This window comes from Marinifilum sp. RC60d5 (genome assembly GCF_052400665.1).
In the GTDB taxonomy this organism is placed as follows: Bacteria; Bacteroidota; Bacteroidia; order Bacteroidales; family Marinifilaceae; genus JBQTGK01.
The window spans coordinates 139,774-197,444 of sequence record NZ_JBQTGK010000003.1 but is presented as its reverse complement, the minus strand read 5'-3'; the positions used below and the strand labels follow the sequence as shown (position 1 = coordinate 197,444).

Annotated in this window: 45 protein-coding genes, 1 tRNA gene and 1 pseudogene (1 of these 47 running past the window's edge); 26 read left to right on the top strand and 21 right to left on the bottom strand. The window is 33.1% G+C overall.

Annotated elements, in window-relative coordinates:
* From ACT3CE_RS08355 to ACT3CE_RS08345, 3 genes and pseudogenes are all read right to left on the bottom strand, one after another.
* A pseudogene (locus ACT3CE_RS08355) lies at window positions 1–38 on the bottom strand (glycoside hydrolase family 47 protein); its annotated part reaches 106 nt to the left of the window's first position; the annotation flags it as partial.
* Window positions 39–84: 46 nt separating this feature from the next.
* The gene (locus tag ACT3CE_RS08350) at window positions 85–3,153 is read right to left on the bottom strand and encodes an ATP-binding cassette domain-containing protein (protein ID WP_444709311.1); all 3,069 of its coding nucleotides are present in this window, start codon (window positions 3,151–3,153) and stop codon (window positions 85–87) included.
* A gap of 1,276 nt (window positions 3,154–4,429) precedes the next feature.
* Complete coding sequence (locus tag ACT3CE_RS08345) at window positions 4,430–6,493, bottom strand: tetratricopeptide repeat-containing sensor histidine kinase (RefSeq protein WP_444709310.1); 2,064 nt, start codon at window positions 6,491–6,493, stop codon at window positions 4,430–4,432.
* Between the two features lie 343 nt (window positions 6,494–6,836).
* Here ACT3CE_RS08345 and ACT3CE_RS08340 point away from each other — a divergent pair, with 343 nt between their 5' ends.
* Window positions 6,837–7,661: an FKBP-type peptidyl-prolyl cis-trans isomerase gene (locus ACT3CE_RS08340; protein WP_444709309.1), complete on the top strand. Its 825-nt coding sequence runs from the start codon at window positions 6,837–6,839 to the stop codon at window positions 7,659–7,661.
* A gap of 158 nt (window positions 7,662–7,819) precedes the next feature.
* On the opposite strand, the gene ACT3CE_RS08335 is transcribed toward ACT3CE_RS08340, so the two are convergent.
* Window positions 7,820–8,434 carry an ankyrin repeat domain-containing protein gene (locus ACT3CE_RS08335; protein WP_444709308.1) on the bottom strand — a complete coding sequence of 205 codons (615 nt, stop codon included), beginning with the start codon at window positions 8,432–8,434 and terminating at the stop codon, window positions 7,820–7,822.
* Window positions 8,435–8,707: 273 nt separating this feature from the next.
* Here ACT3CE_RS08335 and ACT3CE_RS08330 point away from each other — a divergent pair, with 273 nt between their 5' ends.
* Window positions 8,708–9,097: a BlaI/MecI/CopY family transcriptional regulator gene (locus ACT3CE_RS08330; protein WP_444709307.1), complete on the top strand. Its 390-nt coding sequence runs from the start codon at window positions 8,708–8,710 to the stop codon at window positions 9,095–9,097.
* 2 nt (window positions 9,098–9,099) lie between these two features.
* Complete coding sequence (locus tag ACT3CE_RS08325) at window positions 9,100–11,115, top strand: carboxypeptidase-like regulatory domain-containing protein (protein WP_444709306.1); 2,016 nt, start codon at window positions 9,100–9,102, stop codon at window positions 11,113–11,115.
* An 80-nt stretch (window positions 11,116–11,195) separates the two neighbouring features.
* Here ACT3CE_RS08325 and ACT3CE_RS08320 read toward each other — a convergent pair whose 3' ends face one another.
* Window positions 11,196–12,710, bottom strand: a complete 1,515-nt coding sequence (locus tag ACT3CE_RS08320; RefSeq protein ID WP_444709305.1) for a sulfatase-like hydrolase/transferase — start codon at window positions 12,708–12,710, stop codon at window positions 11,196–11,198.
* A gap of 329 nt (window positions 12,711–13,039) precedes the next feature.
* Between ACT3CE_RS08320 and ACT3CE_RS08315 the strand changes: the two genes are divergently transcribed.
* The 6 genes from ACT3CE_RS08315 to ACT3CE_RS08290 all read left to right on the top strand — a co-directional run bounded on the left by ACT3CE_RS08315 (window position 13,040) and on the right by ACT3CE_RS08290 (window position 19,136).
* Window positions 13,040–14,326: a cytochrome b N-terminal domain-containing protein gene (locus ACT3CE_RS08315; protein ID WP_444709304.1), complete on the top strand. Its 1,287-nt coding sequence runs from the start codon at window positions 13,040–13,042 to the stop codon at window positions 14,324–14,326.
* A gap of 22 nt (window positions 14,327–14,348) precedes the next feature.
* Window positions 14,349–14,810: a QcrA and Rieske domain-containing protein gene (locus ACT3CE_RS08310; protein ID WP_444709303.1), complete on the top strand. Its 462-nt coding sequence runs from the start codon at window positions 14,349–14,351 to the stop codon at window positions 14,808–14,810.
* On the top strand, window positions 14,810–17,104 hold the full coding sequence (locus ACT3CE_RS08305; RefSeq protein WP_444709302.1) for a tetratricopeptide repeat protein: 2,295 nt from the start codon (window positions 14,810–14,812) through the stop codon (window positions 17,102–17,104). Before ACT3CE_RS08310 ends, ACT3CE_RS08305 begins: the two co-directional genes overlap by 1 nt.
* Before the next feature lie 115 nt (window positions 17,105–17,219).
* Complete coding sequence (locus ACT3CE_RS08300; protein WP_444709301.1) at window positions 17,220–17,834, top strand: SatD family protein; 615 nt, start codon at window positions 17,220–17,222, stop codon at window positions 17,832–17,834.
* Window positions 17,831–18,532 (top strand): DUF3307 domain-containing protein, encoded by a 702-nt coding sequence (locus ACT3CE_RS08295; RefSeq protein ID WP_444709300.1) that lies wholly within the window; start codon window positions 17,831–17,833, stop codon window positions 18,530–18,532. The genes ACT3CE_RS08300 and ACT3CE_RS08295 overlap by 4 nt, the downstream gene beginning before the upstream one ends.
* 37 nt (window positions 18,533–18,569) lie before the next feature.
* Window positions 18,570–19,136: a DNA-3-methyladenine glycosylase I gene (locus ACT3CE_RS08290; RefSeq protein ID WP_444709299.1), complete on the top strand. Its 567-nt coding sequence runs from the start codon at window positions 18,570–18,572 to the stop codon at window positions 19,134–19,136.
* Window positions 19,137–19,184: 48 nt separating this feature from the next.
* On the opposite strand, the gene ACT3CE_RS08285 is transcribed toward ACT3CE_RS08290, so the two are convergent.
* Both ACT3CE_RS08285 and ACT3CE_RS08280 read right to left on the bottom strand, forming a co-directional pair.
* Window positions 19,185–21,383, bottom strand: coding sequence for a TonB family protein (locus tag ACT3CE_RS08285; protein WP_444709298.1), 2,199 nt, complete (start codon window positions 21,381–21,383; stop codon window positions 19,185–19,187).
* A gap of 128 nt (window positions 21,384–21,511) precedes the next feature.
* Window positions 21,512–21,850: a BlaI/MecI/CopY family transcriptional regulator gene (locus ACT3CE_RS08280; RefSeq protein WP_444709681.1), complete on the bottom strand. Its 339-nt coding sequence runs from the start codon at window positions 21,848–21,850 to the stop codon at window positions 21,512–21,514.
* A 186-nt stretch (window positions 21,851–22,036) separates the two neighbouring features.
* Between ACT3CE_RS08280 and ACT3CE_RS08275 the strand changes: the two genes are divergently transcribed.
* Both ACT3CE_RS08275 and ACT3CE_RS08270 read left to right on the top strand, forming a co-directional pair.
* Entirely contained in the window at window positions 22,037–22,498 is a 462-nt protein-coding gene (locus tag ACT3CE_RS08275) for a hypothetical protein (RefSeq protein WP_444709297.1), read from the top strand.
* A gap of 79 nt (window positions 22,499–22,577) precedes the next feature.
* The gene (locus ACT3CE_RS08270; RefSeq protein ID WP_444709296.1) at window positions 22,578–24,545 is read left to right on the top strand and encodes a ShlB/FhaC/HecB family hemolysin secretion/activation protein; all 1,968 of its coding nucleotides are present in this window, start codon (window positions 22,578–22,580) and stop codon (window positions 24,543–24,545) included.
* 22 nt (window positions 24,546–24,567) lie between these two features.
* Here ACT3CE_RS08270 and ACT3CE_RS08265 read toward each other — a convergent pair whose 3' ends face one another.
* Both ACT3CE_RS08265 and ACT3CE_RS08260 read right to left on the bottom strand, forming a co-directional pair.
* A complete protein-coding gene (locus ACT3CE_RS08265; protein ID WP_444709295.1) occupies window positions 24,568–25,899 on the bottom strand; it encodes an MATE family efflux transporter in 1,332 nt (443 codons plus the stop codon).
* A 67-nt stretch (window positions 25,900–25,966) separates the two neighbouring features.
* Entirely contained in the window at window positions 25,967–28,123 is a 2,157-nt protein-coding gene (locus ACT3CE_RS08260; protein WP_444709294.1) for a DPP IV N-terminal domain-containing protein, read from the bottom strand.
* 251 nt (window positions 28,124–28,374) lie between these two features.
* Here ACT3CE_RS08260 and ACT3CE_RS08255 point away from each other — a divergent pair, with 251 nt between their 5' ends.
* The 3 genes from ACT3CE_RS08255 to ACT3CE_RS08245 are packed head-to-tail and all read left to right on the top strand — an operon-like array spanning window position 28,375 to window position 32,866.
* Window positions 28,375–29,307 carry a hypothetical protein gene (locus ACT3CE_RS08255; RefSeq protein ID WP_444709293.1) on the top strand — a complete coding sequence of 311 codons (933 nt, stop codon included), beginning with the start codon at window positions 28,375–28,377 and terminating at the stop codon, window positions 29,305–29,307.
* Window positions 29,308–29,326: 19 nt separating this feature from the next.
* Entirely contained in the window at window positions 29,327–29,746 is a 420-nt protein-coding gene (locus ACT3CE_RS08250) for a hypothetical protein (protein WP_444709292.1), read from the top strand.
* A 51-nt stretch (window positions 29,747–29,797) separates the two neighbouring features.
* Entirely contained in the window at window positions 29,798–32,866 is a 3,069-nt protein-coding gene (locus ACT3CE_RS08245) for an ATP-binding cassette domain-containing protein (RefSeq protein ID WP_444709291.1), read from the top strand.
* A 62-nt stretch (window positions 32,867–32,928) separates the two neighbouring features.
* Here ACT3CE_RS08245 and ACT3CE_RS08240 read toward each other — a convergent pair whose 3' ends face one another.
* The 4 genes from ACT3CE_RS08240 to ACT3CE_RS08225 all read right to left on the bottom strand — a co-directional run bounded on the left by ACT3CE_RS08240 (window position 32,929) and on the right by ACT3CE_RS08225 (window position 36,928).
* Window positions 32,929–33,309, bottom strand: a complete 381-nt coding sequence (locus tag ACT3CE_RS08240) for a DUF1987 domain-containing protein (protein ID WP_444709290.1) — start codon at window positions 33,307–33,309, stop codon at window positions 32,929–32,931.
* A gap of 24 nt (window positions 33,310–33,333) precedes the next feature.
* The gene (locus ACT3CE_RS08235; protein WP_444709289.1) at window positions 33,334–33,873 is read right to left on the bottom strand and encodes a SiaB family protein kinase; all 540 of its coding nucleotides are present in this window, start codon (window positions 33,871–33,873) and stop codon (window positions 33,334–33,336) included.
* 86 nt (window positions 33,874–33,959) lie between these two features.
* On the bottom strand, window positions 33,960–35,126 hold the full coding sequence (locus ACT3CE_RS08230) for a THUMP domain-containing class I SAM-dependent RNA methyltransferase (protein WP_444709288.1): 1,167 nt from the start codon (window positions 35,124–35,126) through the stop codon (window positions 33,960–33,962).
* 188 nt (window positions 35,127–35,314) lie between these two features.
* Window positions 35,315–36,928: a S41 family peptidase gene (locus ACT3CE_RS08225; RefSeq protein ID WP_444709287.1), complete on the bottom strand. Its 1,614-nt coding sequence runs from the start codon at window positions 36,926–36,928 to the stop codon at window positions 35,315–35,317.
* Window positions 36,929–37,033: 105 nt separating this feature from the next.
* Here ACT3CE_RS08225 and ACT3CE_RS08220 point away from each other — a divergent pair, with 105 nt between their 5' ends.
* Complete coding sequence (locus ACT3CE_RS08220; RefSeq protein ID WP_444709286.1) at window positions 37,034–37,774, top strand: Hpt domain-containing protein; 741 nt, start codon at window positions 37,034–37,036, stop codon at window positions 37,772–37,774.
* Between the two features lie 42 nt (window positions 37,775–37,816).
* Here ACT3CE_RS08220 and guaA read toward each other — a convergent pair whose 3' ends face one another.
* The 5 genes from guaA to rpsA form a co-directional block, all read right to left on the bottom strand.
* Window positions 37,817–39,349 carry a glutamine-hydrolyzing GMP synthase gene (guaA, locus tag ACT3CE_RS08215; protein ID WP_444709285.1) on the bottom strand — a complete coding sequence of 511 codons (1,533 nt, stop codon included), beginning with the start codon at window positions 39,347–39,349 and terminating at the stop codon, window positions 37,817–37,819.
* A gap of 267 nt (window positions 39,350–39,616) precedes the next feature.
* Window positions 39,617–40,864 carry a C1 family peptidase gene (locus tag ACT3CE_RS08210; protein ID WP_444709284.1) on the bottom strand — a complete coding sequence of 416 codons (1,248 nt, stop codon included), beginning with the start codon at window positions 40,862–40,864 and terminating at the stop codon, window positions 39,617–39,619.
* A 67-nt stretch (window positions 40,865–40,931) separates the two neighbouring features.
* Window positions 40,932–41,858 carry a ribonuclease Z gene (locus tag ACT3CE_RS08205; RefSeq protein WP_444709283.1) on the bottom strand — a complete coding sequence of 309 codons (927 nt, stop codon included), beginning with the start codon at window positions 41,856–41,858 and terminating at the stop codon, window positions 40,932–40,934.
* 3 nt (window positions 41,859–41,861) lie between these two features.
* Complete coding sequence (locus ACT3CE_RS08200) at window positions 41,862–42,221, bottom strand: STAS domain-containing protein (RefSeq protein WP_152734754.1); 360 nt, start codon at window positions 42,219–42,221, stop codon at window positions 41,862–41,864.
* 17 nt (window positions 42,222–42,238) lie between these two features.
* The gene (gene rpsA / locus ACT3CE_RS08195; RefSeq protein WP_444709282.1) at window positions 42,239–44,044 is read right to left on the bottom strand and encodes a 30S ribosomal protein S1; all 1,806 of its coding nucleotides are present in this window, start codon (window positions 44,042–44,044) and stop codon (window positions 42,239–42,241) included.
* 366 nt (window positions 44,045–44,410) lie between these two features.
* Between rpsA and ACT3CE_RS08190 the strand changes: the two genes are divergently transcribed.
* Entirely contained in the window at window positions 44,411–44,986 is a 576-nt protein-coding gene (locus ACT3CE_RS08190) for a PhnA domain-containing protein (RefSeq protein WP_444709281.1), read from the top strand.
* A gap of 64 nt (window positions 44,987–45,050) precedes the next feature.
* Here ACT3CE_RS08190 and ACT3CE_RS08185 read toward each other — a convergent pair whose 3' ends face one another.
* Window positions 45,051–45,458: a hypothetical protein gene (locus ACT3CE_RS08185; RefSeq protein WP_444709280.1), complete on the bottom strand. Its 408-nt coding sequence runs from the start codon at window positions 45,456–45,458 to the stop codon at window positions 45,051–45,053.
* 507 nt (window positions 45,459–45,965) lie between these two features.
* Here ACT3CE_RS08185 and ACT3CE_RS08180 point away from each other — a divergent pair.
* The 7 genes from ACT3CE_RS08180 to ACT3CE_RS08150 all read left to right on the top strand — a co-directional run bounded on the left by ACT3CE_RS08180 (window position 45,966) and on the right by ACT3CE_RS08150 (window position 53,862).
* Entirely contained in the window at window positions 45,966–47,294 is a 1,329-nt protein-coding gene (locus ACT3CE_RS08180) for a UDP-glucose dehydrogenase family protein (protein WP_444709279.1), read from the top strand.
* 82 nt (window positions 47,295–47,376) lie between these two features.
* A complete protein-coding gene (locus tag ACT3CE_RS08175; RefSeq protein WP_444709278.1) occupies window positions 47,377–48,321 on the top strand; it encodes a UDP-glucuronic acid decarboxylase family protein in 945 nt (314 codons plus the stop codon).
* 186 nt (window positions 48,322–48,507) lie between these two features.
* Window positions 48,508–49,386, top strand: coding sequence for a glucose-1-phosphate thymidylyltransferase RfbA (gene rfbA, locus ACT3CE_RS08170; protein ID WP_444709277.1), 879 nt, complete (start codon window positions 48,508–48,510; stop codon window positions 49,384–49,386).
* Window positions 49,387–49,395: 9 nt separating this feature from the next.
* Window positions 49,396–49,956: a dTDP-4-dehydrorhamnose 3,5-epimerase gene (gene rfbC, locus ACT3CE_RS08165; protein ID WP_444709276.1), complete on the top strand. Its 561-nt coding sequence runs from the start codon at window positions 49,396–49,398 to the stop codon at window positions 49,954–49,956.
* Between the two features lie 8 nt (window positions 49,957–49,964).
* Window positions 49,965–50,837: a dTDP-4-dehydrorhamnose reductase gene (gene rfbD / locus ACT3CE_RS08160; protein WP_444709275.1), complete on the top strand. Its 873-nt coding sequence runs from the start codon at window positions 49,965–49,967 to the stop codon at window positions 50,835–50,837.
* A gap of 21 nt (window positions 50,838–50,858) precedes the next feature.
* Window positions 50,859–52,601 carry a phospho-sugar mutase gene (locus ACT3CE_RS08155; protein WP_444709274.1) on the top strand — a complete coding sequence of 581 codons (1,743 nt, stop codon included), beginning with the start codon at window positions 50,859–50,861 and terminating at the stop codon, window positions 52,599–52,601.
* Window positions 52,602–52,641: 40 nt separating this feature from the next.
* On the top strand, window positions 52,642–53,862 hold the full coding sequence (locus ACT3CE_RS08150; protein ID WP_444709273.1) for a PP2C family protein-serine/threonine phosphatase: 1,221 nt from the start codon (window positions 52,642–52,644) through the stop codon (window positions 53,860–53,862).
* Between the two features lie 2 nt (window positions 53,863–53,864).
* Here ACT3CE_RS08150 and ACT3CE_RS08145 read toward each other — a convergent pair whose 3' ends face one another.
* Window positions 53,865–55,298 carry an ATP-dependent DNA helicase gene (locus tag ACT3CE_RS08145; RefSeq protein WP_444709272.1) on the bottom strand — a complete coding sequence of 478 codons (1,434 nt, stop codon included), beginning with the start codon at window positions 55,296–55,298 and terminating at the stop codon, window positions 53,865–53,867.
* Between the two features lie 90 nt (window positions 55,299–55,388).
* Between ACT3CE_RS08145 and ACT3CE_RS08140 the strand changes: the two genes are divergently transcribed.
* Genes ACT3CE_RS08140 through ACT3CE_RS08130 form a run of 3 tightly spaced genes read left to right on the top strand, consistent with a single transcriptional unit; the run spans window position 55,389 to window position 57,426 of the window.
* On the top strand, window positions 55,389–56,030 hold the full coding sequence (locus tag ACT3CE_RS08140; RefSeq protein ID WP_444709271.1) for a hypothetical protein: 642 nt from the start codon (window positions 55,389–55,391) through the stop codon (window positions 56,028–56,030).
* Between the two features lie 11 nt (window positions 56,031–56,041).
* Entirely contained in the window at window positions 56,042–56,890 is an 849-nt protein-coding gene (locus tag ACT3CE_RS08135; RefSeq protein ID WP_444709270.1) for a DUF3822 family protein, read from the top strand.
* Window positions 56,881–57,426 carry an RsmD family RNA methyltransferase gene (locus ACT3CE_RS08130; protein WP_444709269.1) on the top strand — a complete coding sequence of 182 codons (546 nt, stop codon included), beginning with the start codon at window positions 56,881–56,883 and terminating at the stop codon, window positions 57,424–57,426. Before ACT3CE_RS08135 ends, ACT3CE_RS08130 begins: the two co-directional genes overlap by 10 nt.
* Before the next feature lie 170 nt (window positions 57,427–57,596).
* Here the strand turns inward: ACT3CE_RS08130 and ACT3CE_RS08125 are convergent.
* Window positions 57,597–57,670 (bottom strand) — tRNA-Asp (locus ACT3CE_RS08125).
* Between the last annotated feature and the right edge of the window lies 1 nt (window position 57,671).

Sequence of the window (57,671 nt, the reverse complement as noted above, 5' to 3'; positions counted from 1 at the left end):
GTATCCTCGGTAAAAGTTAGATATAAATATTTCATAGTCTCTGCAAAAAAGGATTAATTACAGATGAACCCTTTTAAATATTTATTATTTCTGACGTTTTCGTGCAATTCTAAAGTCGCCTTCGGGTAGAATTTTAACTCTTAAGAATTCGATAAATGCAAGTACTCTTCGCAATACATCAAAATAAAGCGAAAAATAAAAAACAATGGTTGTTAACCATATAATTATCAGATTAAACCAAAAAGTATCAATTAAATAATTACCTAATCTCTTTTGAGAAGCAAATAATTGAGCTCTTCCATTTCTTTCTCCTGGTATTTGAAAAACAGGATCCTTTAATTGAATTATCTCATCTTTATATTTAATTAATTTGTTAATTTCTCTGCGATTAAGTACAATTTGCTCTATGGCTTCGTTATGATATTTTTCTTTAAATTCGAATACTTTTTCACTATCACCAAAGGTCTGTATCAATTCATTGTATACCCGATCTCTTTCGTTCGAATTATTTTTATAATCTGTTCTGCTAGCTTGTTTTACTTTCTCCAACCAGGCATTTATATTTTCTGAGGAGTGTCGTAAATAAATTCTTGATAGCTCAATATTTTCGGGTAAAGTATATATTTTAGAAAGTTTTAATAATTCGTTACGAACCAAACAAAAATCTTTCTCTTTTTCATTTTTAAGCCAGGATTCATAAGTTTGTTCTAATAAAGGAATTAAAAAAGATGAACGAAAAGCTGCTTCACTCATTTTTTGTTCATAAGGAAAAAACTTTTTCTCAAATTCATTATCCTTAAACTGAGCAACTACCAAGGCTTCATAAGCCCATCGCGATGTCATTAAATCGCCGACAAGTGGAACATATTTTTGGGTAGTAATAGCAGGATGCAGCTTATTAAAACTCACAATTACCCCGGAAAACAGAAGCTGTGGCACCAATATAAAAGGTATTGAAACATAAACAGCAACAACAGAATTCAATCCTGCCGACAAGTTTAATCCTATTAAATTAGCACATGCCGATGCCGTATATAAAACAAGCCAATATACCCATGTTAATCCCTCTATTTCGAGAATTGTATTGGCCAGTATTACAAACAAAAAAGTTTGAATAGCCGAAATAATCAGCATTACTATCACTTTTGAATTAAGGTAACTTGCGCGGCTCAAATTTAGAAACTGCTCACGCTTCATCATTCTTCTGTCATGCAAAATTTCTTCGGCCGAAATAATCATCCCTAAAAACAAAGCGACCACCACAGCCATAAAAATAAAGGATGGAATATTTTCATTTAAAGAAAATAAATAGGAAGTATGCTCCGCATCGGCACCACTGATATACTTTGTAAAATAGCCTAATATTATTGCCAATAATGGAGCTTCTAAAATGGTAATCAGCATGTATTGCCGATTACTTAATTTCGATTTGATATCTCTGGATAGATATATTTTTAATTGATCCCAGCGTTTAGGAATACTAAAATAATTTTTAGGAAGTTGTTTTTTCTCCGTTGGCTCTATTACGGGATTATTACTCTCTATATTTCCTTTATATAATTCGTACCACTCATCGGAATTTCTCTTACGCTTACGAATTTGTTTTCCATATTCGTTCATCATTCGAGCTTCGATAATACGAAGAATTTGTTCCGAATTTACATTACCACAAGTTAAGCATTCGCTTTCGTTTGCCTTTACATAGTGCGATTGTGTTTTAAAATAGACTACTGCATCAATAGGGTTTCCAAAATAAATTACCTTTCCTCCCTGATCCATCATCACGAGTTTATCTAGCAATTTAAAAATATCGGACGAAGGCTGATGGATATTACAAATTACCAATTTACCTTTCAATACCTGCCTTTTTAAAAGAAGCATTACCTTTTCCGAATCCATACTCGACAGTCCGGATGTAGGTTCATCAACGAACAATACCGAAGGTTCGCGCATTAACTCAAGCGCAATATTCAATCGCTTCCTTTGCCCTCCACTCAGCACCTTATTTATGGGATCTCCTACTTTTAGATCCCTAGCTTCTACCAAATCAAAATCTTCAATGGTAGAATCAATTATTTCTTCTATCTTTTCATCCGAAGTATCGTCGAAACATAGTTTAGCGTTATAAAATAAATTTTCATAAACGCTTAATTCCTCAACCAATAAATCATCCTGAGGAACATATCCTATAACTCCCTGTAATTTAGATTCATCGAGATGTAAATCGTATCCATTAATGCAAATCCTACCATTTTTTAAAGGCAATGTTCCATTTAAGACATTTAAAAATGTTGATTTCCCCGTACCACTTCCGCCCATAACACCCACAAGCTGCCCCGATTCCATTTGCATACTAACCGGTTGCAAACCGTTATTAGATCCTGGAAAATTAAACTCAACATTTTTAGCAGTAAAATGAATATCCGACAAATTTTTTCGCTCGATAAAAACCGATGAAATTTGAGAATAATAAATCGGATCAATACGAGGACTTCTAACCACAGAACCAAAAGAAAGTACATAGCCACGATCGAGTTTCACATTATGCCCATTAAGAAAGAGGTTATATTCACCAAAATACTTCATAATCATAGTATTGGTGCTTTCTAAATGCAAAATAAAAATCCGACCTCTCATTCTGGAACTGTAAATATGTTTTACAAGTTCATGTTTCCAATTTTCGTTGCTGTCTATTATAAGGATGTGCTCATTAAAGGGTATCGAATATTCATCACCAATAATAAACTGGCGACTATTTTCGAATTCGGACTTAGGGATTCTAAATATTTTGGATACTGTTTTTACCAAGTCCAGCTCATCAGGTCCGGTAAATTCTGTGTCATCAATAAATTCGAGCAACTGAAGCATAACCCATACTTTTTGCTCCTGCTCTACCTCTTCTAATAATCTACCACAAACCTGTTCAACCTCTAGGTGCTTGTTTATAAAACACGCCTGACCATCTTCATCGCAATGCGATTCTTTTAAGTAACGATCAAAATCTTCAAGATATCTTTCAGTCCACTCTTTGCTGAATTGCTTTTGCAGCCATTCTGATACAACATCGCGTGCTGCCATTTCAAAACCAAGCTTTTGCTCATCAACAATAAGAGCAAAAAGTTGCATAAGGGCATTCAGTAAAGACTCATTCATGGTATAACTTCGAAATTTATTTTTTTGATAAGCTTCTAAATTAGATAAATTAAATGAAGTATGGAGTACATAATCTTATTAAAAAATTAAGAAATCGTAAACTGCAGCCTCAATATCTTAAAAATCTAAACAAAAAAAATAGATTATTTTTTCTGAATACATTTTTCTATCACTCTTCCGAAAACAAATATGCACTCTAACAAACTACGAATCAATATTTTTTAATGTTTTTTAACAATTCTTTTCAGATATTAACTAATCAATGTAATACCTTTAAAAGTATACTACAAAGAGGTAGTATATTCATAGATTAAAGATTTAGGTTAGTAGTTAGTGGTTAGAGAAAATCCCGAACTTAACGAAGTTCGGGATTTTTCTTTTCGATACATTATAACTTTAATGCAACTTTTGCGTCTTCTGCTCTCTAAATTTTCTCTTTTAATATCCTTTAACTTTTCTTTTATCCAATTAACTAATTTACAGGCTACATTTGTTACATATAAAAACAGAAAAAGTTTTTTCATAGATTAGATTTAGGTTAGTAAATAGTGGTTAGAGAAAATCCCGGACTTAGCGAAGTTCGGGATTTTTCTTTGCGATACATTGTAACTTTAATGCAACTTTTGCATCTTCTGCTCTCTAAATTTTCTCTTTTAATATCCTTTAACTTTTCTTTTATCCAATTAACTAATTTACAGGCTACATTTGTTACATACAAAAACAGAAAAAGTTTTTTCATAGATTAGATTTAGGTTAGTAAATAGTGGTTAGAGAAAATCCCGGACTTAACGAAGTTCGGGATTTTTCTTTTCGATACATTATAACTTTAATGCAACTTTTGCGTCTTCTGCTCTCTAAATTTTCTCTTTTAATATCCTTTAACTTTTCTTTTATCCAATTAACTAATTTACAGGCTACATTTGTTACATACAAAAACAGAAAAAGTTTTTTCATAGATTAGATTTAGGTTAGTAAATAGTGGTTAGAGAAAATCCCGGACTTAGCGAAGTTCGGGATTTTTCTTTGCGGTACATTGTAACTTTAATGCAACTTTTGCATCTTCTGCTCTCTAAATTTTCTCTTTTAATATCCTTTAACTTTTCTTTTATCCAATTAACTAATTTACAGGCTATATTTGTTACATACAAAAACAGAAAAAGTTTTTTCATAGATTAGATTTAGGTTAGTAAATAGTGGTTAGAGAAAATCCCGGACTTAGCGAAGTTCGGGATTTTTCTTTGCGATACAATCTCAAATAGATTTTCTTGTAAAACCTTTAGTCATTGTTTTTAGGCATTGTAATAATAAATTCACTTCCTTTACCTATTGTACTTTTCACGCTAATGGTCCCTTCATTTTGCTCAATAAACTCTTTACACAAAATTAGACCTAATCCAGTTCCTTTTTCATTATTAGTCCCCTCAGTTGATATGTTTTCATCTATCTTAAATAACTTTTGTAAGACCTCTGGAGACATTCCAACACCTGTATCAAGAATATGAATTTGTACATAATCTTCTTTAGAAGTAGTAGTAATAGATATTAGACCACCATCGGGTGTAAATTTTATTGCGTTATTTATAAGGTTACCCATAAAAATCATCGATGTATGTTCATCAATTGGCAAAACAATAGATTCTGGCACATCGACAACAATATCTATATTTTTACACGAGGCATTCAATCCATAAAGAGAAACTGTGGTGTCGACTAAATCTTTAAGATTTAATAATTCCTTATTAATTTTTATTTCATTCATTTGAGCTTGTGCCCAAGTGAGTAAATTCAATAGTAACTCGTAAGCAAATTTCGAAGATTTATCAATTTCTTTTAGCATAGCAATTCTTTCCTTATCGCTTAGCAATTTATAATCAGTATTTAATAAATCGGAAAAGCCTAAAATGCTATTAAATGGTCCTTTTAAATCGTGAGAAATTATTTTAAAAAATTTATCTTTTGTTGCATTTAACAATTGTAATTCCTCAAACTGCTTAGTTAAGATTTTATTTTTTTGCTCTAATTCCAATTTGTGTTTTTCCACTAACATATTTTTTTCGGAGAGAATCGCATTAGCATCTTTTTTTATCTTAAATTGATTAAGTAAAATAAACACAAGTAATATAACAAGCACCAGCAACACTATTATTGCATTTCGAAATTGTGTTTGCTTCGTAATTTCCAAATTTTGAATCTTACTATTTTTGCGTAGCAACTCATTTTCTTTTTCCTTTTTATGGCTTGCATATTTTGTTTCCATTTCAGCAATTTGTCTCGAACTTTTTTCGTTATAAATACTATCATTTAAAGACGAAGACAATTCAAAATATTCCAATGCTTTTTTATAGTTCCCCTGCGATTTATATATATCAGAATAATTTCTGTAAAGTTCGAATTGTTGCTCTTTTGCTTTCAATGTTTTTGCTAAATCTTTAGCCTTATCATAATATGATAAGGCTAAATTATTTTTTCCCTGAATCGCACAAACAAGTCCGATACTTTTGTTTGCATATAATATCCCAATTTGGTCGCTTATTTTTGAACTTACAGCAAGTGATTTCTGAAAATACATTTTTGCTTCTTCATAATTCTTCAAATAAAATTTAGCATTACCTATATTATACAAGCAAATTGTAACTCCATATTGATCATTATTTTTAATATTCTCTTTTAAAGATTTATTATAGTAAAGCTGAGCATTGTCATAATCCTTTTTAGCCTCATAAATTTGTCCCATCGTATTTAAATGAGCTGGAAGAATTTTATTGCCCCCTAAACTATCTCTTAAAGAAATTGCTTCCTGAATATACGCTAAAGCCTTATCGTAATTATTTAATCCGAGGTAAACCAAACTAATATTTCCAAGAGTCTTTCTACTCATGTCTGTATAGTTTCGCTGCTCACATATCTCTAATGATTTAAAATAATATTCTAAGGAGTTATCAAAATCAGATAAATTCTTATAGACAACTCCGAAACAACTTAAAACTGATGCTTTTCCCCTAAAATCTTTTAATTCCACATACATCGGTAATGCTTTATTGAAATATTCCAAAGCTTTATCAAGTTCCCCTTCGGCCCAATAGTTAATTCCTAAATTCTGCAATGATTTTGCCAAATCTGATTTACTATCAAGTTTAAAAGCAATTTCATAGGCTTCTTTTGCATGCTCAATTCCCTTTTCGGGATTAGAATTATAATATGAATAAGAAAGCTCATTTAAAATTTTAACCTTTTCAAGCCCATTTTTCTGAGACAGCAAATTCTCCAAACTATCAATCTGAGCCTGAGCAACAAACAGATTGTAGCAAAAAAATAATATAATTAAGGAAATATATCTCATTTGGGATTAGTTATGTAGTTACATATTAGTCCTATTAAAACGTATTAATTGCAATAATAGTTACTACTAAAAAAGAAAAAAATATCGGAATATAATTCTTAATTAATATGTTTTACACTAAAAGTATTAATTTCAATATTTTACAAATAAACATAATCTAAAACAGATAATTCTTAAAAAAGTAATTTGCACAAATCTTAACAGCTCATTTTTTTATTTTTTATTTCAATTTTATAAATTTGCTTCGCTTGTAAAAATCAGAAAATACCCACATAAATTTCCATAATCTGATTCCTGATTACAAAGCAAAAAATAACCAAATTTTAAATAAAAATTTTAACTGATGAAAAGAAGTAGTCTTATTCTTGCTTTTTTAGCTGCTACTGTGTGTTTTAATGCATGCAAAAAAGTACCCCGTACGGGTAAAATGAACTTTACAACAGTTGCCGATAGTGTAAGTTATGCCTTAGGTTTTATAGAGGCCAACAATTTTAAGAAAACCATTGAAAGAGCACCTTTTCAAATTGATTCGCTTAATCGCATACACTTTGGAAAAGCTATTGCCAAAACACAATTGAAAAAAAAGTACTCTGATTTTAGAACCGATCAGTTTAGCAACATTAACGAGGAAGCTTTTTACAAAGGCTTTTTAAATGAGTATGTGTACGGAAAATCTTATTTCTCTGAAATGAGTGCCGATGTTTATTTAAGAAAAATATTCAATCAGAAAAAGGCAGAAAAAGATTCAGTAAGAAAAGAATTAGCTAAAGTAAATTTGCAAAAAGGTCAAAATTTTCTAGAACAAAATAAAAAACGCGAAGGAGTAAGAGTTACGGATAGCGGATTACAATATAAAATTCTAAAACAAGGATCAGGAAAAACAGCAAATAAAACTGATAGAATTAAATGCGTATATCACGGTACTTTAATTGACGGTACTGTTTTTGACAGCTCGAAAGAACGCGGCGACACGTCTTCCTTTTTTGTTAATCGTGTAATTAAAGGCTGGACCGAAGCTTTACAAATAATGCCCGAAGGATCGGAATGGAGATTGTTCGTACCAGCTAATTTGGCTTATGGTGAAAGAGGTAGTAATAACAAAATTGGTCCGAACGAAGCACTTATTTTCGATATCAATCTTGTTGAGGTGCTAGAGAAAAAAAAGTAATAAGAGCCTATTAAAATTGATTGTAATAAAAGGGATACCGAAACGTATCCCTTTTTTATAATGTTAAAAAAATTCACAACATTAGATTGTGTTGTTTAGCTGTTCAATTTTAAGTCCATATCGAATTACATACACATCCGAGCTTTAAGACTATTCGACTATTTAATTTGCGTTTTAATATATTCAGCCACTTCAGGATGCCCATTAGCAATTGCAAAATCTAATGAAGATTCATTATCCACATCTACCATTTTTAAATCGGCACCATACGATACTAATACCTTAAGCACTTCGAGTTGACCTTCGGATGCTGCCATCATTGCTGCAGTCCAGTTTTCTTCACTATCAACCATATTTGGCTTAGCACCCGATTGCAATAAAAGCCCAACTGTTCGTTCGAACGAACCCGTTGATGCATACATTAAAGCTGTTCGATTCACATTATCAATATTATTTAAGTCTGCCCCATTCTCAATTAATAATTTTACAATATCAAAATGCCCGTTGTACGCTGCTAACATTAATGGCGTACGTTTATTTGAGTCTGTAAAATTAACATCAAAACCATTCTCAAGCGCCTCCTTAACTGTTTCCATTTTTCCATCCAAAGCCGATTGCATAATCAGATCATTATCAAAAGAAAATTGAGAAACATCACTGCTTTGTTTTACCACATTATTAGTGTTGCCATCCGATTTTGACGATTTGGAATTACAGCCACAAGCCAATAATCCCATTACAGCAACAGCTGTAAGCAATTGTAATTTATTCATTTGTTTCTTATTTATATTTTATAATTATGAAAACCGCACTAAAGGTAATGCAAGAATATAATATAGTCAGTACATTAAGTATAAAATAAGAGGTATTTTTTTACAGTATTGATGATAAACAAAAATTAAGACAAAGCCAAAACACCTATGAAACGATTAAAAATTAGGCATTACAGAATCCTACTACTATAAAATTAGAATTTTTACTATATATATAGTAGTATTTAAAAATTTTCTACTACATTTGTAGTAGCATTATAATAAAAATCATATATGGATATTAAATCTCTTACAAAGGCAGAAGAACAAATCATGCAGATTTTATGGAACTTACAAGAAGGAACTGTAAAAGAAGTTATCGGTAATTTTAATGATTCGAAACCCGCTTATACAACAGTTGCTACAGTATTAAGTGTTTTAGAAAAAAAAGGTTTTGTAAAACATCGTAAAATTGGCAATACCAAACTCTTTACTCCGGAAGTAAGCAAAGCTGATTACACAAAAGTTCAGTTTGGATCATTGCTAAGGAATTATTTTAACGGTTCGTTTCCAAAAATGGCCAGTTTTTTTGCTCGTGAAAACGATTTGGATATTGCTGATTTAGAAAACATCATGAAACAAGCCGAAAAAGAAATGAAACAAGATCACAATAAAAATGAATAATTATGAATGTTTATTTTGACTTTCTGCTAAAAGCATCGGTCAGCATAAGCATTATGTATGTTTTATACTGGTTGTTATTGCGCAATATGACACATTTTAAGGCCAATCGTTATTTTCTGATTGTTAGTGTGATATTGGCTATAGTTTGCGCTGCTTTTCCACTTCGGTATGAAGTTTTAATTGCAGCCCCACAAGCATTACAAAGCTCTGAATTTACTGATCAGTTCCAACGCAATATTTCAAGCACTATAGTTCATCAGAAAAAAGCTTTTAATATTAACATTTGGAGTATTGCTTGGGGCTTATATGTCTTAGGACTACTATTTGTTCTGCTACGACTAATTATTCAATCGTGGAAACCTATACAGATTATTTATAAAACAACACCTAAAAAAGTTGAAGATTGCCTGTTGCATGAGAATACAATTTACAAAATGCCATTCTCATTTTTTAACAGAATATTAATTCATCCCGAATATTTTAAGCAAAACGATATTAATGACATTTTAACTCATGAAAAAGTGCACATTCAAGAGCGCCATTGGATCGATTTGTTCATCATAGAGCTGTTAACAGTATTATTTTGGTTCAACCCATTTATTTGGCTGTTTGAACGTGCAATTAAACAAAACCATGAATACCTGGCCGACAAAGGTGTATTATCCCGGGGCCAATCACCAGTCAGGTATCAGGCATTATTAATTAACCAGCTAATAGGCACTAAAGTTATTGGTCTGGCCAATAACCTTAATTTTGCCCTCGGCCCAACCCGATTTAAAATGATGACGAAAGAAAAAACTTCGAAACGAAAATTGTATCGAATGATATGGCTTCTACCCGTTTTGGCAGTATTGATGTACTCTTTTGCGCAACCTGAATATAAAATGCAGGAACAAAAAGAGTTAAAAACAGTAAAGCCTAGCGAAAACAGCACAAAAGATTTAGTACTTTCTGATCTTAGTAATTATAAAGTTCCATATAAGACAACTACCGAAAGTACAGAAAACACTATTAATCGCGAAATATCAAATAAGAATACATCAAAACAAACATTACAAAAAGAGAAAAGTGAAAAACTTATTAAATCTAAAACTGTAAAGTTAACAGGAAGGGTTATAGACAAGAAAAACAATCCTATTTCGAAAGCCTCTGTTAGCATAAAAGACTCTAATAAAAAAAGCATTACCAATGCTAATGGTGAATATAAATTTGAATTGCCAGCCGAAGGTGATTTTAGACTAATTGTTACGCATCCAGACTATGAAATGGTTTCTAATACCATTACATTAAAATCAACAAATGGATCCAAATGGAAACACGACTTTATAATGAAAGCTGTTGATTCTGAAGATAACAAAGAAAAACAGAAAGTATTTAAAATTTCAGGTACTGTAAAAGATGTTAATGGAAATCCAATGCCAGGAACTTCAATTGTTGTGAAAGGTACTACAATTGGAACTGTTTCTGATTGGGATGGAAAATACGAAATTGAGATTTCAAACATGAAGAAATTGACATTAGTTGCCTCATTTGTAGGCTACCAAAGTATTTTAAACAAAAATGATTTTCGAGAAGGAATCAAAAATGTTGATTTCACCATGAAACGTGAAGTAATTGGAATCTCTTCAAAAGATTTAAAAAAAGCAGGAGACATTCCTCCTCCACCGCCACCAACAGCACCTGAATATCCCGAAAGCGACGAACCAGTTTTTGTGATTGTTGAAGATATGCCACAATATCCACAGGGGTTTTACGGATTAGCACAACATGTAAAAAAACAAGAAAATAAACTGAAGGAAGAATTCTTTTTCGAAGGAAAAAAACTAGAAGGAAGCGCAACTGTTGGATTCACTATATCTCCAAAAGGAAAAGTAACGAATATTCAAATCCTAAAAAAATCGAACGAAGTAGCTGCCGAAGCTGCTAAAATAATTGCTTCGGAAATGAAAAATTGGAAACCTGGTGCCCAGCGAGGTAAAAAAGTTCCGGTTGATTATGCAATGGAACTGGAATTTTAAAATTTGAACTTATCACAATAAAAAAGGAGCTTCGAATTGTTATTTCAAGCTCCTTTTTCATTCAAAAAAATTTGTCTCAATTATACTTGAGGAAAAACCTCAGTCAAATCCAACGGATCATCCATATCTTTCTGAAGAGCCACCAATTTTGTAAACAATTCTTTTATTTTCTTTTTATACTCAGGCTTAACTGCCAAATCGTTCATTTCATTCGGATCGTTTTTTAGATCATACAAACGCATAACTTTTCCATGAGGATAGACTATCAGTTTAAAACCATTGGTACGAATCATGCGTTGCATATCTGGTCGGTAACAACCATAAATGGCATCATAATTCGATTTTGTCTGCTCTCCACGAGCCAACGACATAAAACTCTTAAATTCTACATACTCAGGTTTTGCTAATCCGGCCAACTCAATCGACGAAGCCATAATATCCTGTAAATACACTTCAGCATCAATCTTTTTCCCTTTCGGGATGTCAGGACCAATAACAAACAATGGCGGACGCACAGAATGGTCATACATATTTTGCTTACCCATTAAACCATTATCACCAATAGCCAATCCATGATCGGCGGTATAAAAAATGTAAGTATTATCCATTTCACCCGATTCCTTAAGTGCTTTTAAAATCTCCCCAATCTGTTCATCAAGATGAGTAATTAAAGCATAATACTCCTGGCGATGCTTTTTCATTGAATACTCGGTACGAGGAAATGGAGCTAAGGCCGCATCGCGCAAAGAAGGACCGCAACCAATACTATCTTTGTATGGATACATTGGTAAAAAAGATTCTGGAATCGAAATATTTTCCAATGGATACATATCTAAAAATTCCTTTGGCGACTGGCGAGGATCATGAGGTGCATTAAAGGCCAGATACATAAAAAATGGTTTCTCTTTTCCTTTGGCAGAATCGATAAAAGTGATCGCATCATCTTTTAACACTTCGCTCCAATGTTTTCCTCCCTGCCAGTAACCACCATTATTCTTATCCCAGGGCTGCCAGCTGGTATCCGCCACATTTTGAGGGCGATTATACCCAAATGGCATCAAATCTTCAGCTTTACCTTTTTTTGTTCTTTCCAATTCGGCAAAACGCTTTACCTGTGTAGCATGATCCCAGGTATCTTTGGGCATTCCGGGACGAATATGAACCGTATGATTAAATAGTTTTGAAGGAGGCGTTTTAACATGCCATTTCCCTGTCATGTAAGTTTCGTAACCTGCCGATTGCATAATTTGCCCCCACATTTGACCATTATCCACCAAATCTTTCTGATGAGTTTCATAATCATAAGCTCTCCAAACAAATCGCCCGGTATTAATCATTGCCCTGCTACTGGCACAAACTGCACCATTCCAGGCTCCCATGTTAAAAGCCTGAGTAAAAGTAGCTCCATCGGCAACCATTTTATCAAGGTTAGGTGTTATTACTTCATCATTCCCCAATGCATGTACTGTATTGTAACACTGATCATCAGCAAACAGAAAAATAATATTAGGCTGATTTTTTTCACTTTTTTTCTCTGCACAACCAAATAACAATAGGCCGGTAAAGATGTAGGATAGTAATCTTAATTTTATCATATAATATATTTATTGTGTTTTAAGACTCCTTAAATTTCTAGCTTAATATTATTGCTAAAAATCATCAATTAAAATATTCTATTGATACTATTGAAGTATAAAGTTATATAAAATTATTAGCCATTTATTGAATTAAAAGCATAAATAAAAACAATACAAATAAACATATTATATTGATTTAGTTTTAGTTATATCGGCATAATAAAAATTACCCCTCTTAAAACTATTAATACGACCATTACCTACCAGACGTATAGATATATTTTTTTTATATTTCCAAGCTTTTTCGCTTACTTTGTACTCTCAATATAAATCTGATATTCCCAGTAATGACAAACAAGAATAAAGGAGATCAAACATCCTCATCCATAGAAAAATTTATTCTACACCTTCATCCACCTAAAATTGATTCTAGAGCCATAAAATATAACAGAACCTTTGGCTTAGGAGGTATTTGTGCCTTACTATTCATAATTTTATCGCTTACCGGGTTAATTCTACGATTTTCATATATCCCAACAGTTGAGCATGCCTATGATTCTATTTTAGGATTAAAAAATAATACTGTATTTGGGCAATTTATTCGTAATCTGCACCATTTATCTGCTAAACTTATGGTTTTAGCATCTTTCTTACACTTAATAAGAGTGTATTTTTCGCAGAGTATTTTTCAAAAAAGAGCCGAAAACTGGATCTACGGTTTATTACTATTTTTTTTAGTTCTGGCATCGAGTTTTACGGGGTATTTATTACCCTGGGATCAACTGGCCTATTGGGCAGTTACTGTAATCACTCAAATTATCGAATACATTCCGATGATAGGGCATCCAATAGCCAATATGGTACGAGGAAGCGAAACTGTAGATGGCAATACATTGCTTAACTTTTACACGCTGCATACAGGTATAATTCCTCTTTTCTTTATTTTTCTAATGAGTATGCACTTTTGGTTAGTTCGCAAAGCTGGTGGTGTTGCTGTTCCAAAACAGGAAGAAAAACAAAAAGTAGATGTAATGCCTCATCTGGTTTCTAAAGAAATAATGATTGCAAGTATTTTAATTGCCGGCTTATTTCTAATATCAGTATTTTACCATGCACCACTACTTGAACAAGCCAATCCACTAAAAAGTCCTAATCCCAGCAAAGCTCCCTGGTACTTTTTAGGAGCACAAGAATTACTGCTTCATCTTCATCCATTTTTTAGCGCTATAATTATACCTTTTTCTGCTGGATTATTCTTTTTGGGCCTTCCCTATTTTAAATATACCAATATAAATATTGGCGTTTGGTTTAACTCCCCATTAGGAAAAAGAATTTGTATACAATCAAGCATATTAGCCTTTATTTTTACTTTTATATTGATTTACATACTAGATCATTTTCTTCATTTTGATTTATGGCTATCCACTTGGCCATCTTGGATTTCAACAGGTCTTATCCCTTTTCTTTTATATGTTATTCCTGTTGCTGCATATCTATTATTTTGGAATAAAAAACATAAAGCCGACCGTACCGAATTAATTATGGCCTGCACAAGCATATTAATATCATCTTACATAAGCATGTTACTAATTTCTCTTTTTTTACGAGGAGAAGGCATGTTAATGATCTTTTAAAATACTGAATGATACTATTGTAATGAAAATAGACAGACGTAAATTCATACAAAGAATACTTGTTGCTGCTGCAGCTATCGAGGCCATTTTTCTAATAAAAGGAAGTGTTAGTAAAACATCTACATCCAGAAAAAAAACCAACTTATTTAATGCTGGAAAAGCTGATTCTTTCGAAAATAATAAGCTGTACCCTTTTTTAACGGGACAATTCTTTTTAAAACGATACGAAGATGGTGGTTTTCTTGCCATGTCTATAAAATGTACTCACCTTGGGTGTGTGGTGAACACAAATGCTAAAACAGGAGGATTTAATTGTCCTTGTCATGCTTCTCAGTTTAACAAATTCGGAGAAGTATTAGCAGCTCCTGCTACCCGACCTTTAGATACATTCCCAATTACCATAGAAAACGGAGAATTATTTATTGATACAAGTAAACCAACAAGAAGAACATCATTTAACAAATCGCAATTAACCTACGCATAATGGAGAATCGCAAAAGAACAGAACGAATTAGTTTACTTGCATCGATAGTTACATTGCTTACGATTCCTTTGTACCTGCTTATAAATACTTATGGAGCCAGCAATACACCACCCACCGAAGCACAATATGTTGGGCGAGAAACTTGTATCGAGTGCCATTTAAATGAGTACAATGAATGGGTTGGCTCCGATCATGATAAAGCAATGGATCATGCTAACGATTCTACGGTTTTAGGAAACTTTAACAACCAATCTCTGGAGTATAATGGAATGACCCATAAGCTTTACAAAAAAGATAATAAATTTTATGCTCTTACTGATGGAGAATCAGGAAAACTGGAAGAGTTTGAGATTAAATATGTATTTGGTTATTATCCGCTACAGCAATATTTAGTAGAATTTGACCGTGGTAGACTGCAAACACTCGCATTAACATGGAATTCGAAAGATAGTGTATGGTATCACATGGCCAAGGCCATATATAAAAATGAAACGATAGAACACGACAACTGGTTACACTGGACCAATCAGGCTCAGAACTGGAATGGCATGTGTGCCGACTGCCACTCAACAAATTTAGTAAAAGGATACGATGTTGATACAGATTCGTATCATACTACCTGGAGCGAAATAGATGTAAGCTGCGAAGCTTGCCACGGACCTGCATCGAAACACCTCGAGTGGGCAGCCAAAGCCGATTATGCCAGAGACGAACATAATAATTTTGGTTTAGTTGTTAAAACCAGTGGAATCGATAACAAGCAATATGTTGATTTATGTGTTCGCTGCCACACTCGACGTGGTTCGCTTTCCGATTTTAAGCATAGTGCAGATATCTATAATCATACCATTCCGAATTTGCCTAATGGAGAAAATTACCATATCGATGGACAGATATTAGATGAAGATTATGTTTATGGTTCGTTTACGCAAAGTAAAATGTATATGCGCGATGTAAAATGTAACGATTGCCACAATGTACATAGTACCAAACGCTTGTTCGAAGATAATCGTCTGTGTACACAATGCCACCGTGCCGATGATTACGACACTTACAATCATCATTACCACAAATCGAAAGGAGAAAAAGGAGATGCTGTAATTGCCGATGATGGAGTTAAATTTGAAGTTGGAGAAGGTACTCGTTGCATTAACTGCCACATGCCTGCGCAATTTTATATGGGACCCGATTACCGAAACGACCACAGTTTCCGAATTCCTCGTCCCGACTTAACCAAGGAGCTTGGAACGCCTAATGCCTGTAATCAATGTCATGCTGATAAATCGACACAATGGGCTATAGACTATGTTGAAAAATGGCATGGCACAAGTCGAAATTCGCAATATGGTACTTACTTTAAAGAAGCTGAAACTGGCAGTCAAAAAGGTTTCGATGGTTTGGTTCATATTTATAATGACGATGTGTACCCTGAAATAATAAGAGCAACTGCCATACGTCTACTTGGAATGCACTACCAAAGTAAAGCTAAAGATATTTTATTTGATGCGCTAAATAATTTTAATGGACACATTAGATACAATGCCCTTCAGAACTTAATGATGGATGATCAGGAATCATTTAAGAAAGTACTTGGAATGCTTAATGATCAAACAAAAGCCATTAGAGTTGAGTGTGCAACAAAACTTAATACAGTAAACAAAGATCAGATACCTGTAAAATATCGAACACAACTCGAACGAGCAGAAAAAGAATATATTGAAGCGCTAGAATATAGTGCCGATTTCCCTTCTGGAAAGTTTAATCTGGCTAATTTTTATTACAATAATAAACAAAACGATAAAGCCGAAAAATTCTATAAAAGAGCTCTAGAACAAGATCCTGAGCTGCACCCAATAAAGATTAATCTGGCAATTTTGTACAACAATAAAGGAGAATACAAAAAAGCTGAGATCTTATTGAAAGATTATTTGAAAAATGTTCCGAACGATGGAAGCACAATGTTCACCTATGCCCTATTCTTAACAGAACGTAAGCGCTACGATGAATCGATGACCTACTTGTTAAAAGCGGCTAAGTTTTCTCCTGATAATCCTAGAATTTTCTACAATGCCGCAATGATGTATGATTTTAAAAATCAACCTAATAAAGCCGTAGAATTTTTAAATAGTGCAATAAAAATAAATCCTGAAGATTCAAATTATTACGTAGCTTTATTAAATCTTCATATTAAATACAAACACACAAGTCAGGCTAAAATTGTAGCCAAACAAATATTGGATAAATTTCCGAACATTAACGACAGAGCAAACATTGAATCTATTATAAATCAGTAAAATAATATTTAGTTATAGATGCTAACATTAATCCCATATCGGATTTAAAACCGATATTTATACATATCGGTTTTATTGCCGATATATTTTGATATCGGATTTAAAACCGATATATTTGAATAAAAAATTAATGAAAGCAGTTTTAACAGGTGATATAATTAATTCGAGAAAGGGAGATGTGACAGAATGGCTTAACTCTCTAAAAACAGTATTACAAAAATACGGTAACGAACCTAAACAATGGGAAATTTACAGAGGTGATAGTTTTCAACTTGTAATTTCGCCAGAAGATATATTAATTGCTGCTTTTCATATTAAAGCCAGCCTTAAACAAACAAAAAACTACGATGTTAGAATAGGCATCGGTTTAGGAGAAGAAAGCCACAGTGCATACAAAGTAAGCGAATCGAATGGAGGAGCTTATGTAAATTCGGGTGAGTGTTTTGAAAATCTCAAAAAACGGACTATAGCAATAAAATCGGATCATAAAGACTTTGATAATACCATCAATTTAATTTTGAGCCTTATTTTACTAACAGCAAATAGCTGGAGTAATACTGTTGCTAAAACAATAAAAACAAGCCTGGAAAATCCTGATAAACATCAAAAAGAAATAGCAAAACTTTTAGGAAAATCGCAAAGTAGTATTAGCGAAGCCTTAAAAAGAGGTGGATATGAAGAAATTTTAAAAATAAATAATTTTTATAGAGCTCAATTATCAAAATTATGATAGAACTAACATTAAAATTATTAATTGCTCATGTATTAGGCGACTTTGTATTTCAATCGGACAAGTGGGTCGAAAATAAAAAACAAAACAGGCATAAATCGCCTTATTTATATTATCACCTTTTAATCCATTTGCTGGCAACCTGCGTAGTTCTTCAATTTAAAATATCCTATTGGCCAATAATAATTACAATTGTATTAAGCCACTATATTATAGATTTAGTAAAACTAAATTTTAAGCACAATAACTTGTATTTCATTCTAGATCAATTAGCTCATATTATAGTAATTGGAATATTGGTATATATTTACGAGCCATTTACAGTAAAATTTGATTTACTATACTCAACCCAGTCTTTAATATTAATTTTAGCCATATTATGTGTTACCTACGTATCTGCAATATTTATGAAATTAATAATGAATAAATGGGTTTTGGATGAAGATAATCCTAACAACTCATTACAACATGCTGGTAAATATATTGGTATTTTAGAACGCCTTTTTGTGTTCGGTTTTATAGTCCTTAACCAATGGGCAGCCATAGGTTTATTAATTACGGCAAAATCTGTTTTTAGGTTTGGAGATCTCTCTCGTGCTAAAGACAGAAAACTTACCGAGTACATATTAATTGGAACACTGCTAAGCTTTGGCTTTGCACTTTTAACAGGATTAATTTATTTGCAAATTAAACAATAGATAACAGCACTATAGCATGCAAGAATCGAACAAAAATATGCAACAAAAAACACGATGCAACTGGGCCGGTAACGATCTACTTTACTGCGATTATCATGATAATGAGTGGGGAGTACCATTACATGATGACCAAATGCTGTTCGAATTTTTGATTCTGGAAGGAGCTCAGGCTGGCCTAAGCTGGATTACCATTTTGCACAAACGTGAAAACTACCGTAAGGCATTCGATAATTTCGATCCTAATATTATTGTAAATTACACGCAGGAAAAAGTTGAAGAACTTCTACAAAACGAAGGAATTATTCGCAATAAATTAAAAATTAATTCGGCCATTAAAAACGCAAAGGCATTTCTTGAGGTTCAAAAAGAATATGGCAGTTTCGATAAATATATCTGGAGTTTTACAAAGGGTAAAACCATTAAAAACTCATGGAAATCATTATCCGAAGTACCTGCATTTACCGATGAAGCTACAGCAATGAGCAAATCCTTAAAAAAACGAGGATTCAAATTTGTAGGCCCAACCATCTGCTATGCTTTTATGCAGGCAACAGGTATGGTAAACGATCATACTACGGATTGTTTTAGACATGATGAGGTATAAAAAACCCCAAACTATAAGTTTGGGGCACCCTATTCTCTTCTATTTTTATTATGCCTTAAAATAAATAGGAACAGTATAAGAAACACTAACTTTTTGTCCACTTTGCTTACCTGGCTTCCATATTGGCAAACTATTTACAATCCGCAAAGCAATGGCATCTATCTCCTTATTTCTTGTTCCTCGTGTCACTTTAGCCTTTACAACTTCACCTTTTTTATTTACCACAAAGCTTACAAAACATCTTGTACCGGTTAAATATTTTGAATCCAGAGCCTTCACCTTTTTTTCGATGAATTTTTTCAATTTTTTATGTCCTCCCGGATACTCTGGCATTTCCTCTACAATAACAAAAACAGTTTCTTCACCTTTTTTCTGTTTTTTTTCAATATTGTTTGACAAAGAATCAGATTCAAGCTTATCAATTATAATAATTCCCTGATCTTTCTGTAGTTCAAAATTAATGGGTACAGTATAAACAACATTCACAGGCTCACCTTTCATTTTTCCAGGCTTCCATTTAGGCATAGCTTTAACTACACGAAGCGCTTCGGCATCTATAGATGGACTGACACCACGAACAATACGAGCACTATCTACAACACCCAATTTATTGACTATAAAAGTCACGAAAACTCTACCTGTTTCACCTTTTTTCTGTGCCTCTTCGGGATATTTAACAGTTCGGGCAATAAACTTTTGCAATTCCAATTGTCCTCCAGGGAATATTGGCATTTCATCAACGCTAGTAAATGCATCTCCTACTTTTACACTTATCCCTTTTTTAAACTGCACCTTCTCAACCTCACCATACCCTTCACCATCTTTTAAACCAAAGTTAATTGGAACCGTATAGGAAACATTCACTTTCTCACCTCTTTGTCGACCTGGTACCCATTTTGGCATTGCCTTAACAACACGAAGCGCTTCTTTATCAAAATCTTGATTTACACCTCTCACCACTCGGGCTTTTGTTACATTTCCTTCTTTATCAATAACAAAAGTTACATAAACACGACCTTTAACTCCATTCTCTTTAGCAGATTTAGGATAATTTGTTGATTTTTTAAAGTACTCTCTTAAAGCATCTTGACCACCAGGATACTCGGGCATTTGTTCTACGATTACGAATATTTCACCCTCAGCAGAACTATGTTTTCTGTTTAAGTCTTTTGTTATCCTACTGCTTTTAGCCGTATTATTTCCTTTATCAGCCTTTAATTTTATTTTCAGAAAGTAATTCTCTTTTATCTTTCCATTTAAAATAAAATCTTCGACTGCCATTTTTCTAGTTTCCATGCCAATAAATGAAATCATTAGATTAGCATCTTTTGCTACTTGCAATTCAAATTTTCCATAAATATCAGTCACAGTTCCAAGAGTAGAGTTTTCCACAAGAACTGCCACTCCTGGCATTGGTTTATTATCTTCAGCAATAACTACACCTGCAATTGTTACATCCTCATTTTTCTGCAATACAACAGGCTCAACTCCCTTTGCCTGAACCTCAATAATCTGAATATTAAAACCTATTACCAATAATATAGCTGGTACCATTAATAGCAATTTATAGCGTCTGTTTCCATGGCTTTTATCTTTCGACATCATAATCATTCGTTTTTTATTAATGGAATAATTAAAGTTGTTTGCTAAGCCAACAACTTCGGCTCCCATCAGTTGATTAATTAATTGCGCCTGATATTGTCCAATATTAAAGCCGCGCGATATTACTCCGTCATCAGCCAATAATTCATGCGTTTGTTTTATGGCTAGTTGAAAAAGCCATACAAATGGATTGAACCAAAAAACAATGGTCATCAATTCAACAAAAAGCAGATCGATCCAATGCTTTTGCTGAGCATGTACTTTTTCGTGAGCCAATATATTTCTATAAGATTCGTTGGTAAACTCCTCTCTACTAATTACAATATATCCAAAAAAGGTAAAAGCAGGAATTTCTTTTTCGAGCACAATTACTTTAAATTTATCTACCTGCTTGTATTTTTTTCCCAATATTAATCTATAAATCTTACTGATTTTTATCATACTAAAAATCAGTAAGACAGTAGCTACTGCCAAATAGGATAGTAAAATCAAATTAGAAACTGTAAAAAAACTATTTTGCACCAATTCGGTTTTAACTATTCCTGATAATAATGGTCCCATTTCAACCTGAACCTGAGAACTTACTGCTTCGACAATTACCGTATAAGGAATTTTTACAAATGGCAGGAATATAGATAATAGCATACTCAGCATTAAGTAAGCTCGTATCTCAACAAAGAACCTTTCATTTCGCAGAAACAAAAAGTATATCATGTAAAATAGAGCTAATATTGCTGATGACTGAACAAAATATTCCGATAAAGCTGCCATATTTATTTCTCCTTTTCAATTTGTCGCTTTGCTATTTCAATCATCTCTTCCAACTCCTGAATGCTTAGCTTATTATCTTTGGCAAAAAAAGATGCCATTCTCGAAAACGATCCGTTAAAATAGTTGGTAACCAAAGCTCCTGCTTTAAATCCAGAATAATCATCTTTAAGAATTTTTACAGTGAACAAATGCGATTTTCCAGCCGGAATTTTATTAACAAATCCTTTCTTTTCAAGAGTATTCATTACCGTTGCCACTGTTGTATATGCAGGTTTTGGATTAGAAAATTGTGCTACAACCTCTCTAACACTTGCCTTTTCCAACTGCCACACAATTTGCATTACCTGTTCTTCTGCTTTTGTTAATTCCTTCATTTCGAACTTTACTTTAAGATTAATCTACTACAAACTTAGTACTAATTTTTTAGTAGACAAATATTATTACTAAAAACTTAGTAGATAATTTTATTTCAGATTACAAGTTTGAATAATGCTACCGTTTTTGTTAACTATGCAAAAAATTAATTGATGGAAAATTTCGAATTATCCCCTTCTAATTATCCTCTTGAGAAAAGAATAAGGAAAGAACTCTCTTTATTGGGACTTCTTGTAATAATTCTTTTGTTTTTTGTGGGGTTAAACCTTGTATATTTTACAGCTGTATTTTTCATGTACATTCTGCTTTTGCTCCTAAAACGTAATCGAATTATTATTAAATTAAAATTTGATAATGAGAACAAAGAGCTCATACTTTCCTATTATTATCTAATTTTTTTTAAAGGAAAAGAGCGAATTCCATACTCAAAACTAATTGGTAAATTAAGCATGAAACGTTTTGGTTTTGGTGCAGCAACCGAAACACTGGAAATTTTTAAAGGCAAAATTCTTTCTGGAGAAATCCGCAAAGACGGAAAATGGAAATGGCCAAAGAAGCAAATCAAACAGATTTCCCAAAAATTATCTGAAATAGACAAAAATAATTCTCATTAATTTAAGTTAAGAAAGGTACAATTCTTGTTAAATGTTCAGCGCAAGCTCAATTTATTTATCTTTGATATAAGAATAGTAATTGACAATAAAAACAGGCCTTATTCGTACTTTCTTAACATATAATATTCTGCTGGTTCTTTTTATCGGAAACTCAATTATTGCAAACGGGCAACAAGTAATTTCCGACACCCTTTTTTCACCTAAGCCCAAGAGCCATTTGCAGGACAGTACCATTATAATTTCGCGCGATACTATTATTTTTTTAATGGATACGGTTCATGAAAAAAATAAACACGAACAAAAAAGTGGCAGTAAATTCTATCATGCCATAAAAAGAAGAGCCTATAAACGAAAGTTTACCAAAGAACTTTACAAACTATTTTTCGTTGCTCCGGATAAAATGTCGCCTACCGACACAATTAAAACCGAACGAAGCGAAACTGCTTTTGTTATTTATCAGAACAGAACCATACGAAATATAGAAGTAAGAGTATTGGAACCTTTTGGTTCGAGTTTGTACGATACAACAAAAGTTGCCACTAGCTGGATAGAAACAACAGGAAATAAATTACATCACACAAGCCGACGCGGCCATTTAAAACGTTTATTACGTATTAATGCAGGAGATAAACTAGACGCATATCAATTGGCCGATAACGAACGACTAATACGTCAGCTAGACTATATTAAGGATGCCTATTTTAGGGTTATCCCTGTTCCGGGATCAAATAAATTTGTTGATCTTCAATTATGGGTTAAAGATCAGTTTTCCTGGGGTATCGATTTAGATGTTGGCTCCGATCTATCAACAGAATTTGAATTTTACAGCCGAAATTTATATGGAATTGGTCATGAATTTAGTAATACATTTCATTACGAATCAAACGAAAATCAAAGATTCGGATACTCTGGAATGTATAAAATCAGGAATATAAAAAGATCGTATATCGATGCGACTTTTACCTACGAAAACACCTACGAGAAAGCTGTTGTTGGTATTGATTTTGAAAGAGAATTTGAAACCTACAACACCAAAAGAGCAGGAGGTTTTAGTCTTTCCAAAACCATGAAATCGCAAGAGATTATGGACGACGATCCCATATTAAATGAAATACCACTGGATTTTAATTATGGAAACATCTGGTACGGAAGGGCTTACAAATTAGACTCTAAAAACCTGTTTGCCAGAAGACGAATATTTGTAACAGGACGAATTTCTAGTCGAAAATTTTTCAAAAGACCAGAAACAGGACCAGAATTAAATCAATTCTTTCACAATAATATTCTTTACTTATCAGGATTAAGCATTAGTCAGATTCAGTACTATAAAAGTAATTTAATTTACAATTTTGGTAGAACCGAGGATATTCCCTATGGCTTTTTAACACAAATGAACTTAGGTTACGAAGATCGTGAATACTCGCACCGTTTTTATTTAGGTTTTGATATGCAAAAAGCCAGTTATGTTCGCAAAACAAAAAGTTATCTTTTTAATCGGATTGCCATAGGTGGTTTTTTTAATTCCAAAAGATTTGAACAGGGTACATTAATTGCTCAGTCTAATTTTTTTAGCCGCATACGAAAATTAGGCACTTTGCGATTTCGTAATTTTGGCAGCCTAAAATACACCCTTGGTATACGACGATTTCCGGAAGAGTTCATAACTATTAATAATAAATATGGTATTCGTGGCTTTAAAAGTGAAGAGGTTAGCGGAACTCAAAAAATTAGTTTAAATCTGGAAACAGTTGCATTTACACCATATATGCTGGGCGGTTTTAAATTCGCATTTTACAGTTTCGCTGATATGGGAATTATTGGAAGTAATAAAAAAAATATTTTTAAAGAAAATTACTACTACGGCTTAGGTCTTGGTGTACGATTACACAACGAAAACCTTGTTTTTAAAACCATACAAATCCGATTTGCATTATACCCAAATGCTCCCAGCGATTTTAGTTCTGCAGGATTTCGTTTATCGGGCGAGGAACGTCCTAAATTTAATGATTTTAAAGTAGGTCAACCAGAAACTATTACCTTCGAATAAATTTGAATCAAACAAATTACTTTTAAATTTTACTCTCTTTCCAGTTCACAAACCGAAGGTAAAGCCAGGAAGCAAGCGCAAGAAAACCTGCATAAAAATATTCCGAAATCCACACCCCTGAAATTGGTAAACGAAAAACCTGAATAAGCATATAAACACCTACTAAATAAAAAGTTAAAACCAGAATTTCCAATAACATAGCATGAAAAGTATTTCCTGTTCCTGAAACTCCCTGAAATAAAGTTATGCCTATTGGAAACAGTAAGGCAGCACCAAAAATTACATACAATACTGGTTTTGTATCTGCTATTAAACCAGCCTCTTCTGTATAAATAGAAATAACAAGTTCTGGATTAATCATACTTATTCCTACCAGCACTAAAACACATACAAATGATAGTTTTACAGTTCTATAAATAACTGGTAACACTTCTTTTACATGCCCTTCGCCTATTACCTGACTAACCAAAGTATTCGCTGCCGAAGCAAAAGCCCAAACAGGAACCATTATCAATACATATATGCTTCTTATGATATTAGAGATTGCCAACTCTCTCTCTCCCATTTTCTCGACCAATAAAAAGAAAATAAACCAGCAGGATAAGGATAAAAAATTCTGAATCATCATTGGAAACGAAACTTTTAATAATCTACAATACAGATCTTTATCAATATATGAAAATGCAAACAAATTGTATTTATCGATTGGAGTTTTACGTAGTGTATAAACAATAAAAAACACCAAAACCGATGCTTCTGCGATTACAGAAGCCAATGCTGCCCCTTTTATTCCCATTTCGGGCATACCCAACTCACCAAAAATTAAGGTATAATCGAAAAATATATTAATAATTGCCATAAAAGCTGTGCTCCAGCTAATAATTTTTGTTTTAGCAATTCCTATATAAAATGCACGAAATAAAAGGTTGATACATGCAAAAAGAATTCCCCATGCTCGTACAGAAATATACTCGTTACTAGCCTGAAAAATAGCGTCCGATTTTACAATAGTTTTTAAAATTGGCGGCGACAGAATTTCCATAAATCCTAAAAGAAGAATCGATAAAGCCACCAAAAAATAGAAAGCATGATCGAAAGTTTTCCCCACCAACTTGTAGTTTCCTTCGCCATACCTTCGCGCAATTACAATTTGCACACCCAAACCAAAACCCCAGCCTAACATTATTACTGCAAAATAAAAAATTGTAGCAATAGCGGCTGCGCCTAAGGCCGTTTCGCTTAGGTGTCCCAAAAAAGCAGTATCTGTTAAAGCTATTATATTTTGAGCAATACTACCCAAAATAATAGGATAAGCTATTTTCCAGATATTAGAATAATTAGTCTGTATTTTCACAATAATAATAGTAGTAAGAATAAAAAAAGCCGGTTCCAAAAAATGAAACCGGCGAAAATTAATTCTTTTATTTTAAATAATCATCAAAATAATTGCTGACCTTTTGTTTCAGATGAATACGATCTCGCCCTCGAACATTATGCTCTGCTCTTGGATATGGGAAATAATCAACCTGAACATTATTCTTAACACATTCACGTATAAAGTTTAAACTATGCTGCCACAGTACCGTATTATCAACAGCTCCCTGACAAATTAATAGTTTTCCTTTTAAATCTTTAGCCTTACTAATTAAAGAGGCTTTCGCATATCCTTCAGGATTTTCTTCGGGAGTATCCATATATCTCTCTCCATACATTACTTCGTACCATTTCCAGTCTATTACCGGGCCGCCAGCTACAGCAACTTTAAATACATCCGGATAATTGGTGATAAGAGAGATGGTCATAAACCCTCCATAACTCCAACCATGAACTCCAATTCTATCGGCATCGACATAAGCTAATGATTTTAGAAACTCAATTCCTTTCATTTGATCGGCCATTTCGGGCTGACCACATTGGCGATGAATAACCGCTTCGAACTCTTTTCCACGATTGGCTGAACCTCTGTTATCTAATATGTATAATAAATAACCATTCTGAGCCATATACTGTTCCCACAAACGACAACCGCCCATAAAAGAGTTAGTTACCAATTGTGCATGCGGACCTCCGTATACGTAAACTACAACAGGATATTTTTTATTAGGATCGAAATTTGCTGGTTTCACCATTCTATAATACAAGTCGGTTTTTTCATCGGCCGATTTAATTGTACCCAATAAAATCTCTCCCAAATTGTAATCTTTCAACTTATTCTCAGCATTTACGAGCTCCTTAATTACTTTACCTTTGGTATCGGCAACAGCAATTTTTCGAGGCACATTAAGACTGCTATAAGTATCCAGAATATATTTGCCATCGGCACTAACTTTTACCGAGTGATATCCTTCATCTAAAGTTAAACGCGTGCGTTTTCCTGATTTTAAATTCACTTTATACGCATGTCTGTCAATCGGACTTACCTCAGTCGAAATATAAAACATGTACTTTTCCGCATTGTCAAAACCTAAAACTTCAGTTATTTCCCAATCTCCAGCAGTAATTTGTTTAATCAATTTACCTTCTACATTATACAAATAAGCATGATTAAATCCATCACGATTATTGGTTTGATAAATAAATTGATTCGGCTTATTTTTCAAGAATATTAACTTATACGAAGGCTCAACCCAACGGCTATCTTTTTCCTCAAACAAGGTTTTAACAAATGCACCCGTTTTCGCATCGTATTTATTCAATTTTGCATGGTTAGAAGCACGATTTAACACTTGAATATAAATGTAATTCCCTTCTGCTCCCCACGAAATATTCGTTAGGTACTGATCATCACCAAAATCGTCAGGTTTAATCCATACGGTAGATTTTGCAGCCAAATTATAAACTCCTAAGCTTACAATTTCACTTTCCATTCCACACATTGGATATTTAATCTCTCTTAATTCCCCAACTCGAGTATTAATATCTACTAAAGGAAAGGAACTCACTTTACTTTCATCTTTACGATAAAAAGCCAGCTGTTTTCCCTTTGGTCCCCAAAAAATTCCTCCGTTAATTCCGTACTCGCTTCTACTAACTGTTTGTCCATTTACAATATTCTTATCCTTACTATCTGTAACAGCAATTTCTCCATCTTTATTACTGATATATAAATTGTTCTCAAGGGTATACGCAAACGAATTATTAATCTGGCAAAACTCACTATTTTCGGCTTCAAAATTGAAATCAAGTTTCAGTTTTATCTTTTTATTAACAATATCTATTTGAAGCAATTCCTTACCTGCATATAACTGTATTACATTACTATTAAGCCAGGTATATCTGGGAATACGTTTTAATTCTTTGCAATTTCCTGTTTTTAGAATTTCATTCAAATCGCTCAAACTAAATATTACCTTGGCTTCTTTTCCTGGATCAGCAGCTAAAATTTCTTCAGCTGTAGCATAAGAAATTACATTACTTTCGCCTTTCCACGACAATTGAGAAAGGTTTTCAGGATAAAATTGCCTCCATTGTCCGAGGATAGCATCCTCCATCGACAATTTTTTTTGCTGTGCCTGCAAACTCAATACAAGGCCGCAATTGATTAAGAAATAGCTTAAAAGGAAAAATCTTTTCATCATCTTAGGTTTGTTGTTAAATTTCTTTTAAAAATTTTCGCCTTCAAATGTATCCTTTTTCGTATAAATACAGTAATAATGATTGAATAAAATATACAAGATAAGAACCAATCGATGGAAAGAACTTCCATCAACAGGTTGAAAAAAAATTCTAGTATTTCATCTACTTTCCACATAGGCAAGAGTAATATTGAGAACTTTGAGAAACTATTTTTTCTTCCTACATTGGCTTAATAAATTTTAAGTTATACAAAATGTCGAAAAAACGAATTCCGAACAGTATTAAAATTTTAATTCTCATTTCGATAGCCGCTATCATTACTTTCTTTATTCTTCAACCATCCGAGTTTGATTCGAAGGAGACAGAAACAGATATGGCTACAGAAACAGAAATTATGAAAAATGTAGAAAAAACAGGGAATATTTTTAAGTACAACAATATTCTTTTTAGTCTGCCTTCACCGTATCACATTTCTCTTCTGCTCGAAAAATCAGAAATATCTTATAATAAAGATTTGTTAAACTCAACGAAAAAATCTAGTGATTATATTGATAATTTTAGCAAAGCCGTAAATTTTGGTGTTTATGGTTCCGACCTAGGATACATTAATATCTACAAACAAACTCAGGATGCTGCCAGTTATTTTGCAGTTCTTAAAATTTTATCTCAGGAGGTTGGTTTGTATAATGCAATGGATAAGCCAACAGTAACGAGAATTGAAAATAATATTGAAAATCGAGATTCTCTTTTAATTATTATCAGTAATACTTATCGTAAAATTGATAATTATTTGAAAGATAATAATCGTGAAAATACTGGAGCTTTAATTTTAGCTGGAGGCTGGATTGAATCAATCTATCTTCTTACTCAACAAATAAGCAAACATCCAGACAAACTATTAATGAATAGAATATCAGAACAAAAGCGACCTCTAGAAAACCTAATAAAACTATTGGTTCCATATTCAAATGAATCTAAAGATTACTACTTTTTAGTTGATAGATTAATTGATTTAGCTTATACCTTCGATGAAATTGAAGAACAATACAAATATATTGCTCCAATTACCGATTCTAAGAAAAAACTTACCATAGTAAAGAGTAAATCAGAATTGATTATGAGCAAAAAACAACTGAGCGAAATTTCAGAAAAAATCCAGAAAATTCGCGAGTACATCATTAAATAAAATTTGAAAAACTAAACTTATGAATTTTAAATATATAGTTCTATTATTCTCAATTTTATTCGGAATAAGTTCAATTTCAAAAGCTCAATCTGACATTACGTTGGAAAACTGCACCAAACATTTAGGGACAGAATTTATTTCGGATGGACAGCAATATAAGGCATTGCTTTCTGGAGGCGAAGTTGCAGAATTTCACACCACTTTTTATTCCAATAATCACTATCGAATTACTAGTGCAACCGGGAAAGATGAAGGTAATGTAATCTTCTCTATTTACGATCAGGAAAATCATTTAATTTTCTCAAATCGCGATCATAAAAATTCACCATACTGGGATTTCAAATTCGAAAATACCATGAATTGTACTATCGAAGCAAAGTTAAATCAAAAAAACATAAGTTCGGGTTTCGTATTATTAATGATTGGCTTTAAACAATAAATATAAAATAGACTACAACTTTTACTTACACCCTATTATTAAAACCATTCTATGAGTGAGAGAATATTAAAAGCTTTAATGCAACTCTTCGCTATCATTGCGCACCCTAAAAGTTCCGCAAATGAAAGGCGCAGAATGGTATCTAAGTATCTTAAACAGCAACTCGATCAGGAAACTGCAGAAGATTATTTAGCTCTATACGATAAACATTACGAAGAAAATCAGCGCAGAACTACCAAAAAATCAAAAATTAAAAAGTATACCTCGGCAAGTTCTGTTCGGGTACTTAGAATTTGTACCGAAATAAATGAAGAGTTAATCTATCGTCAAAAATTAATTGTTTTAATACAGCTACTTGAATTTCTTAGTTCAGAAGATGAAATTAGTGAACAGGAATTTGCTTTTATAGAAACAGTATCAGACACCTTTAACCTTCAAAAAAATAGTTATCAAACACTAAAGAATTTCGTATTAAATGATTTTAATGAAATTAATTTAAGCGATGGTCTTTTAACGGTAAGCAATTCGAAAACAATTACAAATACTGGCAAAAATTATTACTCGCCAGGATTAGTAGGCCAGATAAAGATTCTACGCTTACCAAGAGTAAACATGTTTGTGATGCGATTCAAAGAAATTGAAGAGTTATTCATGAATGGCCAACCGTTAAATACAGATAGAGTTCATGTGTTAAATCAAGGCTCATCTATTCGAAACCCTAAAATCGACCCAATTTATTTTAGTGATATAATTGGCACATTTTACAGAGATCGGTCTCACCAGCGCGTGGTTTTCGAAGCTAAAAATATCGAATATCGATTTAAAGAAAATAATATTGGTGTTCATGATCTTTCCTTTAAAGAAGAATCTGGTAAAATGGTTGGTGTCATCGGTTCGAGTGGAGCCGGTAAAACTACCCTACTTAACGTACTAAACGGATCAGCAAAACCCAACGAAGGAGCTGTTTTAATTAATGGTTATGAAATTACTGCCGACAAATCTAAACTAGAAGGAGTTGTTGGACATGTTTCGCAGGATGACTTACTTATTGATTCACTAACGGTATTCGAAAACCTTTATTACAATGCTAAACTTTGCTTTGACAAATACACTAATTTTCAATTAATTCGCATATCTCTTAAGCTACTAAAAGATCTTGGCTTATATGATGCCCGTAACTTAAAAGTTGGTAATCCTCTGGATAAAAAAATTAGTGGCGGACAAAGAAAAAGATTAAATATTGCTCTTGAGTTAATAAGAGAACCTTCTGTATTATTTCTAGATGAACCTACCTCAGGTTTGTCTTCCCGCGATTCGGCCAAAATAATGGATTTGCTTAAAAACCTGGCACTAAAAGGAAAATTAATTTTTGTTGTCATTCATCAACCTGCATCTGATACTTTTAAGATGTTCGACCGTTTGCTGGTACTGGATACTGGAGGATATTTAATTTTTAATGGTAACCCCTTAGATGCAATTACCTATTTTAAATCACAATCCAATAGAGCGAACAAGACAGAAAGTGAATGTACTTCTTGTGGTAATGTTGATGCCGACCAAATATTTAACATTGTAGAGTCTGAAGTACTAGATGAATATGGTACACCTTCACAAACAAGAAAAGTATCACCAGCTCAATGGTATCAACGTTTTAAAGATCATAAAAGCACAAATAAAAAGATTGAAAATAGTGAAGACCTACCAACTATTACTTTTAAAATCCCCTCGGTGTTTAAGCAATTCCTGGTGTTTACCAAACGAGATATTATCTCTAAATTAGCCAATAAACAATACCTGTTTATTAATTTATTCGAAACACCTTTACTCGCATTTATTTTATCATATATTATTAAATTTTACAATATAGATGCAGGAAACGAGTTAGGCTATACATTTAGCAATAATAGTAATTTGCCTGTATATTTATTTATGGCAGTTATTGTTGGTTTGTTTATAGGCTTAACCTTAAGTGCCGAGGAAATTATTAAGGATAGAAAAATTCTGAAACGAGAAAGATTTCTTAATCTTAGTAAAACAGGATATTTAATCTCTAAGATTGTAATTCTATTTTCAATTTCAGCGTTTCAGGCTTTCTTATTTACTTTAATAGGAAACTCTATTCTCGAAATTAAAGGCATGTTTTTCGAATACTGGCTAGCCCTGTTTAGCGCATGGTGTTTTGCTAATATGCTTGGATTAATTATCTCCGATAGCTTTAAAACTGTAATCACAATTTACATTTTAATTCCTTTTATCTTAATACCTCAATTAATATTAAGTGGTATTATTGTAAAATTCGACAAATTAAATCCTAGCATATCAGATCCTAATTCAATACCCTGGTACGGAGAAATAATAACTGCTCGCTGGGCATACGAAGCTCTTGCGGTAAAACAATTTAAAGACAACAAATTCACAGCTAATTTTTATGTATACGAAAAGTTAATGAGTAAAGCCGATTATCGAAAAAATTATTGGCTCCCTATTCTTAAAAACAAGTTGAATGAATGTGAAAGATACCTTAATAATCCTGAAGATAAGAGTAAGCTTGAAGCGAATTTAACATTACTTAAAAATGAGCTTAGTATCGAAGATTTAAACTTACTATCTTTTCAGTTTAAAAGAATTAACAATTTAAATGCTAACAACTTAAACAAAGCAACAATAAAGCAATTAAGAAACTATTTCGACAAGGTTAATAAATACTATATTAATTTGTATAATGTATCGAACAGTAAAAAAGATGAACACCTGGTAACTTTACAAAAGAAATTTGAGGACAAGCAAGAATTTGTTCACATGAAAAAATCATATTATAATGATAGATTAACCGAAGTTGTTCGAAATAGTAACGATATTGAGCGTATTATTGAATTCAAAGGAAAGCTTTTTCAAAAGATAGATCCAATTTATCGCGATCCTGAAAGTTATTTCCTAAAAGCCCATTTTTACGCTCCTCAAAAACGTATTTTCGGCCACTATTACGATACTTACTGGATAAATATTCTTGTAATTTGGTTTAGCAGTATCACTCTTTATTTTGTTCTTTATTTTGGTCTACTTAAAAAGGCATTGGGTATTTTTGATCGTAATATTAATCGAAAAAAATTTCTGAAATAATACCATATAAAAAGGGCCATCTAATAATAAGATGGCCCTTTTTTGTATCGTTAATTTATTAATTACTCTATATCCTCGATCATAGTAAATGGTATTTTTACTATCGATTGATAATCTTCCCCAGCCTCAAGCATATCTTCGTCATCCTCTTCATAATGCCACTTGATATTCACGTTATTACCACGCTTAAAAATAATTTCTAATTTCTTAAAAACATCTAAAATACACTTTGATGAACTAGTATTAAAATATTCTAATCTGATAATTACATTAGTTTCATCCTTTGGTTCACTAATGTACGAATCAAGCCAATCCATTACTGGTTTATAAAAATCAAGCGAATTTTCCGGGATAGATCTTCCCTCAATTGAGAAAGTACCGTTATCTCCGTCAAATTTAATGGTTGGTGTTTTAGGACTACCCTCTATAACAAGTGAATTCATGGAATTTTTTGGTTTTTAAGGTTTTTAAATGATAACATCAATAGATAGAAACAAATAATCTGAATTATATTCAAGAAACTGATATTCCATATTATTACCACTTTTTCTGGCAATATCAACAATTCCTAATCCTCCTCCTCCTTTTTCAGAGAATTCATCATTATTCAATATAATCCGGTACAAACTTTTGGTTTCTTCCGATGATAATGCTTTAATTTGGTCAATTCTATCACGAATCAATTTTAACCCATCAATTTTAATAAAATTACCTACACTAATTCGATATTGCATCCCCTCATCTCGGAGAATAAGTACACCATATTTATTATACTCTACGCCTAAATCAGGAGGCACCTCACCATGATGATGAAGGTTCTGCACCAATTCAATTAAAATATTAAAAATTTTCTTGAATAACTTAGGCGATTCTTCTCTTTTCTTCAGGATATTTTCAATCGAATTCAATATTAATGTAACATCCTCATCTTCAATTCTACCCTTATAGTTAAAAATAGCATCTTCATCTATTTTATCACCATACCAAGAATCAAGATTAAAATTCATATAAATTAAAATTAGGGTTACATAAAAACAAATATAGCAAAATATCCCTGAGCATAAAGAGATACAGCTTCAATTTTTATGCTATTTTATTTATCCATTTTATAATTATCTTTCTTTTTGCCATCGAACATAGAATATTTTTGAAACTTACATTCTAATGGTCCATTAAATAGTGTTATTTTACGTGAAGGACGAAGAGCTACACTATTAAAACATTCTTTTGAATAACTAAGAATCCAGGCATCGTATCCTGTAAAGTGATGCTTTAATCTTTCTCCAATCATTGCGTATAAGCCTTCTAAATCACGTGGTTTTAATCTTTCTCCATAAGGAGGATTGGTAATCAACAATCCTTTTTCTACGGGTGGAACAAACTGTTGGAAAGGAGTTACATTCAATTTAATTTTCCTTCTTAAACCTGCGTTACGAATATTGGCCTCTGCAATCTCCATTGCTTTATCAGAAATATCAGCTCCAATAATATTTCCATCAAAATCAACTTCAGTTTCTTCGTTATAGATATCATCCCATAACTCTTCATCATAATCTTTCCACTTTTGAAAACCAAACTCTTTGCGGTATAATCCTGGAGGAATATTATAAGCAATAAGAGCTGCTTCGATAAGAATGGTTCCCGATCCACACATAGGATCAATAAAATTACATTTCTTATCCCATTCCGATAGCAAAATCATACCTGCTGCCATTACTTCGTTTAATGGTGCTGCTGTTTCGCCAACACGATAACCTCTTTTGTGCAATGATTCTCCAGAACTATCCAAAGATACAGTACAAGTATTTCTATCGATATGAATATTGATACGTAATGTTGGATTGGTCATACGAACCGAAGGACGATCGCCAGTAGCATAGAAAAACTGATCAACAATAGCATCTTTTACACGGTAAGTAACAAATTTTGAATGTTTAAAATCATCGGAACTAATTGTACTATCAATAGCAATAGTATCTTTATTGCCAATATACTCGCTCCAGTCAATTTCCTGAATTCCTTTATACAACTCATCGGTATCGTGAGCTGTAAATTTGTGAATTGGTTTTATAACGCGGGTAGCTGTTCTTAGATGCATATTTGTTTTATACAACAGTGATTTATCACCTACAAAGCTTACTGCACGCTTTAAAATTCTAATTTCCTCTGCTCCTAATTGTTCTAATTCCTTAGACAATACTTCCTCTAAACCGTGAAAGGTTTTTGCAATTAATCTGAATTTCCCCGAGTCTGTTTTCAAAACCATCTTTTTTTAAATCTTCGTCTAACTATTTCAATTCTTCGAATCAACGAAAACGTCTTTTCTTGCTTATGCTTCCGATTCGAATTTCGGATACAAAATTAATCTTTAAGGTCTAAAAACATAGGCTTTTATAAATATTCTCAAAAAAAAAGCCAAAAGCAATGCTTTTGGCTCGTTATCAGGAATTACTCGGCGAGTAGTTCCTGATTGTATAATTTCTTGTTTTTTAGGACTTCAATGGCTTTTTTCATAAAATCGTTCTCCTTATTTACAATTTTATAATATTCCGAACTATCCCATAAATCACGAGCTAACAAAGCTTTTACATGAAGTTTAATATCATCAACAACTGCATTATATTCTTCTTCTGTTTTTTCAATTCCTTCTTTTTCACCTAATGCTACAATTTCTGACATCATTTTGTCACTAACTTCAAAATTCTTCTCGAAATCTTCAAATTCAGGATATTCTTTTTTCAGATCATCTAAATTTTTATCCATATAGTTGATCACATAAGGATAAATAACATTTTTCCTATTTAGAAGATTAAAATATTTGTAGTTAGCTGTTGTATCAATTGGTATAAAAATATCAGGCATAATACCTCCACCTCCATAAACAACTCTTTTGTTCATTAAAGTATTGTACTTTAACGAATCGGCAAACTGAATACTATCTGCGCTAATCATTTCTCCCGACTGATAACGCTTAATGATATCTAAATGATAATCTTCCAAACCATTTTCATAAGGCTTTTGAATACATCTTCCGGTTGGTGTATAATAATGTGCTGTAGTTAGGCGAATCATCGATCCATCAGAAAGAGGAAACTGACGCTGAACTAAGCCTTTTCCAAAAGTACGCCGACCAATAATAACACCTCTGTCCCAATCCTGTACTGCTCCTGATACGATTTCGGATGCTGATGCAGAACCTTCGTCCAGTAAAACAACAATATCGCCTTCCTTAAAATTTCCTTTCTCTGTGGAGATATTTTCTCTTCTAGGTGTTGTTAGTCCTTTGGTATATACAATTAATTTATCAGCCTCCATAAACTGATCTACGATTTCTATAGCTGCAGTCATGAATCCACCCCCATTTCCTCGAAGATCTAACACCAGATCTTTCATTTTATCAGCTTTTAACTTTAGTAAAGCTTTTAAAAACTCATCGGCTGTAGTTAATGCAAATCTATTTAATTTGATATATCCCACATCTTTATTCAACATGTAAGCTGCATCTAAACTATGAATTGGAATTTTATCTCTAGTAATAATAAACTCAATAAGTTCGGGCTCATTTTTACGCTTAACCTCAATGCTTACAATAGATCCTTTTTCACCTCTTAAGCGTTTATGAACATCTGTATTTTTCATTCCTATAGAGGCAACATTTTCATTGTCAATTTTAATAATTCTATCGCCAGCACGAACTCCTACTTTCTCTGATGGTCCGCCAGGAATAGTTGCAACAACCATTAATGTATCTCTAAGAATATTAAATTGTACACCAATTCCACTAAAACTACCCTGCAAAGGTTCGTTCATTTCCTTAATTTCATCTTTACTAATGTATATCGAATGAGGATCCAATTCTGCAAGAACCTTAACAATAGCATCTTCAGTTAGTTTTTCAACATTAACTGTATCTACATAAAATGCATCGATTAAAGCCAGTAAATTTTGATATTTAACTGCCTGATGTTTTACCGACTGAGCATTTACCATCCCACTATAACCGAAGACAATGAAGAAGCAAATTGCCATTCCATTCCTCAAAAACTTTTTCAAACTACTCATATAAATTATGCTTTTTAATAAATTTTACGCAAATTGATTGTACTTTACAGAATTTTACGAAAGATACAATCTTTTTAATAATTACGGGCATTCAATTTAGCAAATATGAAACATAAAGCCAATCTACTATTACTAGGATTTACAAACTATTCAGATTTAGAATCTTTAAGTAAAATCTCTATTACTAAAGGAAATTCTATATCGGAAGCTATTGAATTGGTTACTGCCAATAATTTTAATCTTATTATTTCTAAATATGATTTGAGCGATGCCAATGCAATTGACTTATATAAATCTTTAAAATCACTTAAAGAATATTACAAGGGAGATTCTAAAAAGGAGTTTAAATTATTAATTCTTACATCTTCATCGAAACAAGAGGAAATATGTAAACAAAATAATATTTTATATTATCCCGAAAGTATGAATCTTAAATCCTTAATTCTTCGATTAATCGATTTGCCTGTTGAACCTCGAAGAGCACACAAGAATCTTGCCATTATAGATTTTAAGGAATTATTTATTCGTGTAGATAATAATCGGGAGTTTATAAAAGAAGTGATTGAAAAATTCTTTGAAATTAAAGAATCAAGAATATCTGACATAAAAACACCTCTCGTAAACCTTGATTTTAAGAAATCTAAGGACGCTGCACATAAACTTAAAGGAGTATTGGCCAATTTTTCGATGCTCGAAGCAAGAGCTACAATAATCGAACTAGAAAAATTAATTTTAAATGAAGAACAGGAAGCAGCTTTGAAAAAATTAAATGAACTAATTCTTGAAATTGAAAAAACGGTAGATTTCTATCACAAAAATAAAGATCAATTTAAAAATATGAAATAAAAAAGCAGCACTTAAAGTACTGCTTTTAATAATATATTTTGTCTATTCCCACTCAATAGTTGCTGGTGGTTTTGAACTAATATCATAAACAACGCGGTTTACACCTTTTACATTGTTGATAATTTTATTAGAAATCTTAGCCAAAAATTCATAAGGTAAGTGCGACCAGTCTGCTGTCATTCCATCGGTAGAGCTAACTGCGCGTAAAGCAACAACACTTTCATAAGTTCTCTCGTCGCCCATTACTCCGACCGATTGAACAGGCAACAACATTACTCCTGCCTGCCATACCTCATCGTATAATCCATCCTCTATCAATCCTGAAATAAAGATATGATCAACCTCTTGAAGAATTTGTACTTTTTCAGCTGTAATATCACCTAAAATTCGAATTCCTAAACCGGGTCCCGGGAAAGGATGACGACTAATAAACTTATCTTCTAAGCCCATGCTTCGGCCAACTCGGCGAACCTCATCTTTAAAAAGCAATTTTAAAGGTTCCACAACCTTAAGTTTCATGTAATCGGGTAAGCCTCCTACATTATGATGAGATTTAATGGTTTGAGAGGGCCCTCCTGTTACTGAAACCGACTCAATAACATCAGGATAAATAGTTCCTTGCCCCAACCATTTAGCATTTTCAATTTTATGCGATTCTTCGTCGAAAACCTCCACGAATGCATTTCCAATAATCTTGCGCTTAGCTTCAGGTTCAGTTACTCCTGATAAAGCCGAAATAAATTTTTCACCAGCATCAACACCGGTAACATTTAGTCCAAGAGTTTCATATTTTTTCAAAACATCGGTAAACTCATTTTTACGCAATAAACCATTATCAACGAAAATACAATGTAAATTTTCACCAATAGCTTTATGCAATAGCATAGCTGCAACAGTAGAATCTACACCACCCGATAATCCCAAAATTACTCTATCATCGCCCAACTGTGCTTTTAATTCCGCAACAGTGGTTTCAACAAAAGCATCGGGAGTCCAATCTTGCGAGCATCCGCAAATTCCAACTATAAAATTACCTAACAGAACAATACCTTCTGTACTATGATAAACCTCAGGATGAAATTGAATTCCATAAGTCGATTCTCCCTCTACAGCAAAAGCCGCATTCTCAACATCAGAAGTACTTGCTATTACTTTGTAATTCGATGGCATTTTCTCAATGGTATCCCCATGCGACATCCACACCTGAGAATTGATACTAACACCTTTCAGTAAGTCATTGTTATTATCAACAGCAGAAAGATTTGCTCGACCGTACTCACGCTTGTTTGAAGCCATTACTTCACCACCAAAACAATGTGCTAAATGTTGTGCTCCATAACAAACACCTAAAAGAGGTAGTTTACCTTTAATGTCTGATAAATTTGGAATTGGAGCCTTCTCGTCTCTAACAGAAAAAGGACTACCAGAAAGAATTACTCCTTTAATCGACTCATCGATTTGAGGAGGTTTATTATATGGGTGAATTTCACAATAAACATTTAATTCACGAACTCGTCTCGCAATCAACTGCGTGTATTGTGAGCCAAAATCTAAAATCAGAATTTTTTCCTGCATAAAATCTATAATTGAGGTTGTTCAGTTATTCGTTTTTTAAAACTCTATTCCTAAAAACATTGCTGATACTCTCCTGATAATCATCCAGAAACAAATCCCAAACAATTTATCGCTGAAAGAATCGACGCAATACTATTTGGCGTACAAAGATACACAAATTTGCGACTTAAAAACCACGCAGATAAAATTTCAAAGACATTATCCTGAATCTTTTAAAATAAACCATTTAAAAACAAAACCCTCAAGCAATGCTCAAGGGTTAGTCGTTTATTTAAATTTTTTCAAGAGGTCTTTCACGGCATCTTTATGAATGGTGAATCCCATCATTTTTAACTTTACAAAATCTTCATGGAAAAAATAATAACCAAATTCAGCAGAATTTTCATCAATATTTCTCGATCCGGAACTTGAATCTTTAATCAAATACCAATCTTTACCATCTTTATCAACGTAATAACCTACAAGGTGCATTCCATGATCATCGGTGGTAGAACCATTTGAAAAACGAAACTGACGAGCGTCTTCATTGATATATTCCGAAGGAATATCGAAAGATGGTACCATAGCACAATTTGTTGTTCTTAAGAAACCCGCTTCAGAAACATCGCCACCAATACTCATTGTATAACCCTTTCGAATGGCTTTTTTAATAGCCTTCATGTAGTCATCTAAAGGAATATTATAGTACTCTTTTGAGTGCCACCAGTTATCCGGCACTTTATATTCAACCTGTTGCCAGTATGGCTCCTGCTTATAAGAAAGAATTTCGACATAATCATCAGGATCTAATTGTAGATAATTCTTTAAATATGTTTTAGGAGTATACTCTTTTCCTTCAACAATAAATTTTGTTGGAGGTGTTCCCATATAATGATTCATAATTGCTTTAATAGTAGCTAAAGCCTCCTCTTCGTTCCATGCATTACTTTGTTTTAAACCATTTAAATAAGCCATCATCTCATCATACATTTTGGCATGTGTATGAAACTTACGACCATTTAACAATCCTGTATATTCACTTTGAGGACAAGCTCCATATAACTTCCACATTCTTGCAACAGAATTTCCTTCGGCTCCTTCTTCAAAATGAGAATCACCTCTTTCCTGAATGAATCTACGCGCTTTCTCTACATATTCCCAATAAACTGTATATAGTTCAGAAATATCTACTTTTTTCTTACTCAAACGATACACCTCCGACTCATAAAACGAAGTAGTAGAAAAACACCAACACGTACCTGTATTTCCTTGCGAAATTGTTGGTTCAGCCCATTGTGTATTATCTTTATACAATGAAATTTTATTGGGAAGGTCATACGAACTTTGATCCATAAAGAATCTTTTATCGACATCATTCTTCTCTAATTTTTCATTTACCATGCGAATATCTTTCAAAATTGAATTTTGATAATATCCAGGTTGATATTCTTTAAATTTAGATTTGTCTTGCTTTTGTTGCGCAAACGAAGAACCTGCAAACGCAAAAGCAGTCAACATTAAAACTATTTTTTTCATGTTTTTTTGTTTAAATAAGATGTTATGAATTGCTAAAATATAAAAAAACTTGATTGCTTATCAGAAATTAGCGATCAAGTTCTATTGAAAATTTTTTCCCATCCTCTGCCAGGTCTGTATTTGGGAATATACTTCTAGCCTCTTTTAAGTGATCATCCAAACGTTTAAATCTAGCAGAAAAATGACCTATTATTAATCTTTTCACATCCGCTTCGCTGGCAATTTTGGCTGCTTGTTCGCTTGTTGAATGACTTGTTGCACGAGCTAATTTAATATCTGCTTTTAAAAAAGTAGCTTCGTGATAAAGCATATTTACATTCCGAATAATTGGTAGTATCTTTTTATAAGGAGCTGTGTCGGTACAAAATGCATACGATCTTGCCGATGGAGGATCTTTAGTAAACCTTTTATTTGGGACTACCACTCCTTCTTCTGTGGTAAAATCTTGTCCATCCTTTAATCCTTTGCGACATTTAATAGGAACATTATATGCTGTTAACATATCAGCTATTAATGTACGCGGACGTTGTTTTTCCTTAAATAAAAAACCCGCACACGGCATAGCACCATGTTTTAATGGGAAAGATTGAACGGTTAACTTATCATCCTCAAACAAAGTTTGAGTCTCTGTTCCAAAAATAGTATGGAATATAATCTTATACTCCTTTTTAGTTTCGAGAATATCCAGCTGAAAATTAATTAGCTTTTTCAGTTTACTATGTCCGTATATATGTAAATCGGATTTCCTTCCCTGCAAAGCATAAGACGAAAGCAAACCTATTAAACCAAAAATATGATCTCCATGAATATGAGAAATAAAAATATGATTAATGCGAGTCGCAGGAACTTTGAATCGCTTCATCTGAATTTGTGTCCCCTCACCACAATCGATTAAAAAAAACCGCTCAAGTACATTGAGCACCTGAGCGGTTGGAAATCTTTTGGTGGTTGGCAATGCAGAATTGCTACCTAAGATTGTTACTTCAAACTTCACTAATTACTTATTTAATTCAATTTGAGCTTTCATCGTCGAAACTGCTTCGTCCATATTGTAAGCAATATTTAAAACAGAATCCAACTGAGAAATAGATACCAATCTTTCAACAGCAGGCTGCAAACCATAAAGAACAAATGTTCCATTGGCATTTTTGCACAACCTATTGGCTACAAGAATTGCACTAAGACCAGAAGAATCACAGTATGTACAGGGAGTTAAATCTAAAAGAATATTTCTCTCACCATTTCCTGATATTAGAACCAATTCTGATTTTAATGCAGGAGCAATATGAGTATCCAATTTATCTTTCAACACCTGAACTAGAGTGTATCCATCTTTCTTATCAATCTTGAAGTCCATAATCACCTTGTTTTAAATTATTTTTCGCTGTCTTTACCGCTTTCCATTTGCGATTTCAAAGCGGCTAATTCTGATATATCACCTAAGGTAGTCTTTTCTAGTGAATCTTTCACTTTTTTAACACCTTTTTTAGTTGATTTAGCAGCTTCTTTTTTCTTAGCAGTATCTTCAGCTTTCTTCACATCCTCGAAAGTTCTTGAGTGAGAAAGGATAATTCTCTTAGCAGCTTTTGAGAATTCAATTACCTTAAATGATAATTTTTCATCAATTTTAGCTTGAGATCCATCTTCTTTCACCAAGTGACGTGGAGTTGCAAATCCCTCAACACCGTAAGGAAGAGCAATAACAGCACCTTTTTCGAAAACATCTACAATAGTTCCTTCGTGAACCGAATCAGTTGTAAAGATAGTTTCGAACACATCCCATGGATTTTCTTCCAATTGTTTGTGGCCTAGACTTAATCTTCTGTTGTCTTTATCGATTTCAAGAACTTTAACTTCGATTTCAGCACCAATAGTTGTAAATTCTGCTGGATGCTTCACTTTCTTAGTCCAAGATAAATCTGAGATATGAATTAAACCATCAACACCTTCTTCGATTTCAACAAAAACACCAAAATTAGTGAAGTTGCGAACCTTAGCAGTGTGCTTAGAGTTAACAGCATATTTAGACTCAATTCCTTCCCAAGGATCTGTTTTCAATTGCTTGATACCAAGAGACATTTTTCTCTCTTCACGATCCAATGTTAAAATTTGAGCTTCTACTTCATCTCCAACTTTCATGAAATCTTGTGCAGATCTCAAGTGCTGTGACCAAGACATTTCAGAAACGTGAATTAAACCTTCAACTCCAGTAGCGATTTCAACAAATGCACCATAGTCGGCCATTACTACAACTCTACCTTTAACGTTATCTCCAACTTTCATTTCTGCATCAAGAGCATCCCATGGATGTGGAGTAAGTTGTTTAAGACCTAAAGCAATACGTTTTTTATCATCATCAAAATCAAGGATAACAACGTTCAATTTCTGATCTAGTTCTACAATCTCGCTTGGGTGAGATACTCTACCCCATGAAAGATCGGTAATGTGAATCAAACCATCAACACCACCTAAGTCAATAAATACACCGTAAGAAGTGATGTTTTTAACAGTTCCTTCAAGAACCTGACCTTTTTCAAGCTTAGCGATAATTTCTTTTTTCTGTTGTTCCAATTCAGCTTCGATAAGAGCTTTATGAGAAACAACAACATTTTTAAATTCGTGGTTGATTTTAACAACTTTGAATTCCATAGTTTTTCCTACGTAAACATCGTAGTCACGAATAGGCTTAACATCAATTTGAGATCCTGGCAAGAAAGCCTCGATTCCAAATACGTCAACGATCATACCACCTTTAGTACGACATTTGATGTAACCTTTAATAATTTCGTCGTTTTCAAGTGCTGAGTTCACACGATCCCATGAACGCAATGCACGAGCTTTTTTGTGAGAAAGAACCAATTGTCCTTTTTTATCTTCTTGACTTTCAACGTAAACTTCAACAGTATCACCTACAGTTAATTCAGGATTATATCTGAATTCATTCAAGCTTACGATACCATCTGATTTGTAACCAATATTGATTACAACTTCTCTTTTGTTTAATGAAATAACTGTACCATCAATTACTTCTTTTTCAGCAACTGTAGATAAAGTTTTATCATACATTGCTTCTAATTCTGTTCTGTTTCCACCAGAGAAACCTTCTTCGCTGGTAAACGCATCCCAATCAAATTCTGCATCTGCTGCAGAATTGTCTACTTTTTTGTTTTCTTCAACCATGTGTTAAATTACTGATTTACTAATAAATTAGACATTATATATAAAATTCCGTGCAAAATTATAAATTATTCCGGAACAAGTATCAAGTTACGACTTTTTTTTCGCAAAATTCTTCAAAATAATCTATGATTTACAGTAAGACTATCAATAAAAAAAATTAGACATTAAACTAAAGCATTTCTTTATAGATTATAAAAATCAGAACTTATAGTAAGATACTAAGCTTTTTATGTAGCTTCAAGCTTATATATCCACCATAATAAAACAAAGATTTAATTTTATGAAAATCCACAAAATTTGTTTCAAATAAATTCTCGTTTACCTTTGCGCAAAATTGAAAGAAATAGACTCTAAAATAATAGAACAATGAGTATCGAAAAAGAATTACATGCACGAAGCGGTTCAATTTGTGAACTATGCGGCGCCTCAGAAAATTTAAAAGCATACGAAGTAGCTCCATCAAACAAAACCGCAGATCAAAACATATTGATTTGTGAAACTTGCCATGAGCAAATAGAAGATGCTGATAAAATAAATGTAAACCATTGGCGTTGCTTAAACGACAGCATGTGGAGCACAGTACCTGCAGTTCAAGTTATGGCATGGAGAATGCTTAATCGCCTTCGTGACGAAGGATGGCCTCAAGATTTACTTGACATGCTTTATCTTGACGAAGAAACTATGACCTGGGCTCAAGCTACAGGCGAAGGTGAAGAGGATGAAGATGCAGTTAAACACATCGATAGTAATGGCGTTCAACTTCAAGCTGGCGATAATGTTGTTTTAATTAAAGATTTAAATGTTAAAGGTGGTGGATTTACTGCAAAAAGAGGAACCGCAGTTCGTCGTATCTCTTTGGTTCACGATAATGCTGAACACATCGAAGGACGCGTAGAAGGTCAGCACATTGTAATCCTTACTAAATATGTAAAAAAGATGTAAAATTAAGCAAGTTATCCACTTGATTGAACTAAAAAACAGAAATCTAAATCGGGTTTCTGTTTTTTTATTCAATTCTTTGAATCGATATCCAGTGTTTTCTCAAAAAACTAAGACTTAATAAACAAAACACAATTAGTAATATTAAAATTACAGAAAATACAATTTTTATTACTTCTCCTCCAATATTATTAAAAATAAAAATCGCCAAAACTGGCATAAGGGCAGTTAAAAAAGGCAGATAAGCACTAAAAAAAACATTTCCCTGCACCTTCAAAACTTCTCCATCTTTAAGCAACGAAATCTCTTTACTTCCACACCAATTTATTTTAGCAGAAAGTAAGACAGAATATTTTACCTCGAGTTCTTTTTCTTCACCATTTTTTAATTCAATAATTTTCTTGCCACCAATATAAATTGGATATGAGATTCTCTTATTAACTTTCTCGAGAGGACGTTTTATGATTATTTTCATAATGTGATTAATATAATTATATCGTACAATGCAATAACTGTAAAATCAGCACAAAATAAACCTACTAACAAAATAATATAAAACTACACTAAAAAATAAACAATACAGTTTTTTAAGTCACAACATTAATTTCATTAAATATTATAGCTCCACATAAACAAAAAATTAGCATCACCCCTTCCAGAACAGAATGCTGTAAATACTATCTTTTAAATAGAAACAATTCAATTTAAAATAAATGAACCCACTTTTTTTAGCTCAAAAAAATAAAAAAAGGAAACATCAAATACAAACACTCCCATTAGAGAAATAATAGCATTCTAATTAAAATAAATACTTTACTTAAAAAGACAAATAAATAAAACAAAATCCCTCTTCCTACGTATATTTTACACATCGATTAAAAACGCACATTAAAATTAAATCATTATAGTATATTACTTAATTTTGCTTTATTTAGTATAAAATTATCCATTTTTAAGTAAAATCATTAAAAAAACTATCTATATGAACATTACAATTGTTGGTACAGGTTACGTTGGACTCGTTTCAGGAACCTGTTTCGCCGAAACTGGCATAAATGTTACCTGCGTAGACGTAGATCAGGCTAAAATCGACAAACTTAATAAAGGGATAATTCCTATTTACGAGCCTGGACTTACCCCAATGGTAACAAATAATATGGAAAAAGGCAGATTATTTTTCTCGACAAGTTTAAAAGATAGTATTGCGGAGGCAGATGCCGTTTTTATTGCAGTAGGTACCCCCCCAGACGAAGACGGTAGCGCCGACTTAAAATACGTTTTAGGTGTCGCAAGAGAAATCGGAAGGTATACTGAACACTACATGGTTATTGTAACCAAAAGTACCGTGCCTATTGGAACAGCAAAAAAAGTTAAAGCTGCCATTCAAGAAGAACTAGACAATAGAAATTCCGATTTAACATTTGACGTTGCTTCTAACCCAGAGTTTTTAAAAGAAGGTGCTGCCATAAGCGACTTTTTAAAGCCAGACCGTGTTGTTATAGGGACCGAATCGGAAAAAGCACAAAAAGTAATGCGAAAACTTTACAAGCCTTTTTTAATGAATAACCACCCAGTTATTTTTATGGATATTCCATCGGCTGAGATGACTAAATATGCTGCCAATTCCATGCTTGCCACAAAAATATCATTTATGAATGATATTGCTAATCTGTGCGAAATTGTTGGTGCTGATGTCAATAATGTGAGAAAAGGAATTGGCTCAGATAGCAGAATTGGACATAAATTCATCTATCCTGGAACAGGTTACGGAGGTTCTTGTTTCCCTAAAGACGTTCAGGCATTAGTAAAAACTTCTGAGCAAAACGGTCATCCTTTAGAAATTTTACAATCGGTTGAAAATGTAAACAACAGACAAAAAAGTGTCCTTTACAATAAAATGATGAAACATTTCGATGGTGATTTGAAAGGTAAAAAAATTGCTATCTGGGGACTTTCATTTAAACCAAATACCGATGATATGAGAGAAGCTCCGGCTTTGGTTATCATCGATAAACTAGTAAAAGAAGGAGCAGTAGTATCAGCTTATGACCCTGTTGCTATGGAAGAGTGCGAAAGAAAAATTGGAAAAACCATTAATTATGCAAAAGACCAATACGAAGCTTTAATTGATGCCGATGCTTTAGTGGTAGTTACAGAATGGAACGAATTTAAAGTTCCTAACTTCAGAGTAATGGAAAAACTTCTAAAAAACAAACTGATTTTCGATGGAAGAAACATTTACGACACCGAAGAATTAAAAGATAACAAGTATATTTACTATTCAATTGGCCGTGCACCTATTTGTTCTTAAATTTACACTTAAATAACCATTAAATTTTAAACATCTATTCCTCCTGCCTAAAAATCAGGAGGAATTTCATAAGTATACACACATGAAAAGAGTTTTAGTAACAGGAGGTGCTGGCTTCATCGGTTCTCATCTTTGCGAAAGATTATTGAATGAAGGAAACGATGTGATCTGCATGGATAATTACTTTACAGGATCAAAAGCAAATATTTCTCATCTATTAGATAATCATTACTTTGAATTGGTTCGTCACGATGTAACAGCCCCTTACTTTGCCGAAGTAGACGAAATATACAATTTAGCTTGTCCTGCGTCGCCAGTACATTATCAATACAATCCTATTAAAACCATTAAAACTTCGGTGATGGGTGCCATTAACATGTTGGGATTAGCCAAACGTATTAATGCTAGAATCTTACAAGCCTCTACTTCTGAAGTGTATGGAGACCCAAACATTCATCCTCAAACAGAAGATTACTGGGGAAATGTAAATCCTATTGGAGTAAGATCGTGTTATGACGAAGGAAAACGTTGTGCCGAAACTCTTTTCATGGATTACCACAATCAGAACAATGTGGACATCAAAATTATCCGAATATTTAACACCTATGGACCCAACATGAATCCAGATGACGGTAGAGTTGTCTCCAACTTTATTGTACAGGCTCTAAGCAATGAAGACATCACAATTTTTGGTGATGGATTACAAACACGAAGCTTTCAGTACGTCGATGATTTAGTAGAGGGAATGTCGAGAATGATGACGACTAAAAAATCTTTTACAGGTCCAGTAAATATTGGAAATCCTAATGAGTTTACAATTATGGAATTGGCTCAAAAAGTAATCGAATTAACCAACTCAAAATCAAAAATCGTTAAGCTGGCTCTTCCAAAAGACGATCCAACTCAAAGGCAACCGAATATTAGTTTAGCTAAAAAAGAATTAAACAATTGGGAACCTAAAATACAGTTAGAAGAAGGTTTATTAAAAACAATTAAATATTTCGACACTTTGCTTTCAAAAAAATAAAATATACAAAACATTATGAATAGAGGACTTATTATTAACATATAAGTCCTTTGAACTACTTATTTTATATTTATTGATATCCATTCTGACGAAAACACTAAAAAAACTACTACCTAAAAAAACATAAGACGAGCAAATCAGAAATATCAATTTTTGAATCTTATAACACAAATTAAATTTTTACCGATGAAAGGAATCATATTAGCAGGAGGCTCCGGCACCAGATTATATCCCATCACAAAAAGCATCTCTAAGCAAATCATACCAGTTTACGATAAACCTATGATTTATTATCCTCTATCAGTATTAATGCTAACAGGAATTCGAGAAATACTTATTATTTCTACTCCAAAAGATTTGCCTCTTTACAAAGACCTTTTAGGAGATGGTAAACAATTGGGAATAAAAATTTCTTATGCCGAACAGGCTTCTCCTGATGGATTAGCTCAAGCATTTATTATTGGCGAAGAATTTATCGGAGACAGTCCGGTTTGTATGATTTTGGGAGACAACCTATACTACGGATATGAGTTTAGTAAACAATTAGAAGAATCGGCAAAATTAACTGAAGGAGCCTTAGTATTTGGCTATCATGTTACCGACCCTGAAAGATATGGAGTTGCAGAATTCGATGAAAATGGATTGGTTAAAAGCATAGAAGAAAAACCGGAAAATCCTAAATCTAATTATGCCATTACAGGACTTTATTTTTACGACAACTCTGTTGTAGAAAAAGCAAAAGCATTAAAACCATCAAAACGAGGAGAACTCGAAATAACCGACCTAAATCGTATTTACCTAAACGAAAATAAGCTTAGCCTTAAAGTTTTAGGAAGAGGGATGGCATGGTTAGACACTGGCACTCATGAAAGTATGTTGCAAGCATCGAATTTCATAGCAACAATAGAGCAGCGCCAAGGTCTAAAAGTTGCTTGTTTAGAGGAAATTGCATACCGAAATAATTTTATCGATAGAAATCAACTCTTAAAACTTGCAGAACCATTGTTGAAAAATCAATATGGAGAATATTTGTTGAGAATTGCAAACGAAGATAACAACCAATAAAACCATATAATGGAAATTATTAAAACCAACATACCCGACCTTTTAATTATAAAACCCAAAGTTTTCGAAGATGAAAGAGGATATTTTTTCGAAAGTTATAACGAAAATACATTTAAAAAACACGAACTCAATTACAATTTTGTTCAAGATAACGAATCAAAATCGGGATACGGAGTAATTAGAGGCCTACATTACCAACTGGCACCTTACTCACAAACCAAACTAGTTCGGGTTATACAAGGGAAAGTATTTGATGTCGCCGTTGACTTAAGACAAGACTCTCCTACTTATGGCAAATGGAGCGGGATAGAATTATCAGCCGAAAATAAAATACAATTCTTAATCCCAAAGGGTTTTGCTCACGGCTTTTCTGTACTTAGCGAAAAAGCCACATTTGTATACAAATGCGACAATCTTTATAATCAGAAAGCTGAACGAGGACTTAACTTTAACGATCCTTTCTTAAATATCGACTGGCTAATTGAACCCGAAAAAGCAATAATATCACCTAAAGATAAGGTTCTTCCAAACTTTATGGAAGCCGAAAAGAATTTCAAATTTGGAAAATAGCATTAGTTATGGCAAATATTTTAGTTACCGGAAGCAATGGGCAATTAGGAAGTGAGATACGAGAATTAGCTAGCAAAACAGTCGGTCTTACTTTTACTTTTACTGATATAAAAGAACTTGACATAACATCACCTGAAGCACTATCGAAATTTGTAAAAGACAAAAACTTCAGGTACCTGATTAATTGCGCAGCCTACACAAATGTTGATAAAGCAGAAGAAGATAAAGATACAGCTAGATTAATTAATGCAACCGCCGTTAAAAACCTTGCTCAATTATCTATCGATAATAATATTATACCAATACATATCTCCACAGATTATGTGTTTTCTGGCGAAGGATTTAAACCCTATACAGAAAATGAATCGACCGATCCACAAGGAATTTATGGCAAAACAAAATTCGAGGGAGAAGAATTACTAAGAAATATCTGCCAAAAGCATATTATTATTCGAACATCCTGGCTATATTCTCCTTTCGGAAAAAACTTTCTAAAAACAATGCTCAATCTAGGCCGGGACAAAACAGAATTAGGAGTAATTGTTGATCAAATAGGTACTCCTACCTATGCCCACGATTTGGCTTTTAGTATTCTTAAAATCATTGAAAATATCGATAAAAATAAAGACTTTAAAGATTATGGAACCTACCATTACTCAAACGAAGGAGTCTGTAGTTGGTTCGATTTTGCAAGTGAAATACAAATAGCCGCAAATAATAATTGTAAAATAAATACAATCGAAAGTAAAGATTTTGAGTGCTTAGCGAAAAGACCTTACTACAGTGTCTTGAATAAATCAAAAATTAAACATATTTTTGATCTCGATATTCCACATTGGAGGGTAAGGATATCTCATTGTATAAATCGAATAATAAGTTAACTAAAAGAAACCTTTTCGGACATGAACAAATCGGAAATCTTAGAAAGTGTTATTGAAAAAGCCAACTCTTGGCTAGAGGGGAGTTATGATGAGGCAACCAAAAATGCCGTAAAATCACTGCTTGAGCAGGATGATCAGACCAATTTAATTGATTCTTTTTATAAAGATTTAGAATTTGGTACCGGTGGACTTAGAGGTAAAATGGGACCAGGAACCAATAGAATGAATATTTATACTGTTGGTGCTGCAACTCAGGGTTTGGCTAACTATTTAAACAAATCGTTCCCAGGCGAAGAAATTTCCATTTGTATTGGATATGACTGTAGAAATAATAGTAAGCTATATTCAGATACTGTAGCTAACATTTTTTCGGCCAACGGAATAAAGGCATATATTTTTGATGATTTACGCCCTACTCCGGAAATGTCATTTGCCATTCGCCATTTAGGTTGTAAATCTGGTGTTATCATTACAGCATCACACAACCCAAAAGAATACAATGGTTATAAAGCATATTGGGAAGATGGATCTCAGTTGGTACCTCCACACGACAAAAATGTAATTGCCGAAGTTAAAGCTGTAAAAGTTGAAGATATCAAATTTAAAGGTAATCCTGATTTAATTGAAGTACTGGGCGAAGATATGGATAAACTATATCTTGATACGGTTAAAACACTAACACTATCGCCGGAAGCAATTAAAAACCAGAAAAATCTTAAAATTGTATTTACGCCACTACACGGAACAACCGTTAAGCTAGTTCCCGACTCACTTGCTAATTTCGGATTCGAAAATGTAATTCACATTCCTGAGCAAGATGTTGTTGACGGAAATTTTCCAACTGTCTGGTCTGCCAATCCTGAAGAGCCAGAAGCCCTTAAAATGGCTGTAGATAAAGCAGAAGAAGTTAATGCCGATTTAGTTATGGCATGCGATCCTGATGGTGATAGATTGGGAATATCTGTTAAAAATGACAAAGGAGAATGGGAAATTATTAATGGAAACCAAACAGCTCTCATTTTTACATACTATCTAATAAAACGCAAAAAAGAATTAGGTCTTCTTACAGGTAACGATTATGTTGTTAAAACAATTGTAACAACCGAGTTATTTAAAGATGTAGCCGAAAAAAATAATGTACAATGCTTTGATGCCTACACTGGATTTAAATGGATTGCCGATGTAATGCGTAAAAATCCTGAAAAAAATTACGTAGGTGGTGGCGAAGAATCATTTGGGTATATGCCTGGAGATTTTACCCGCGATAAAGATGCAGTATCGGCTTGCAGTGTTATGGCTGAGATAGCTGCCTGGGCTAAAGATCAAAATAAAAATCTTTTTGATATCCTAAAAGAAATTTACATTGAGTACGGATTTTCGAAAGAAAAAATGATTTATATTGTGCGCGAAGGTCTGCAAGGATCGCAGGAAATTAGCCAAATGATGCACGATTACAGACACAATACTCCCAAAGAGATTAATGGCTCTAAAATGATTTTGGTAAAAGATTATACCACTAGAAAAGCTACTAATCCAATTACCGGAGAAACTACTGATCTCGATTTTGAGACTACTGCAGATGTACTTCAGTTCTATCTTGAAGATGGTACAAAAATATCTGTACGTCCGTCGGGAACCGAGCCAAAAATTAAATTTTATTTCGAAGTACGTGAAACATTAGGTTGTGTAACTGAATTTTATGCAACCGAAGAAAAGGCCAATAAAAAAATCGAAGGAATTATTAATTCTTTGAAATTAAACTAATAAATTTAGGGTAGCCTATGCTACCCTATGCTTTTTACTTATGGAAACTACAAAAACCATTCTATCTGTTGATGACTCACCAATTAACAATAAATTGATTGAGGCATATTTTAGACGTGATTACACTGTAATATCAAAAGAAGGCGGACAGCAAGCTCTAGACTGGCTGGAAGACAATATGCCAGATGTGATATTATTGGATATCATGATGCCTTTTATGGATGGCATTGAAGTTCTTGAACGAATTCAGGCTAACGACAGATTACGAGAAATTCCCGTAATTATGGTTACTGCAAAAACCGAAATGGAAAGTATTAAGGCTACTCTTAGCATGGGAGCTCAGGATTACGTAAAAAAACCAATCGATTTTACCGAACTACAAACCAAAGTACTTATTGCCTTTCAAATTAATGAACAAAAGCAGGAAATCAGTAAGTACAAATCATACTACGATATTCATCAGGGCATGATTCATGCACAAAGAATACAAAGATCAATTCTTCCTGATTATGAAAACTTTAGAAGACTATTCCCAAAATCATTTATCATTAATCTGCCTAAACATATTGTAGGTGGAGATTTTTATTGGATACAGCAAAGTTACCACAAAAAAAGCATTGGTTTGTTCGATTGTACTGGACATGGGGTACCTGCAGCAATGCTTACAGTTATGGGACAAATGGAACTTCATACATTATCTCAAAATGGAAATGAAGTAAATGCCGAACAGGTTTTTCCTCTTTTAAGCAGAAAGTTTAGTCAAATTTTAAATACCTCTGGCGATACCTATACTCAATATGATGGAATGGATGGAGTATTTTGCTCATTTTATCCACAGGATAATATTTTAGAATTTGTTGGAGCAAAACGATCTCTGGTCATTATTCGCAAAAACAACGGTCAACTTATTGTGGATAATGAGAATTTTGAAGCTAGAATATCGGATGCTGACTTCTCTCTATTCGAAATTCTTGGTGACAGAAACTCCATTAGCAAAGAATCCGAATTTGTTGAATTTACAAGTAAGAAAATAAAAATTCAGCAAGGAGACCGAATCTTTCTTTATAGCGATGGCATAACTGACCAATTGGGAGGCGATCAACAAAAAAGATTAAAAAGAAAAGAATTCTTCGAAAAATTACTGGCCATTCAAAATAAATCTATCAACCTGCAAAAGTCTGATATATTTAACTGGCTGGAACATTGGAAACAAAACAACGAGCAAACCGATGATATTTTAATGATTGGAATAGAATTTTAATATTAATATTCTTCCTCATTTGGAAAAAATTCTTTCTTAAAGTTTACCAAATAAAGCTTCTCTGTAGATCGGGTTAAAGCTGTGTATAACCATCTGTAGTACTCTCTATTCAGAAGTTCATCGGTAAGGTATCCCTGATCTACAAAAACAGCCTTCCATTGCCCTCCCTGAGCTTTATGACAAGTAACTGCATAAGCAAATTTAACCTGAAGCGCATTAAAAAATTTATCATTACGAACTTTTTCGTATCGTTTTTTCTTTACTTTAATATCTGCATAATCCTCGGCAATGGTAAAAAACAGTTTCCTGTTCTCTTCGTAGCCTAATGATGCGGTTTCAATATCCAAAGTATCAAGCATAATCATTGTATCCAATTCTATATCATTATAGTCTGGAAAACGTACAGTTACTTCGGCATACCTAAAACCATACATTTCGGTATGTTTTCGAATTCTTACAATTTCACAAATATCACCATTAGCTATAAAATCGAGATTTTCAATATCGTGAGCCCAAAAATAATTATTCTTTACAACCATTAATAAATCACCTGCTGATATCTCCTCTTCACGATAAAGTACTGTATTTCTAATACCCTGGTTAAAACGGTTTGCCCGTTTATTAGAGCGACTAATCACAATTGTATCTTCAACCCCATATTTATAATGTGCCGACGAAATTTCCTCAATAAGGTCTGCACCGGTAATTTTAAAGATATCAGGAAACTTATGTGTCGATAATTCAGGAAATCCACTCAAATTATTGCGCAACATTTTTCTAAGTTCGGTAGCATTTAATAAAATACCCGATTCCTTATTTTGTCGAACAACCTGTGTTAATACCAACTCCTCAATCTCTAAATTATAGCATGCTCTTAATTCATTCGAATCGAGGGCTGGACTAATATCTAATCCAACGGGGGGCAACTGAGCCGAATCGCCAATTAAAATTAACTTACAATTTTCGGCAGAATATACATAACCAATTAAGTCATCTAACAAACATCCCGATCCAAACACACTTGCTTCTGGTGAATAATTAGAGATCATCGATGCCTCATCAACTAAAAACACCGTATTTTTATGCAAATTTCTATCTTTTACAAATATACCTTCGGCATCGGCCAAAGATTTTTGCCTATAAATTTTCTTATGAATTGTAAAAGCAGACTTTTTTGAATACTGACTCAACACTTTTGCAGCCCTTCCTGTGGGTGCAAGAAGGACAGTATTGATCTTCATTTCGGTTAAAGTAGTAACCAAAGCACTTACTAAAGTTGTTTTTCCTGTTCCGGCATACCCTTTTAACAAAAATATTTTTTGGCTTTCTTGCTGCGTCACAAAATCAGCTAAACCAACTATAGCCTTAGTTTGATCACTAGTAGGAGTAAACTTAAGGTGTTCCCTGATCTTGTTTGCCACATGATTTTTTATCATTTCTGTTAAATTTTGTTGGATATAAAAATAGCCAAATAGATTTTTTTTTTAAATTTGCAGACAAACTTACACAAACTAATAAGAATAAAAATGAAAAAAGTCTTTCAAATCTTACTTGCTATAGCCATTGTTGCACTTGCTTACTTAAGCTACCAGAGCATAAACAAACCTCTTGAATTTGGTAAAATTAAGAAGCAACGTTACGACAGAATTATCACTCAGTTGAAGGATATTCGTAAAGCACAGGGAGCGTATAAGGATGTAAATGGTAAATATACTGGAAGTTTCGATACTTTAATTAGCTTTATTAAAACAGATTCGATGCCATTGATTAAATCTATGGGAACATTAACTGATGAGCAATACGAAGCTGGTATGACTGAAAAAGAAGCTGTAAAGAAAGGATTCATTACTCGTGATACTATTATGATTGCGGCTCTTGATACTATCTTTGGAAAAGATTATCCAATTGAAAATTTAAGATATATACCGTTTACCAAAGGAAAACATCAATTCAAATTAGGAGCTGGAATTTTTATTACAGGATCTAAAGTTAAAGTTCCAGTTTTTGAAGCTAGAGTATCTAACATGATTATTTTTGAAGATGTTAAAGATCAATATTTAGATGAACTAAAAGAAGAAAACGGTAACCGTATGCGTTTAAACAAATACCCAGGCTTGATGGTTGGTTCTCTTGAAGAAGCTAACAATAACGCAGGTAACTGGGAGTAATCCTAAATTATATGGACGACCTAATATTTGTTGAGTCTACTTTTGATAAAAGCAAAACTGAAGAATATAATTTATCCATCCGAGTTGGCTCGGATGGATTTTCTTTTTCTATACTCAACGTAAATAAAAAATGTTTAGCCTTAAAACGCTTTAAAACATTTAGCCAAAACTCCGACATTGAACTTCTAAACTCCTTTAAAGAGCAAATTAGAAATAGCGAATTACTTAACTTAAAATATAAAGCTGTTTCTATTTTATGGATATCTGATAAATCAATTCTTATTCCAAATGAATTTTTCACAAAGGAATTCGCTTTTAACAGCTACCAAATTTGCCATGAGTTAAGACAGGCTGAAACTTTAAATTGGAATAAAATAGACCTATTAGAGGCATATAGTGTATTTCCAATACTTGTAAGCTTAAAAGAATTGCTACACAAACAATTTCCTCAAGCTGCTATTTATCATCACACCCACCCTTTCTACATAAATGCAATGAAAGAAAGCATGGAAGATAACCACCCAAGTGTGTTTGTTAATATCCATCAGGATTTTTTCCATGTAATTATACCCGATCAGGGCAAAAAGCATTTCATTAATAGTTTTTCTTACAAAGAAGATTCCGATCTGGCCTACTACATTTTAAACATCTACAAACAACAAAAGCTAAATAACGAAAGAAGCAAGCTTATTGTAAATGGCTTAGTTCAGGAAAAAAGTAAGGTAATTCTATTATTAAAAAAATATTTGGCCGATGTTGAAGTAAAGCATCTACCTGCCGAATTAAGAATAAAAAATATAATTCCTCTCGAGGAATACAATCAATTCATTAACCTTTTAAATTTAAGCGAGTGCGAATAGTTAGCGGAACTCATAAAGGCAGAAGAATAAGTCCGGATAAAAGTTTTAAGGCAAGACCTACAACCGACTTTGCAAAAGAAAATTTATTCAATGTTTTAAACAACATGATAGATTTAGACGGTTTAAGCGTTCTTGATTTATTTGGAGGTACTGGTGGCATTAGCTACGAATTTGCATCGAGAGGAGCTGAAAAAGTGATTTGCGTTGAATTAAACCACCGCCATTTTGCTTTTATTCAAAAAACCATTGATAATTTAGGATTCGAACAAATTCTACCAATTAAATCGGATGTATTTCGCTTCGTAAAAAGCTGTCGCCAGAAATTTGACATGATATTTGCCGATCCACCTTACGATTTAAAAAAACTTGATTCAATTCCTGATTCAATTCTGGAAAAAGAGATATTAACAGAAAATGGTATTTTAATATTAGAACACGGTTCAACAAACGATTTCTCCAAACATCCTAACTTTATGGAAAAACGCAGTTATGGCAGTGTAAACTTTAGCTTCTTCGAACTAAAAAAAGAAAACTAGTTTCTATAAACTCATGATTTAAAAGCGATCCTAAACAAGTCTTTAGTGATCGTTTTTTTTAACACTATATCCCAAATTCTATTTATCTGATTCTTTCGGATATAAATCTGTAATTTTTAGCGCATTAAAAAAGCCTTCTACTCTAATGAATCGAAGGCTTATATTTTTAGCGGTCCGGACGAGACTCGAACTCGCGACCCCATGCGTGACAGGCATGTATTCTAACCAACTGAACTACCGGACCA

What these genes read in the sequence shown, in the direction of transcription:
- ACT3CE_RS08350 (WP_444709311.1), bottom strand. Translation starts at nt 3,153, where the DNA reads ATGAATGAGTCTTTACTGAATGCCCTTATGCAACTTTTTGCTCTTATT.
- ACT3CE_RS08345 (WP_444709310.1), bottom strand. Translation starts at nt 6,493, where the DNA reads ATGAGATATATTTCCTTAATTATATTATTTTTTTGCTACAATCTGTTT.
- ACT3CE_RS08340 (WP_444709309.1), top strand. Translation starts at nt 6,837, where the DNA reads ATGAAAAGAAGTAGTCTTATTCTTGCTTTTTTAGCTGCTACTGTGTGT.
- ACT3CE_RS08335 (WP_444709308.1), bottom strand. Translation starts at nt 8,434, where the DNA reads ATGAATAAATTACAATTGCTTACAGCTGTTGCTGTAATGGGATTATTG.
- ACT3CE_RS08330 (WP_444709307.1), top strand. Translation starts at nt 8,708, where the DNA reads ATGGATATTAAATCTCTTACAAAGGCAGAAGAACAAATCATGCAGATT.
- ACT3CE_RS08325 (WP_444709306.1), top strand. Translation starts at nt 9,100, where the DNA reads ATGAATGTTTATTTTGACTTTCTGCTAAAAGCATCGGTCAGCATAAGC.
- ACT3CE_RS08320 (WP_444709305.1), bottom strand. Translation starts at nt 12,710, where the DNA reads ATGATAAAATTAAGATTACTATCCTACATCTTTACCGGCCTATTGTTA.
- ACT3CE_RS08315 (WP_444709304.1), top strand. Translation starts at nt 13,040, where the DNA reads ATGACAAACAAGAATAAAGGAGATCAAACATCCTCATCCATAGAAAAA.
- ACT3CE_RS08310 (WP_444709303.1), top strand. Translation starts at nt 14,349, where the DNA reads ATGAAAATAGACAGACGTAAATTCATACAAAGAATACTTGTTGCTGCT.
- ACT3CE_RS08305 (WP_444709302.1), top strand. Translation starts at nt 14,810, where the DNA reads ATGGAGAATCGCAAAAGAACAGAACGAATTAGTTTACTTGCATCGATA.
- ACT3CE_RS08295 (WP_444709300.1), top strand. Translation starts at nt 17,831, where the DNA reads ATGATAGAACTAACATTAAAATTATTAATTGCTCATGTATTAGGCGAC.
- ACT3CE_RS08290 (WP_444709299.1), top strand. Translation starts at nt 18,570, where the DNA reads ATGCAACAAAAAACACGATGCAACTGGGCCGGTAACGATCTACTTTAC.
- ACT3CE_RS08285 (WP_444709298.1), bottom strand. Translation starts at nt 21,383, where the DNA reads ATGCTATTATCTATATTCCTGCCATTTGTAAAAATTCCTTATACGGTA.
- ACT3CE_RS08280 (WP_444709681.1), bottom strand. Translation starts at nt 21,850, where the DNA reads ATGCAAATTGTGTGGCAGTTGGAAAAGGCAAGTGTTAGAGAGGTTGTA.
- ACT3CE_RS08275 (WP_444709297.1), top strand. Translation starts at nt 22,037, where the DNA reads ATGGAAAATTTCGAATTATCCCCTTCTAATTATCCTCTTGAGAAAAGA.
- ACT3CE_RS08260 (WP_444709294.1), bottom strand. Translation starts at nt 28,123, where the DNA reads ATGATGAAAAGATTTTTCCTTTTAAGCTATTTCTTAATCAATTGCGGC.
- ACT3CE_RS08255 (WP_444709293.1), top strand. Translation starts at nt 28,375, where the DNA reads ATGTCGAAAAAACGAATTCCGAACAGTATTAAAATTTTAATTCTCATT.
- ACT3CE_RS08250 (WP_444709292.1), top strand. Translation starts at nt 29,327, where the DNA reads ATGAATTTTAAATATATAGTTCTATTATTCTCAATTTTATTCGGAATA.
- ACT3CE_RS08245 (WP_444709291.1), top strand. Translation starts at nt 29,798, where the DNA reads ATGAGTGAGAGAATATTAAAAGCTTTAATGCAACTCTTCGCTATCATT.
- ACT3CE_RS08240 (WP_444709290.1), bottom strand. Translation starts at nt 33,309, where the DNA reads ATGAATTCACTTGTTATAGAGGGTAGTCCTAAAACACCAACCATTAAA.
- ACT3CE_RS08235 (WP_444709289.1), bottom strand. Translation starts at nt 33,873, where the DNA reads ATGAATTTTAATCTTGATTCTTGGTATGGTGATAAAATAGATGAAGAT.
- ACT3CE_RS08225 (WP_444709287.1), bottom strand. Translation starts at nt 36,928, where the DNA reads ATGAGTAGTTTGAAAAAGTTTTTGAGGAATGGAATGGCAATTTGCTTC.
- ACT3CE_RS08220 (WP_444709286.1), top strand. Translation starts at nt 37,034, where the DNA reads ATGAAACATAAAGCCAATCTACTATTACTAGGATTTACAAACTATTCA.
- guaA (WP_444709285.1), bottom strand. Translation starts at nt 39,349, where the DNA reads ATGCAGGAAAAAATTCTGATTTTAGATTTTGGCTCACAATACACGCAG.
- ACT3CE_RS08210 (WP_444709284.1), bottom strand. Translation starts at nt 40,864, where the DNA reads ATGAAAAAAATAGTTTTAATGTTGACTGCTTTTGCGTTTGCAGGTTCT.
- ACT3CE_RS08200 (WP_152734754.1), bottom strand. Translation starts at nt 42,221, where the DNA reads ATGGACTTCAAGATTGATAAGAAAGATGGATACACTCTAGTTCAGGTG.
- rpsA (WP_444709282.1), bottom strand. Translation starts at nt 44,044, where the DNA reads ATGGTTGAAGAAAACAAAAAAGTAGACAATTCTGCAGCAGATGCAGAA.
- ACT3CE_RS08190 (WP_444709281.1), top strand. Translation starts at nt 44,411, where the DNA reads ATGAGTATCGAAAAAGAATTACATGCACGAAGCGGTTCAATTTGTGAA.
- ACT3CE_RS08185 (WP_444709280.1), bottom strand. Translation starts at nt 45,458, where the DNA reads ATGAAAATAATCATAAAACGTCCTCTCGAGAAAGTTAATAAGAGAATC.
- ACT3CE_RS08180 (WP_444709279.1), top strand. Translation starts at nt 45,966, where the DNA reads ATGAACATTACAATTGTTGGTACAGGTTACGTTGGACTCGTTTCAGGA.
- ACT3CE_RS08175 (WP_444709278.1), top strand. Translation starts at nt 47,377, where the DNA reads ATGAAAAGAGTTTTAGTAACAGGAGGTGCTGGCTTCATCGGTTCTCAT.
- rfbA (WP_444709277.1), top strand. Translation starts at nt 48,508, where the DNA reads ATGAAAGGAATCATATTAGCAGGAGGCTCCGGCACCAGATTATATCCC.
- rfbC (WP_444709276.1), top strand. Translation starts at nt 49,396, where the DNA reads ATGGAAATTATTAAAACCAACATACCCGACCTTTTAATTATAAAACCC.
- rfbD (WP_444709275.1), top strand. Translation starts at nt 49,965, where the DNA reads ATGGCAAATATTTTAGTTACCGGAAGCAATGGGCAATTAGGAAGTGAG.
- ACT3CE_RS08155 (WP_444709274.1), top strand. Translation starts at nt 50,859, where the DNA reads ATGAACAAATCGGAAATCTTAGAAAGTGTTATTGAAAAAGCCAACTCT.
- ACT3CE_RS08150 (WP_444709273.1), top strand. Translation starts at nt 52,642, where the DNA reads ATGGAAACTACAAAAACCATTCTATCTGTTGATGACTCACCAATTAAC.
- ACT3CE_RS08145 (WP_444709272.1), bottom strand. Translation starts at nt 55,298, where the DNA reads ATGATAAAAAATCATGTGGCAAACAAGATCAGGGAACACCTTAAGTTT.
- ACT3CE_RS08140 (WP_444709271.1), top strand. Translation starts at nt 55,389, where the DNA reads ATGAAAAAAGTCTTTCAAATCTTACTTGCTATAGCCATTGTTGCACTT.
- ACT3CE_RS08135 (WP_444709270.1), top strand. Translation starts at nt 56,042, where the DNA reads ATGGACGACCTAATATTTGTTGAGTCTACTTTTGATAAAAGCAAAACT.